54 protein-coding genes (2 of these 54 only partly in view) are annotated in these 57017 nt (G+C 60.0%); 34 read left to right on the top strand and 20 right to left on the bottom strand.

From position 1 onward, the window contains the following. The 6 genes from B1722_RS05910 to B1722_RS05885 all read left to right on the top strand — a co-directional run. Positions 1-304, top strand: partial view of an imelysin family protein gene (locus B1722_RS05910; RefSeq protein ID WP_041068419.1) — the 3' portion only. 1040 nt of this gene lie to the left of the window's left edge; the window shows 304 of its 1344 coding nt (coding positions 1041-1344); its start codon lies beyond the left edge, outside the window; it ends in the stop codon at positions 302-304. Between the two features lie 292 nt (positions 305-596). Beyond that, positions 597-2024 (top strand): di-heme oxidoredictase family protein, encoded by a 1428-nt coding sequence (locus tag B1722_RS05905; protein WP_086791800.1) that lies wholly within the window; start codon positions 597-599, stop codon positions 2022-2024. Between the two features lie 26 nt (positions 2025-2050). After that, on the top strand, positions 2051-3115 hold the full coding sequence (locus B1722_RS05900; RefSeq protein ID WP_086791798.1) for an imelysin family protein: 1065 nt from the start codon (positions 2051-2053) through the stop codon (positions 3113-3115). 14 nt (positions 3116-3129) lie between these two features. Next, entirely contained in the window at positions 3130-4230 is a 1101-nt protein-coding gene (locus tag B1722_RS05895) for a DUF1513 domain-containing protein (RefSeq protein WP_086791796.1), read from the top strand. Positions 4231-4455: 225 nt separating this feature from the next. Then, complete coding sequence (locus B1722_RS05890; RefSeq protein WP_086791794.1) at positions 4456-5604, top strand: efflux RND transporter periplasmic adaptor subunit; 1149 nt, start codon at positions 4456-4458, stop codon at positions 5602-5604. Positions 5605-5617: 13 nt separating this feature from the next. Then, entirely contained in the window at positions 5618-8647 is a 3030-nt protein-coding gene (locus tag B1722_RS05885) for a multidrug efflux RND transporter permease subunit (RefSeq protein ID WP_086791792.1), read from the top strand. A 190-nt stretch (positions 8648-8837) separates the two neighbouring features. Here B1722_RS05885 and B1722_RS05880 read toward each other — a convergent pair whose 3' ends face one another. From B1722_RS05880 to colR, 5 genes are all read right to left on the bottom strand, one after another. Further along, a complete protein-coding gene (locus tag B1722_RS05880) occupies positions 8838-9065 on the bottom strand; it encodes a hypothetical protein (RefSeq protein WP_041068407.1) in 228 nt (75 codons plus the stop codon). 2 nt (positions 9066-9067) lie between these two features. Next, positions 9068-9781, bottom strand: a complete 714-nt coding sequence (locus B1722_RS05875) for a lipopolysaccharide kinase InaA family protein (protein WP_086791790.1) — start codon at positions 9779-9781, stop codon at positions 9068-9070. A 4-nt stretch (positions 9782-9785) separates the two neighbouring features. Further along, a complete protein-coding gene (locus tag B1722_RS05870) occupies positions 9786-10454 on the bottom strand; it encodes a class I SAM-dependent methyltransferase (protein WP_041068703.1) in 669 nt (222 codons plus the stop codon). A gap of 151 nt (positions 10455-10605) precedes the next feature. Further along, positions 10606-11880: a HAMP domain-containing sensor histidine kinase gene (locus B1722_RS05865; protein ID WP_041068403.1), complete on the bottom strand. Its 1275-nt coding sequence runs from the start codon at positions 11878-11880 to the stop codon at positions 10606-10608. After that, complete coding sequence (gene colR / locus B1722_RS05860; protein WP_041068401.1) at positions 11870-12553, bottom strand: two-component system response regulator ColR; 684 nt, start codon at positions 12551-12553, stop codon at positions 11870-11872. Before colR ends, B1722_RS05865 begins: the two co-directional genes overlap by 11 nt. A 201-nt stretch (positions 12554-12754) precedes the next feature. Between colR and B1722_RS05855 the strand changes: the two genes are divergently transcribed. Next, positions 12755-14704, top strand: a complete 1950-nt coding sequence (locus B1722_RS05855; RefSeq protein ID WP_086791788.1) for an LTA synthase family protein — start codon at positions 12755-12757, stop codon at positions 14702-14704. Between the two features lie 217 nt (positions 14705-14921). On the opposite strand, the gene groL is transcribed toward B1722_RS05855, so the two are convergent. The 4 genes from groL to B1722_RS05835 all read right to left on the bottom strand — a co-directional run bounded on the left by groL (position 14922) and on the right by B1722_RS05835 (position 18444). Continuing rightward, on the bottom strand, positions 14922-16568 hold the full coding sequence (groL, locus tag B1722_RS05850; RefSeq protein WP_041068396.1) for a chaperonin GroEL: 1647 nt from the start codon (positions 16566-16568) through the stop codon (positions 14922-14924). A 50-nt stretch (positions 16569-16618) separates the two neighbouring features. After that, positions 16619-16912, bottom strand: a complete 294-nt coding sequence (locus B1722_RS05845) for a co-chaperone GroES (protein WP_003227685.1) — start codon at positions 16910-16912, stop codon at positions 16619-16621. Positions 16913-17170: 258 nt separating this feature from the next. After that, positions 17171-17647, bottom strand: a complete 477-nt coding sequence (locus B1722_RS05840) for an FxsA family protein (RefSeq protein WP_086791786.1) — start codon at positions 17645-17647, stop codon at positions 17171-17173. A 65-nt stretch (positions 17648-17712) separates the two neighbouring features. Then, complete coding sequence (locus tag B1722_RS05835; RefSeq protein WP_086791784.1) at positions 17713-18444, bottom strand: HugZ family protein; 732 nt, start codon at positions 18442-18444, stop codon at positions 17713-17715. A 163-nt stretch (positions 18445-18607) separates the two neighbouring features. Between B1722_RS05835 and B1722_RS05830 the strand changes: the two genes are divergently transcribed. Further along, a complete protein-coding gene (locus B1722_RS05830) occupies positions 18608-19366 on the top strand; it encodes an SDR family oxidoreductase (RefSeq protein WP_086791938.1) in 759 nt (252 codons plus the stop codon). Positions 19367-19461: 95 nt separating this feature from the next. Here the strand turns inward: B1722_RS05830 and apbC are convergent, their stop codons facing one another. Next, the gene (gene apbC, locus B1722_RS05825; protein WP_086791782.1) at positions 19462-20556 is read right to left on the bottom strand and encodes an iron-sulfur cluster carrier protein ApbC; all 1095 of its coding nucleotides are present in this window, start codon (positions 20554-20556) and stop codon (positions 19462-19464) included. A 342-nt stretch (positions 20557-20898) separates the two neighbouring features. Here apbC and metG point away from each other — a divergent pair, with 342 nt between their 5' ends. The 8 genes from metG (at position 20899) to B1722_RS05785 (ending at position 27932) form a co-directional block, all read left to right on the top strand. Continuing rightward, positions 20899-22950: a methionine--tRNA ligase gene (gene metG, locus B1722_RS05820; protein WP_086791780.1), complete on the top strand. Its 2052-nt coding sequence runs from the start codon at positions 20899-20901 to the stop codon at positions 22948-22950. 132 nt (positions 22951-23082) lie between these two features. Further along, a complete protein-coding gene (locus B1722_RS05815) occupies positions 23083-23652 on the top strand; it encodes an electron transport complex protein RnfA (RefSeq protein WP_041068386.1) in 570 nt (189 codons plus the stop codon). Continuing rightward, positions 23649-24860, top strand: coding sequence for an electron transport complex subunit RsxB (rsxB, locus tag B1722_RS05810; protein ID WP_041068384.1), 1212 nt, complete (start codon positions 23649-23651; stop codon positions 24858-24860). Before B1722_RS05815 ends, rsxB begins: the two co-directional genes overlap by 4 nt. Continuing rightward, positions 24847-25830, top strand: a complete 984-nt coding sequence (locus B1722_RS05805) for an RnfABCDGE type electron transport complex subunit D (protein ID WP_086791778.1) — start codon at positions 24847-24849, stop codon at positions 25828-25830. The genes rsxB and B1722_RS05805 overlap by 14 nt, the downstream gene beginning before the upstream one ends. Continuing rightward, the gene (locus tag B1722_RS05800; protein ID WP_041068381.1) at positions 25827-26432 is read left to right on the top strand and encodes an RnfABCDGE type electron transport complex subunit G; all 606 of its coding nucleotides are present in this window, start codon (positions 25827-25829) and stop codon (positions 26430-26432) included. The genes B1722_RS05805 and B1722_RS05800 overlap by 4 nt, the downstream gene beginning before the upstream one ends. Continuing rightward, positions 26429-27010, top strand: coding sequence for an Rnf-Nqr domain containing protein (locus B1722_RS05795; protein ID WP_041068379.1), 582 nt, complete (start codon positions 26429-26431; stop codon positions 27008-27010). Before B1722_RS05800 ends, B1722_RS05795 begins: the two co-directional genes overlap by 4 nt. Next, positions 27007-27645: an endonuclease III gene (gene nth / locus B1722_RS05790; RefSeq protein ID WP_003227707.1), complete on the top strand. Its 639-nt coding sequence runs from the start codon at positions 27007-27009 to the stop codon at positions 27643-27645. The genes B1722_RS05795 and nth overlap by 4 nt, the downstream gene beginning before the upstream one ends. Before the next feature lie 107 nt (positions 27646-27752). Beyond that, complete coding sequence (locus tag B1722_RS05785; protein WP_041068377.1) at positions 27753-27932, top strand: PA3496 family putative envelope integrity protein; 180 nt, start codon at positions 27753-27755, stop codon at positions 27930-27932. 87 nt (positions 27933-28019) lie between these two features. Here the strand turns inward: B1722_RS05785 and B1722_RS05780 are convergent, their stop codons facing one another. Continuing rightward, positions 28020-28646: a response regulator transcription factor gene (locus tag B1722_RS05780; protein ID WP_003227711.1), complete on the bottom strand. Its 627-nt coding sequence runs from the start codon at positions 28644-28646 to the stop codon at positions 28020-28022. Positions 28647-29141: 495 nt separating this feature from the next. Here B1722_RS05780 and B1722_RS05775 point away from each other — a divergent pair, with 495 nt between their 5' ends. Next, entirely contained in the window at positions 29142-29846 is a 705-nt protein-coding gene (locus B1722_RS05775; RefSeq protein WP_086791776.1) for a hypothetical protein, read from the top strand. Between the two features lie 149 nt (positions 29847-29995). On the opposite strand, the gene B1722_RS05770 is transcribed toward B1722_RS05775, so the two are convergent. Beyond that, positions 29996-31213 carry an argininosuccinate synthase gene (locus tag B1722_RS05770; RefSeq protein WP_027612065.1) on the bottom strand — a complete coding sequence of 406 codons (1218 nt, stop codon included), beginning with the start codon at positions 31211-31213 and terminating at the stop codon, positions 29996-29998. A 129-nt stretch (positions 31214-31342) separates the two neighbouring features. Then, positions 31343-32251: an OmpA family protein gene (locus B1722_RS05765; protein ID WP_086791774.1), complete on the bottom strand. Its 909-nt coding sequence runs from the start codon at positions 32249-32251 to the stop codon at positions 31343-31345. Between the two features lie 160 nt (positions 32252-32411). Between B1722_RS05765 and pyrC the strand changes: the two genes are divergently transcribed. Together pyrC and rnt are read left to right on the top strand one after the other, a co-directional pair. Next, entirely contained in the window at positions 32412-33458 is a 1047-nt protein-coding gene (gene pyrC, locus B1722_RS05760; protein WP_047296199.1) for a dihydroorotase, read from the top strand. Then, positions 33455-34132: a ribonuclease T gene (rnt, locus tag B1722_RS05755; RefSeq protein WP_003227721.1), complete on the top strand. Its 678-nt coding sequence runs from the start codon at positions 33455-33457 to the stop codon at positions 34130-34132. Before pyrC ends, rnt begins: the two co-directional genes overlap by 4 nt. A 74-nt stretch (positions 34133-34206) precedes the next feature. Here the strand turns inward: rnt and B1722_RS05750 are convergent, their stop codons facing one another. Next, on the bottom strand, positions 34207-34809 hold the full coding sequence (locus tag B1722_RS05750; RefSeq protein ID WP_007963972.1) for a peroxiredoxin: 603 nt from the start codon (positions 34807-34809) through the stop codon (positions 34207-34209). 313 nt (positions 34810-35122) lie between these two features. On the opposite strand from B1722_RS05750, the gene B1722_RS05745 reads away from it, so the two are divergent. Together B1722_RS05745 and bfr are read left to right on the top strand one after the other, a co-directional pair. Continuing rightward, positions 35123-35341, top strand: a complete 219-nt coding sequence (locus tag B1722_RS05745; protein WP_003227725.1) for a bacterioferritin-associated ferredoxin — start codon at positions 35123-35125, stop codon at positions 35339-35341. 200 nt (positions 35342-35541) lie between these two features. Then, positions 35542-36015: a bacterioferritin gene (bfr, locus tag B1722_RS05740; protein WP_041068365.1), complete on the top strand. Its 474-nt coding sequence runs from the start codon at positions 35542-35544 to the stop codon at positions 36013-36015. A 184-nt stretch (positions 36016-36199) separates the two neighbouring features. Here bfr and grxD read toward each other — a convergent pair whose 3' ends face one another. From grxD to B1722_RS05725, 3 genes are all read right to left on the bottom strand, one after another. Beyond that, a complete protein-coding gene (gene grxD / locus B1722_RS05735; protein ID WP_003227729.1) occupies positions 36200-36541 on the bottom strand; it encodes a Grx4 family monothiol glutaredoxin in 342 nt (113 codons plus the stop codon). Positions 36542-36638: 97 nt separating this feature from the next. Next, positions 36639-38744: a molybdopterin oxidoreductase family protein gene (locus tag B1722_RS05730; protein WP_086791772.1), complete on the bottom strand. Its 2106-nt coding sequence runs from the start codon at positions 38742-38744 to the stop codon at positions 36639-36641. Between the two features lie 137 nt (positions 38745-38881). Next, positions 38882-39172, bottom strand: a complete 291-nt coding sequence (locus B1722_RS05725) for a hypothetical protein (protein WP_041068361.1) — start codon at positions 39170-39172, stop codon at positions 38882-38884. Positions 39173-39578: 406 nt separating this feature from the next. On the opposite strand from B1722_RS05725, the gene argF reads away from it, so the two are divergent. Together argF and B1722_RS05715 are read left to right on the top strand one after the other, a co-directional pair. Further along, positions 39579-40499, top strand: a complete 921-nt coding sequence (gene argF, locus B1722_RS05720) for an ornithine carbamoyltransferase (protein WP_047296204.1) — start codon at positions 39579-39581, stop codon at positions 40497-40499. Then, a complete protein-coding gene (locus B1722_RS05715; protein WP_041068357.1) occupies positions 40496-41605 on the top strand; it encodes an ABC transporter ATP-binding protein in 1110 nt (369 codons plus the stop codon). Before argF ends, B1722_RS05715 begins: the two co-directional genes overlap by 4 nt. Before the next feature lie 87 nt (positions 41606-41692). On the opposite strand, the gene B1722_RS05710 is transcribed toward B1722_RS05715, so the two are convergent. Both B1722_RS05710 and ybaK read right to left on the bottom strand, forming a co-directional pair. Continuing rightward, a complete protein-coding gene (locus B1722_RS05710; protein WP_041068354.1) occupies positions 41693-42475 on the bottom strand; it encodes a PhzF family phenazine biosynthesis protein in 783 nt (260 codons plus the stop codon). A 95-nt stretch (positions 42476-42570) separates the two neighbouring features. Beyond that, positions 42571-43041, bottom strand: a complete 471-nt coding sequence (gene ybaK, locus B1722_RS05705) for a Cys-tRNA(Pro) deacylase (protein ID WP_041068352.1) — start codon at positions 43039-43041, stop codon at positions 42571-42573. Positions 43042-43403: 362 nt separating this feature from the next. Between ybaK and B1722_RS05700 the strand changes: the two genes are divergently transcribed. The 11 genes from B1722_RS05700 to B1722_RS05645 all read left to right on the top strand — a co-directional run bounded on the left by B1722_RS05700 (position 43404) and on the right by B1722_RS05645 (position 56124). Continuing rightward, the gene (locus B1722_RS05700; RefSeq protein ID WP_041068350.1) at positions 43404-44255 is read left to right on the top strand and encodes an MIP/aquaporin family protein; all 852 of its coding nucleotides are present in this window, start codon (positions 43404-43406) and stop codon (positions 44253-44255) included. A 78-nt stretch (positions 44256-44333) separates the two neighbouring features. Further along, the gene (gene glpK / locus B1722_RS05695) at positions 44334-45836 is read left to right on the top strand and encodes a glycerol kinase GlpK (RefSeq protein ID WP_047296213.1); all 1503 of its coding nucleotides are present in this window, start codon (positions 44334-44336) and stop codon (positions 45834-45836) included. A gap of 238 nt (positions 45837-46074) precedes the next feature. Continuing rightward, entirely contained in the window at positions 46075-46830 is a 756-nt protein-coding gene (locus B1722_RS05690; protein WP_007916700.1) for a DeoR/GlpR family transcriptional regulator, read from the top strand. 246 nt (positions 46831-47076) lie between these two features. Further along, positions 47077-48612: a glycerol-3-phosphate dehydrogenase gene (gene glpD / locus B1722_RS05685; protein WP_041068342.1), complete on the top strand. Its 1536-nt coding sequence runs from the start codon at positions 47077-47079 to the stop codon at positions 48610-48612. A 465-nt stretch (positions 48613-49077) separates the two neighbouring features. After that, positions 49078-50004: a glutamate/aspartate ABC transporter substrate-binding protein gene (locus B1722_RS05675; RefSeq protein WP_041068338.1), complete on the top strand. Its 927-nt coding sequence runs from the start codon at positions 49078-49080 to the stop codon at positions 50002-50004. A 191-nt stretch (positions 50005-50195) separates the two neighbouring features. Next, the gene (locus B1722_RS05670) at positions 50196-50942 is read left to right on the top strand and encodes an amino acid ABC transporter permease (protein WP_041068336.1); all 747 of its coding nucleotides are present in this window, start codon (positions 50196-50198) and stop codon (positions 50940-50942) included. Further along, positions 50942-51613, top strand: coding sequence for an amino acid ABC transporter permease (locus B1722_RS05665; RefSeq protein ID WP_041068335.1), 672 nt, complete (start codon positions 50942-50944; stop codon positions 51611-51613). The genes B1722_RS05670 and B1722_RS05665 overlap by 1 nt, the downstream gene beginning before the upstream one ends. Beyond that, positions 51610-52344: an amino acid ABC transporter ATP-binding protein gene (locus tag B1722_RS05660; protein WP_041068333.1), complete on the top strand. Its 735-nt coding sequence runs from the start codon at positions 51610-51612 to the stop codon at positions 52342-52344. Before B1722_RS05665 ends, B1722_RS05660 begins: the two co-directional genes overlap by 4 nt. Positions 52345-52559: 215 nt before the next feature. Next, entirely contained in the window at positions 52560-54461 is a 1902-nt protein-coding gene (locus B1722_RS05655) for a sensor histidine kinase (protein ID WP_047296219.1), read from the top strand. Further along, a complete protein-coding gene (locus tag B1722_RS05650; RefSeq protein ID WP_086791768.1) occupies positions 54458-55786 on the top strand; it encodes a sigma-54 dependent transcriptional regulator in 1329 nt (442 codons plus the stop codon). The genes B1722_RS05655 and B1722_RS05650 overlap by 4 nt, the downstream gene beginning before the upstream one ends. A gap of 8 nt (positions 55787-55794) precedes the next feature. Then, positions 55795-56124, top strand: coding sequence for a GlpM family protein (locus B1722_RS05645; RefSeq protein ID WP_174376830.1), 330 nt, complete (start codon positions 55795-55797; stop codon positions 56122-56124). A gap of 91 nt (positions 56125-56215) precedes the next feature. Here B1722_RS05645 and B1722_RS05640 read toward each other — a convergent pair whose 3' ends face one another. Beyond that, positions 56216-57017: the 3' portion of an alpha/beta fold hydrolase gene (locus B1722_RS05640; RefSeq protein ID WP_086791766.1), read on the bottom strand. The gene runs 218 nt beyond the window's last position; the window shows 802 of its 1020 coding nt (coding positions 219-1020); the start codon falls outside the window, past its right edge; the stop codon is at positions 56216-56218.

Genomic DNA, 57017 nt, shown 5'->3' with positions numbered 1-57017 from the left:
GGTTGATGGCAGCAAGATGACCGGCGCCAGCCTGTCGTCGCTGGTGGCCAAGGCTGACCCGGCTGCCGACACCGCGCTGAAAGCCGATCTGGCCGCTACCGAAGCCAAGATCCAGGTCATGGTCGATCACGCCAACAAGGGTGAGCACTACGACCAGTTGATCGCTGCGGGCAACACCGCCGGCAATCAGATCGTGCGTGACGCCATCGCCGCGCTGGTCAAGCAGACCGGTTCGATCGAAGCCGCTGCCGGCAAGCTGGGCATCAGCGACCTGAACCCGGACAACGCTGATCACGAATTCTGATCACGCGCGTCTGCGCCAAAAAAGGCGACCTTCGGGTCGCCTTTTTCATGCCTGCTTTTTGCGGTGATGCTGATGGCCTCATCGCTGGCAAGCCAGCTCCCACAGGTTTCGCGGTGTTCACACACTCCGAGTACAACACAAATACTGTGGGAGCTGGCTTGCCAGCGATGGCTGCGCCTCGGTCTCGAGTGAAACCCTGCCGCAAATCAAGCAAACGATAATTCCTCTTATTCAAACTCCCCCGCCCTGTTAGACTTTGCGCCTTTGTTTTCGCCCGTCCGCAGGATGTCTGATGCCCTCGCTGCTGCTTCGCTTGTCCGCACTGTTTCTGGCCCTGGGCCTGAGTGCCTGCGATGACGCCCCGCGCTTTACCAAGGCTGAGCCCGGTGAAGCGCGTTCGGGCGGGGCAACGACTGTGCGCAAGACCGATCAGAATGCGTTCTCGCTGCCTTCGGCCAATCTGCCGCCATCACGTCGGGTCGACTTCAGTGTCGGCAACAGTTTCTTCCGCAGTCCGTGGGTGATCGCCCCGTCGACCACCACCGCACGCGATGGCCTCGGCCCGCTGTTCAACACCAACGCTTGCCAGAACTGCCACATCAAGGACGGCCGTGGCCACCCGCCGGCACCGGAAGCGGCGAACGCGGTGTCGATGCTGGTGCGCCTGTCGATTCCCGATTCGCCGGCCTATGCCAACGTCATCGAGCAACTCGGCGTGGTGCCGGAGCCGGTCTACGGCGGCCAGTTCCAGGACATGGCCGTGCCCGGTGTCACGCCCGAAGGCAAGGTGCGTGTCGAATACACCCCGGTGTCGATTCGTTTCAAGGACGGTACCGAAGTCGAGCTGCGCAAACCGGCGCTGCAATTCACTCAGTTGGGCTACGGCCCGATGCACCCGGACACGCGTTTCTCGGCCCGCGTCGCACCGCCGATGATCGGCCTCGGCCTGCTCGAAGCCATTCCCGAAGAAGCGATCCTCGCCAACGCCGCCGCGCAGGCCAAAGAGAACAACGGCATTAAGGGTCGCGTAAATCGGGTCTGGGACGATGAGTTACAGAAAACCGTGGCCGGCCGTTTTGGCTGGAAAGCCGGGCAACCGAATCTCAATCAGCAGAATGTCCACGCGTTTTCCGGAGACATGGGCCTGACCACCAGCCTGAGACCCTTCGATGACTGCACCGACGCACAAACTGCGTGCAAACAGGCGCCGAACGGCAATGGCCCGGACGGCGAGCCGGAAGTCAGCGACAACATCCTGCGTCTGGTGCTGTTCTACACGCGCAACCTGGCGGTGCCGGCGCGCCGTGGCGTCAACGACGAGCAAGTGCTGGCCGGCAAGAACCTGTTCTTCCAGGCCGGTTGCCAGTCCTGCCACACCCCGAAATACACCACCGCCGCCAACGCCGCCGAACCTGAACTGGCCAATCAAGTGATTCGCCCGTACAGCGATCTGCTGCTGCACGATATGGGCGAGGGTCTGGCCGACCACCGCACCGAATTCCAGGCCTCCGGCCGCGACTGGCGCACCCCGCCGTTGTGGGGCATCGGCCTGACGCAAGCGGTCAGTGACCACACTCAGTTTCTGCATGACGGCCGCGCCCGCAATCTGCTCGAAGCCGTGCTCTGGCATGGCGGCGAAGCGCAGCAGGCGCAGCAACAGGTTTTGTCTTTCAACGCCGAACAGCGTGCCGCGCTGCTGGCGTTCTTGAACTCACTTTAAACACTTAAAAGAATCGGGAGCCCGACATGTTCCGTCCCAAGTTGTTGTTCACCAGCCTTGCCGCACTCGCCCTCGGCGCCTGCTCGCCGCAGGACCCGCAAGCGGTCACGTCGGCGGCCATCGCCAAATCGGTGATCCTGCCGACCTACACCCGTTGGGTCGAAGCCGACAAGCAACTGGCGGTCAGCGCCCTCGCCTACTGCCAAGGCAAGGAAACCCTGGAAACCGCCCGCGCCGACTTCCTGCATGCGCAGAAAGCCTGGGCCGAGCTGCAACCGTTGCTGATCGGGCCACTGGCCGAGGGCAACCGTTCGTGGCAGGTGCAATTCTGGCCGGACAAGAAGAACCTGGTCGGCCGTCAGGTCGAGCAACTGGTCACCGCCCAGCCGCAGATCGACGCCGCCGCACTGGCCAAATCCAGCGTGGTGGTACAGGGCCTGTCGGCGTACGAGTACATCCTTTTCGATGAAAAGCCGGACGTCGCCAACGCCGAGCAGAAAGCCAAGTACTGCCCGTTGCTGATCGCCATCGGCGAGCGCCAGAAGCAACTGGCCGAAGAGATTCTGCAGAGCTGGAACAACACCGACGGCATGCTCGCGCAGATGAGCAAGTTCCCCAACCAGCGCTACGCCGACTCGCACGAAGCGATCGCCGATCTGCTGCGTGTGCAGGTCACCGCCCTCGACACCCTGAAGAAAAAACTCGGCACGCCAATGGGCCGTCAGAGCAAAGGCGTGCCGCAGCCGTTCCAGGCTGATGCCTGGCGCAGCCAGTCGTCGCTGACCGCGCTGGAAGCCAGCCTCGCTGCAGCCAAAACCGTCTGGGAAGGCGTCGACAACAGGGGCCTGCGCGGTCTGTTGCCGACCGAGCAGAAACCGTTGGCAGACAAGATCGACGCCGCTTACGCCGCGTCGCTGGAGCTGTTTGGCAGCACGCAACGCTCGCTGACCGAAATGCTTCAGGACGACGCCGGTCGTCAACAACTCAACGATCTCTACGACAGCCTCAACGTCGTCCATCGCCTGCACGAAGGCGAACTGGCCAAGGCGCTGGGCATCCAACTGGGCTTCAACGCCAACGACGGTGACTGATGAGGGCAAGTGCCATGCTGCGACGCCAGGCTCTGACTTTAGGTAGTTTGCTGCTGGGAGCAGTGACACTGGGCGGCTGGACGCTGTTCAAGCGCAAGGATCAGAGCCCGCTGTTGCTCTCGGCGCGCGATGACACCGACGGTAAGCATTACGCTGTCGGTTATCGGCTGGATGGTACGCGAGTGTTCGCCACCGAAGTCGGCCAGCGTTGTCACGACATCATCAACCACCCGACGCTGCCGATCGCGCTGTTCGTCGCCCGCCGCCCGGGCACCGAGAGCTACCTGATCGACCTGCGCGACGGGACCTTGCTGCAAACCGTGACCTCGCAGCCGAACCGGCATTTCTACGGCCACGCCGTGGTGCACAAGGACGGCGAATACCTGTACGCCACCGAGAACGACACCACTGATCCGGGGCGTGGCCTGCTCGGGGTGTACAGGTTCGAAGGCGAACGGCTGGTGCACAGCGGCGAGATCTCCACCCATGGCCTCGGACCACATCAAGTGTCGTGGATGCCCGATGGCGAAACCCTGGTGGTGGCCAACGGCGGGATCCGCACCGAGGCCGAAAGCCGCGTCGACATGAACCTCAACGCCATGGAACCGAGCCTGGTGCTGATGCAGCGCGACGGCACCCTGCTGAGCAAGGAAACCCTTTCCCAGCAGATGAACAGCGTGCGCCACCTGGGCATTGCCAGCGACGGCACCATCGTCGCCGGCCAGCAGTTCATGGGCGCGTCGCATGAGCGTTCCGAGCTGTTGGCGATCAAGCGTCCGGGCCAGCCTTTCGTGGCATTCCCGGTGCCGGAGCATCAGTTGCAGTCGATGGGGCATTACACCGCCAGCGTTGCGGTGCACAGTGAACTGCGTCTGGTGGCGTTGACCGCACCGCGCGGCAACCGCTTCTTCATCTGGGACCTGGACAGCGGCGAAGTGCGCCTCGACGCGCCGCTGCCCGATTGCGCCGGTGTTGGTGCGGTGAAGGACGGCTTCGTCGTGACCTCGGGTCAGGGCCGTTGCCGTTACTACGATTGCCGCCAGGATCAACTGCTGGCCAAGCCGCTGGAATTGCCGGCGGGGCTCTGGGATAACCATCTTCATCTGATGGCCTGAATCAACGCTGTAACTGTGGCGAGGGAGCTTGCTCCCGCTGGGGCGCGAAGCGGCCCCGCTTTTTAACTCAAAAGCATGGGACTGCTGCGCAGTCCAGCGGGAGCAAGCTCCCTCGCCACAGGGGTTTTATTCGTCCTCACTGTAATAACTGGCAGTTGGAATCCCCACCTGACTCGGGGTAATGTGCCCGCCTGTCTCACCTGATTTATCCAAGGAACTGGAAAAATGCTGCGTCGCCGCATGCTGATCATGTTGGGTGTTGTCTTGCTGGTCGTCCTGGTATTGGGCGGGTACAAAGCCTTTTCGATCTACACCATGATCCAGGGCTTTGCCAAACCGAAACCGCCGATCAGCGTCGCCGTGGCTCGCGCTACCGAACAGCCGTGGCAGATGCGTTTGCCCACCGTCGGTTCGCTCAAGGCCTTGCAAGGCGTCGAGCTGAGTCTGGAAGTCGCCGGCACCGTCACTGAACTCAAATTCGAATCCGGACAGAAGGTCAAGGCCGGGCAGCCACTGCTGCAGCTCGACAGTGCCGTCGAAGCCGCCCTGCTGGAAACCGCCAAGGCGGATCTGGGCCTGGCGCAACTGGATTTCGGCCGTGGCAGCCAGTTGATCGACAGCCGTGCCATCTCCAAAGGTGAATACGACCGGCTCTCGGCGGTGCTGCAAAAGGAGCGGGCCACGGTCAATCAGCTCAATGCAGCACTGGCGAAAAAGCGCATCGTCGCGCCGTTCAGCGGCACCATCGGGATTCGTCAGGTCGACATCGGCGACTACCTCGCCAGCGGCACTAAAATCGCCACCCTGCAGGATCTGAGCAGCCTCTACGCCGACTTCTATGTGCCGGAGCAATCGGTGCCAAAACTGGCCATCGGCCAACCGGTGCAGATCGGTGTCGCGGCCTATCCCGGACAGACCTTCCCCGGCGCCATCAGCGCGATCAACCCGATTGTCGAGAGCACCACGCGCAATATTCTGGTGCGCGCGACCCTGGCCAACCCCGACGGCAAGTTGCTGCCGGGCATGTTTGCCAGCCTCGACGTGCTGCTGCCCGATCCACAGCAACACATCGTGGTGCCGGAAAGCGCGATCACCTACACCCTCTACGGCAACTCGCTGTATGTGGTCGGGCAACAGAAGGCCGAGGATGGCAGCGTGGTCAAAGACGACAAGGGCCAGCCGGTACTGATCGCCGAACGTCGCTTCATCGAGACCGGTGAACGCCGCGATGGCCTGGTGATGATCAACAAGGGCGTGCAGAGCGGCGAACAAGTGGTGACCGCCGGCCAGATCAAACTGGACAACGGCGCACACATTGCCATCAGCGACGACAAGACCCTCGGCGAGCAGAACAGTCCGCCCCGCGCCGACTGATCAAGGAATCCCCATGGCTTTTACCGATCCGTTCATCCGCCGCCCGGTGCTCGCCACCGTGGTCAGCCTGCTGATTGTGCTGCTGGGTTTCCAGGCCTGGAGCAAACTGCCGCTGCGCCAATACCCGCAAATGGAAAACGCCCTGATCACGGTGACCACCGCCTACCCCGGGGCGAACGCCGAGACCATTCAGGGCTACATCACCCAACCGATGCAGCAAAGCCTGGCCAGCGCCGAAGGCATCGACTACATGACCTCGGTCAGTCGCCAGAACTTCTCGGTAATCTCGATCTACGCGCGCATCGGTTCCAACACCGACCGTTTGTTCACCGAACTGCTGGCCAAGGCCAACGAGGTGAAGAACAAACTGCCGCAGGATGCCGAAGACCCGGTGCTGAGCAAGGAATCGGCCGACGCCTCGGCGCTGATGTACATCAGTTTCTTCAGCAAGGACTTGAGCAACCCGCAGATCACCGACTACCTGTCGCGGGTGATCCAGCCGAAACTGGCGACCCTGCCGGGCATGGCCGAAGCGGAGATTCTCGGCAATCAGGTGTTCGCCATGCGCCTGTGGCTCGACCCGGTGAAGCTCGCCGGTTTCGGCCTCAGCGCCAGCGATGTGACCAACGCCGTGCGCCAGTACAACTTCCTCTCCGCCGCCGGCGAGGTGAAGGGCGAATACGTGGTCACCAGCATCAACGCCAACACCGAACTGAAATCCGCCGAAGCCTTCGCGGCGATTCCGCTCAAGGTCAGTGGCGACAGCCGCGTGCTGCTCAGTGACGTGGCGCGGGTCGAGATGGGCGCGGAAAACTACGATTCGATCAGCTCGTTCGGCGGCACGCCGTCGGTGTACATCGGCATCAAGGCCACACCCGGCGCCAACCCGCTGGACGTGATCCGCGAAGTGCGCAAGCTGATGCCGGAGCTGGAAGCGCAGCTGCCGCCCAACCTCAAAAGCGAGATTGCCTACGACGCCACGCTGTTTATTCAGGCCTCGATCGATGAAGTGGTGAAAACCCTGTTCGAAGCGGTGCTGATCGTCATCGTGGTGGTGTTCCTGTTCCTCGGCGCGTTGCGCTCGGTGGTGATCCCGGTGGTGACCATCCCGCTGTCGATGATCGGCGTGATGTTCTTCATGCAGATGATGGGCTACTCGATCAACCTGCTGACCCTGCTGGCGATGGTGCTGGCCATCGGTCTGGTGGTGGACGACGCGATCGTGGTGGTGGAGAACATTCACCGGCATATCGAGGAAGGCAAGACGCCGCTGGAGGCCGCGCTGGAAGGTGCGCGGGAAATCGCCATGCCGGTGGTGTCGATGACCATCACCCTGGCGGCGGTGTATGCGCCGATCGGCTTCCTCACCGGACTGACCGGGGCCTTGTTCAAGGAGTTCGCCCTGACCCTGGCCGGTGCCGTGGTGATTTCCGGGATTGTCGCCCTGACCCTGTCGCCGATGATGTGCGCCCTGCTGTTGCGCCACGAAGAAAACCCCAGTGGCCTGGCACACCGCCTCGACCGCATTTTCGACAGCCTCAAACGCCGCTACCAGAGCATGCTCCACGGCACCTTGAACACGCGGCCGGTGGTGCTGGTGTTCGCGGTGATCGTGCTGTGCCTGATCCCGGTGTTTCTCAAGTTCACCAAGTCGGAACTGGCGCCGGACGAGGATCAGGGCATCATCTTCATGATGGCCACGGCCCCCCAGCCGACCAACCTCGATTACCTGAGCACCTACACCGACGAATTCATCAAGATCTTCAAGGAGTTTCCGGAGTACTACTCCTCGTTCCAGATCAATGGCTACAACGGTGTACAAGCGGGCATCGGCGGCTTCCTGCTCAAGCCATGGAACGAGCGCAGCCGCACGCAGATGCAGATCCTGCCCGAGGTGCAAGGCAAACTGGCGAGCATCCCCGGCCTGCAGATTTTCGGTTTCAACCTGCCCTCCCTGCCTGGCACCGGCGAAGGTCTGCCGTTCGAGTTTGTGGTCAATACCGCCAACGACTACGAGTTGCTGTTGCAAGTGGCCGACCGGATCAAGAAACGCGCCATGGCGTCCGGCAAGTTCGCGTTCGTCGACCTCGATCTGGCGTTCGACAAGCCGGAAGTGGTGGTCGACATCGACCGCGCCAAAGCCGCGCAGATGGGCGTGTCGATGCAGGACCTTGGTGGAACACTGGCGACGCTGCTGGGCGAGGCGGAAATCAACCGTTTCACCATCGAAGGCCGCAGTTACAAGGTGATTGCCCAGGTTGAACGACCGTACCGCGAAAACCCTGGCTGGCTGAACAACTACTACGTGAAGAACACCCAGGGCGAGCTGCTGCCGCTGTCGACCCTGATCAAGGTCAGCGACCGGGCGCGACCGCGCCAGCTCAACCAGTTCCAGCAACTCAACGCGGCGAAGATTTCCGGATTCCCGCTGGTCAGCATGGGTGAAGCCATCGACACCGTGCTGCAGATCGCCCGGGAGGAGGCGCCAGCCGGGTTTGCCTTCGACTATGGTGGCGCCTCGCGCCAGTACGTGCAGGAAGGCAGCGCCCTGTGGGTCACCTTCGCCCTCGCGTTGGCGATTATTTTCCTGGTGCTGGCGGCGCAGTTCGAAAGCTTCCGCGACCCGTTGGTGATTCTGGTGACGGTGCCGCTGTCGATCTGTGGTGCGTTGATTCCGCTGTTCCTTGGCTGGTCGAGCATGAACATCTACACCCAGGTCGGTCTGGTGACATTGATCGGGCTGATCAGCAAGCACGGGATCCTGATCGTCGAATTCGCCAACCAGTTACGCAAGGACAAAGGCCTGACCGCGCGCGAAGCGGTCGAGGAAGCCGCGGCAATCCGCTTGCGCCCGGTGTTGATGACCACGGCGGCGATGGTGTTCGGCATGGTGCCGTTGATTCTGGCGACCGGTGCCGGTGCGGTGAGCCGGTTTGATATCGGCATGGTGATTGCCACGGGGATGTCGATCGGCACCTTGTTTACCCTGTTTGTGCTGCCGTGCATCTACACCCTGTTGGCCAAACCTGATCCAAAGCCATGACCTGGCTCCTGTAGGAGCTGCCGAAGGTTCGGGCCGCGTTCGGACGATCTTTTGATTTTGTTTTTAAAAGCCAAGATCAAGATCAAGATCAACAGATCGCAGCCTTCGGCAGCTCCTACACAGGGGATTTTCATTCATGCATAAAAAAGGCCTCGCATCTGCGAGGCCTTTCATTTTGGCTTCAATCGGTTCAACTCTGTGGCCTCATCCCTTGAGAAAGTCCGAACATGAACAACAACAGATCATGGTCGGGTTTAGTCGCCACGGTGGCTTTCGCCACCCGTGGTACTGCGCAGTGAGCATCGCCGGTAGTGGCACCGATCACCTGCATGCGGGGCTGCTCCCAGGCCGCCACCGCCAATGAAGCAACTGCCAAGGCTCCAACCAAAAACAAACCTCGTGCAATTTCGAGTTTCATCGCTATAAACCTTTGATAGCGCTGCCAAACGCCGTCTCATAAAAGTAGACGAGTTTTTTCCAGTCCGTGTCGCTGAACGACGAATGGCGACGCAATTGCTTCATGTCATGGGAGGCCGCGCGATAAGCGGTCAGACGCTGGCGGCATTTTTCCAGATCGATCAATGCCACTTCGACCTGCGCCGCGTCGCCCTCACCGGTCACCCGTACAAATACGTGTTTGATGTAGATACAGCTGTGCTGCCAGCGGCCCTTGTGCATGCGCGCCAGGTTTTCTGCCAGGTCCTTGAGCACGCGCTCGTAGACGGCTTCGCCGTATTGCGCACGACCACCGGCGGCTTCCCACTTTTCAAGTTCGTCGAAGCCGTCCAGTGATTTGGTCACCAACAGCGCACGCCACTTGTGTTGCGGATCGGGCTGCGCGCCGCAGAAGACGATTTGCGGTACGCGGACGCCGAGACGGCTGACGCCGGTCAGCGCATCCAGCTCGCGCAAGACCGTCGGACGGCCGAAAGGATGCAACCAGCTGCGATAGATATGTCCGGTCTGGCGCTTGGCATACAGTAACTGGCCGTCACGGCCCACGACCCGTTGCACACCACTTTCCCCGCCACGGCGTACGTTGGGCTCTTCCACCCATTCACCGCGCTGGTTCCAGTAGTAATCGAAGCGATCCTGGGGAGCGACTTCCGTTTCTGCTGCTATTTGCACCACCATCCTGTTACCTCTTGCGTAATACGTAAACCCGCCACATGGCATAGAGCGGGATAAAATCGAGTTGTTCCTGAATGCGAAAACCTGCTTCTTCGAATTCTTTTTCAACTGTCACAGCCGGTAACACAAACCGGTTCTGGTAACCTTCCTGCCCGCGACGCCGCTCGGCGCGCTTGCGTTTCCAGGCCTTGAAATTACCGTCCACCCACAACGAAATGATGACGCTGTCACGGGTGACGCGCTCGAACTCGCGCAGAATCGCCCGCCGGTGCTCGGCTTCACCGATGTGATGCAGCAACCGCATGCAAAAAATGCTGTCGACGGCGTTATCGGGCAAAGCAATGTCGAACGCTGACGTGTGCAAAGGTTGTACCCGTTTCACGACGTCAGCCGGTTGCGATTGCATCGCGGTCTTGATCATCGACTCGGAATTGTCCGCACCAATGATCACCCGGTTGGGCTTTTCCGCCAGCAACGGCCAGAAACGCCCTGCACCGCACGGCAGATCCAGAACCAGCCCCGGCTCGCCGGCCAGCGTCAACGCCTTGCGGGCCAACTGCTCGTCCCGCCAGTGAGACAACCGACGACCTAGACCGTCCTGATGCTTGCGCAAATATTTTTGTGCATGCTGGTCATCATACTTTTCGGAAAAATCGAGCTTGATCGGTCTGCTCATCATGGGGGCTCCTGATTGACTGATACCCTTACCATAGGTAGTGGCATGTCAGCGTCAGGTCGTCCCTATGTGAAAATTACGTCAGGTAAACCGGCAAATTATTACAGGGTTTTACACGCGAAAAGCAATAGCGCGGGGCCATCAACGATCTTCAGCGCTTGCCCAGCGTGACCTCGAAGCGGCAACCATTAGGCTCCATGGTGCTCAACGTCACCTCCCAGCCCTGGTTTTCACAGATTCGCTGCACCAGTGACAAGCCCAGCCCCAAGCCTTCACCGCGCTTTTCATTGCCACGCACGAAGGGCTGGAACATGGCTTCGCGTTTTTCCTCGGGAATGCCCACACCCGAGTCTTCGACGACGAAACCGTTGTCGTTGAGTGTCAGGCGAATGAATCCGTGTTCGGTGTAGTGACAGGCATTGCGCAGCAGATTACCCATGACTGCGCTGAGCAGGGTGGCATTGAAGCAGGTGTCCGGCGGGTTGCCCGACTCGTACATCAGTCGCAGCCCTTTCGACTCGATCGGTTCACGCCAGATACCCAGCAGTCCGTCAGCCACCTGGGCAAGGGTCTGCTGCGGCGCGGAACCGGCGTCTTCCCGCTGAGCGCGGGCGAGCATCAAGAAGGTCTGCACCAGTTCGCGCATTTCCTCGCTGGCTCGGGCAATTCGCTCGACCTGGGCCCGACCGCGCTGATCCAGCCCCGGGTTTTCCAGAAGCAGCTCGCAGGAACTGGCCAGCACCATCAACGGCGTACGCAGTTCGTGGCTGACATCGCTGGTGAACAGCCGCTCGCGGGTCAGCGCCTGCCGCAGACGCCCGAGCGTGGCATCGAACGCCACCGCCAGTTCGCCGACTTCGTCAGCCGCATAATCCGGCGCCAGGGGCGGCGCCAGCCCCAGCAATTGATCGCGGTGGCGCACTTGCCGCGCCAGGCGCACCACTGGCGCCATGACCTTGCGCGCCAACACCCAGCCGAGAAACACCGCCAGCGCCAGACTGAGCACAAAACCCACCAGCACCACGGCAAACAGCACGCGTTCACGTTCTTCGAAATCGCTTTGATCCTGCAGCAGGACATAACGACGGCCGTCGACGATCTCGACCATCGCGTGATAAGACAACTGTTCGCGGAACACTTCGTGGAAGCCCGCATCAAGGTGACGCAGATCCTTGGGCAGTTCGAAATCGCCTGGCCCACCGCTGAAATAGAACAACTGATCCGGTTCCGGGCGATGGCTCCAGTCCGAGACGTTGTCCATCAGCAACAGACGTTGCAGGTCGCCGCCCAGCCCCGCCGAAATCAGTTTTTCCTCCACCAGGTGCACGGTCGCCACAATACCCATGGCGAAGGCCCCGGCCACCAGCGCACTCATCAGCGCAAAGGCGATGATGATCCGCTGGGAAAGGCTTTGCTTAAACTCCATCACGCCCCTCGGCCAGGCGGTAACCCACGCCGTGCACGGTTTGCAGCAACGGTTTGGCGAAGGGCTTGTCGATCACCTGACGCAATTGATGGACATGGCTGCGCAGGCTGTCGCTGTCCGGGCAGTCATCGCCCCACAGCGCTTCTTCGAGAATTTCCCGCCGCAGGACGTGAGGGCTCTTCTGCATCAACACCGCCAGCAGTTTGAGGCCGACCGGGTTGAGCTTGAGCAGCTTGCCCTCGCGGGTCACTTCCAGGGTGTCGAGGTCGTAGCTCAGGTCACCGACCTGCAACGCACGGCGTCCGCCACCCTGAGTCCGGCGCATGACGGCCTCGACGCGCGCCGCCAGTTCGGACAGGGCAAACGGCTTGACCAGGTAATCGTCGGCCCCGGACTTGAAGCCCTGCAGGCGATCATCCAGTTGATCGCGGGCGGTGAGCATGATCACCGGCGTGTCGCGCCGCGCGTCTTCACGCAGACGCTTGCACAGGGTGTAGCCGTCGATTCCCGGCAGCATGATGTCGAGCACAATCAGGTCGTAATGCTCGGTAGCCGCCAGATGCAAGCCCGACAAACCGTCCTGGGCGCAATCGACGGTATAGCCTTTGAGCCCCAGGTAATCGGCCAGATTGGCCAGGATATCGCGGTTGTCTTCGACCAATAGAATTCGCATTGGCATTTCCTCCGTACAGTAACGGCCGTCTTGGCCCGCGCAGCTTAAGGCCTACGCCGGTTCAGGGCTAGGGCCGGCATACGCGCAAGTCCATTTGCCCGGACAAATTAAATAATTAACAAAGTTTTCACTATCGATTCACAACCTGATTACAGTGACGCCGCGACACTCGCGCGCCATTGATATAAGGAAAACGAGACAATGGACTCTTTCAAGACAGCGCCCATGCGCTTTCTGCTGCTGATCACCGGCGCCTGGCTGGTCATTTTTCTCCTGACGCGAGCAGTCCTGCTGCTGACTCACCTGGATGAGGCCGGTGGCCTCGCCCTTTCCGTGTTCGGCATCGGTGCGCTGTATGACCTGGGGTTCCTTGCCTACGCGGCACTGCCAATGGGCCTGTACCTGCTGCTCTGCCCGCCGGGCCTGTGGCGTCGTCGCGGACATCGCGGATTCCTGCGCGTCCTGCTGACGATCAGCCTGTTCGCCATGTTGTTCGTGGCGGTGGCCGAATGGCTGTTCTGGGACGAGTTCGGCGTACGCTTCAACTTCATCGCCGTCGATTACCTGGTGTACTCCGACGAAGTGCTGAACAACGTCCTCGAATCCTACCCGATCGGCAAACTGCTGAGCCTCCTCGCCGTATTGGCCGTGGTCATCAGTTTCGCTTTGCGCAAGCCGTTCAATGCCGCCATGAATGCTCCGCTGCCAGCGCTGCGCGGACGTCTGCTCAGTGCCTTGGGCCTGTTGATCGTCGCGGGTCTGAGCCTGCAACTGCTCAGCCAGGACGCCCCTCGTGCCCAGGGCGGCAACGCCTACCAGAACGAGCTGGCCAGCAACGGTCCGTATCAGTTCTTCGCCGCGTTCCGTAACAATGAACTGGACTACACCCAGTTCTACAAAAGCCTGCCGGCGGAAAAAGTCGCCAGCCAGATCCGTTCCGAGCTGAGTGAAAGCGACGCACGCTTCATTGGCAAAGATCCACAGGACATTCGCCGGGTGATCGACAACCCGGGCACCCCGCGCAAGCCGAACATCGTGCTGGTGACCATCGAAAGCCTGAGCGCCAAGTACCTGGGCAGCAACGGCGACGGTCGCAACCTGACGCCGAACCTCGACGCCTTGCGCAAGCAGAGTCTGTACTTCAATAACTTCTACGCCACCGGCACCCGCACCGACCGCGGTCTGGAAGCCATCACCCTGGCCATCCCGCCAACGCCGGGCCGCTCGATCGTCAAGCGCATCGGTCGTGAGAGCGGTTTCGCCAGCCTTGGCCAACAGCTCAGCGCCGTAGGTTACGACAGTGTGTTCGTCTACGGCGGACGCGGTTACTTCGACAACATGAACGCGTTCTTCAGCGGCAACGGCTATCGCGTCGTCGATCAGAGCAGCGTCGATGAAGCCGAGATCCACTTCAAGAACGCCTGGGGCATGGCCGACGAAGATCTGTATCGCCAGACCCTGAAACTGGCGGACGCCGACTACGCCAAACAGCAGCCGTTTCTGCTGCAGTTGATGACCACCTCCAATCACCGTCCTTACACCTACCCAGACAACCGCATCGACATCAAGTCCGGAAACGGCCGCGATGGCGCGGTGAAGTACACCGACTATGCGATTGGCCAGTTCCTCGAGCAGGCGCGGCAGAAACCGTGGTTCGACAATACGATCTTCATTTTCGTCGCTGACCACACTGCAGGCAGTGCCGGTAAAGAAGACTTGCCGATCACCAACTATCAGATCCCGCTGTTCATCTATGCGCCGAAAATGATCGAGGCTCGCGAAAGCGCGCAACTGGCCAGCCAGATCGATCTGGCCCCGACGCTGCTGGGCCTGTTGAACCTGGATTACACCTCGACGTTCTTCGGCCGCAACCTGTTGCAGGACAACCCGCTGCCACCGCGCGTGGTGGTCGGCAACTATCAGCATCTGGGCCTGTTCGATGGCAAGGATCTGGCGATCCTCAGTCCGCGCCAGGGCTTGCGCCGGCATGACGATGCGTTGACCGAGAGCCGTGAATCGCGGGTCAGCAGTGACGATCCGCTGGTCAGCCGGGCGATTGCGTATTACCAGGCGGCCAGTTATGGCTTCAAACAGCAGTTGTTGAGCTGGAAGCCTGTGAAAGAAGAGGCTCCGCAGGTCAGTGATCGTTAACTGAAGATGGACGTTGTTGTGTCAGTCAGCCTCTGTGTTGACTGACATGACGCCATCGCTGGCGAGCCAGCTCCCACAAGGATTGCGCTAAACCTGTGGGAGCTGGCTCGCCAGCGATGGGCGCACCTCGGTATAGCGCCAACGACAAATCGAAGGCAATAAAAAACCCCGCCTGCTCATCGCAGGCGGGGTTTTTTATTACAGGGGTAAGGCTGGCTTACATCATGCCGCCCATGCCACCCATGCCGCCCATGTCTGGCATACCGCCGCCAGCCGAGCCTTCTTTCTTCGGTGCATCAGCAACAGCTGCTTCGGTGGTCAGGATCAGACCGCCGATCGAGGCTGCAGCTTGCAGAGCGGAACGGGTTACCTTGGTTGGGTCCAGGATGCCCATTTCGATCATGTCGCCGTATTCGCCGGAAGCGGCGTTGTAACCGAAGTTACCTTTGCCGTTCTTCACTTCGTTGACCACTACGCTTGGCTCGTCACCGGAGTTGGCAGCGATCTGACGCAGCGGCGCTTCAACAGCGCGACGCAGCACAGCGATACCGACGTTCTGGTCAGCGTTGTCGCCGGTCAGTTCGGTCAGGGCTTCCAGAGCACGGATCAGCGCAACGCCACCACCAGGTACCACGCCTTCTTCAACGGCTGCACGGGTTGCGTGCAGGGCGTCTTCAACGCGGGCCTTCTTCTCTTTCATTTCAACTTCGGAACCAGCGCCAACCTTGATCACTGCAACGCCGCCGGACAGTTTGGCCAGACGCTCTTGCAGTTTTTCACGGTCGTAGTCCGAGGAAGTTTCGGCAACCTGAGCACGGATCTGAGCGATACGCGCCTGGATGTCGGCTTCAACGCCAGCACCGTCAACGATGATGGTGTTTTCCTTGGACAGGGTCACACGCTTGGCGTTACCCAGGTGCTCCAGGGTGGTGCTTTCCAGGCTCAGGCCGATCTCTTCGGAGATCACGGTACCGCCAGTCAGAACGGCGATGTCCTGCAGCATGGCCTTGCGACGGTCGCCGAAGCCTGGAGCCTTGACGGCTGCAACCTTGACGATGCCACGCATGTTGTTCACTACCAGAGTCGCCAGGGCTTCGCCTTCAACGTCTTCGGCAACGATCAGCAGTGGACGGCCGGCTTTGGCAACGGCTTCCAGCACTGGCAGCATTTCGCGGATGTTCGAGATCTTCTTGTCGACCAGCAGGATCAGCGGGCCGTCGAGCTCGGCCACCATGGTGTCCGGCTTGTTGACGAAGTACGGGGACAGGTAGCCACGGTCGAACTGCATGCCTTCTACAACCGACAGTTCGTTTTCCAGGCCCGAGCCTTCTTCAACGGTGATCACGCCTTCTTTACCGACCTTTTCCATGGCTTCGGCAATGATGTCACCGATGGAGTTGTCGGAGTTGGCGGAGATGGTGCCGACCTGAGCGATTGCCTTGGTGTCAGCGCATGGCTTGGACAGGGCTTTCAGCTCTTTGACGATGGCGATGGTCGCTTTGTCGATACCGCGCTTCAGATCCATCGGGTTCATGCCGGCAGCGACGGCTTTCAGGCCTTCGTTGACGATCGACTGAGCCAGAACGGTCGCGGTGGTAGTACCGTCACCAGCGTCATCGTTGGCACGGGAGGCAACGTCTTTGACCAGCTGCGCGCCCATGTTTTCGAAGCGATCTTCGAGTTCGATTTCCTTGGCGACGGATACGCCGTCCTTGGTGATGGTCGGAGCGCCGAAGCTCTTCTCGAGGATCACGTTACGGCCTTTCGGGCCCAGGGTCGCTTTTACCGCGTCAGCCAGAACGTTGACGCCTTTGAGCATCTTGGAGCGGGCGGCATCGCCGAACTTAACTTCTTTAGCAGCCATGATCGATATTCCTTAAATACTTTGTAGTAACGGGAAAATGAGCGGGGAAATCAGCCTTCCAGTACAGCGAGAATCTCGTTCTCAGCCATTACCAGCAGGTCTTCGCCGTCGACTTTCACAGTGTTGCTGCCGGAGTAAGGACCGAACACAACCTTGTCGCCGACTTTAACGGCCAGCGCACGCACTTCACCGTTTTCCAGAGTCTTGCCTGGGCCTGCAGCGACGATCACACCGTGGTTGGCTTTTTCAGCAGCCGAACCTGGCAGGACGATACCGCCAGCGGTTTTCTTTTCTTCTTCGCTGCGACGGATGACGACGCGGTCATGCAGAGGACGAAGCTTCATTGTCGATCTCTCCTAATTGTGGTTTTCATCGGCCGGTGTAGTCCCGGCGGGTTTAACAAATCCGGCCTGCGCCGGTTGCGGTTCGTCGAGCAAACCGCGGAAGTCTGTCCGGCTTGAATGCCGGAAACCTTTCGGTGACCGATACATAAGGGCGCATAAGCTTATTACAAGGGCGGGGACAGAAAATTTTTCATCATGTGCCCCTTGAATGCCGCGCATAAACAAACGGCACCCGAAGGTGCCGTGTCGATGCAGGGGTTACTGGCTGTCGCGATGTTCGAACTCGCCTTCGATCACATCACCCTCGCGGCCCAGAGGCTGGCGCGGTGCAGGACCGCCACGGGGTTGCAGGTCGTCGGCGAAAGCACGCTGACGAATGGCCTGCTCCTCGGCGCGCTGGCGCATCTTGTTCGCCAGCAGGCGACGGGTGAACGGCAACAACATCACCAGACCGACCACGTCACTGACGAAACCCGGCAGGATCAGCAGGCCACCGGCCAGTGCCAGCATCAGGCCTTCAAGCATGGTCTGCGCGGGCAGTTCACCGCGATTCAGGCTTTCACGGGCACGCAGTGCCGTGGCCAGACCGGCGATGCGCAGCACGAACACGCCGAACATCGAGCCGAGAATGATCAGCAGCAGGGCCGGGAAAAACCCGATCGCCCCTGCCACTTTGACGAATACGAACAGCTCCAGCACCGGAAACAGCAGAAAGAGCAACAAAAAAGGGCGCATCAAAGATTCCTCAACGCAAGAAATGCCTTGCAGTAAGCCTTAGATGACGTCGCCCTTTCGTGAATTCAAGCGTCAGCCACCGCATTTTTTGGCCAGACCTCGGCGTGAGCCAGAGAAACCAAGGCTTCGCGCACTTGTATCTGCGTATGACAAGGCGCTGGAAACGGCAACCAATACAGTGCCTGACCGATGCGCAGGTGCATGCCTTCGCTGTCGATTCCGGCCAGTTGCGCCGGTACGGTTTTCGGCAACCCGCTGAGCTCCACGTAATGCGCGATGGCTTTGGCGTGATCGCTGTTCATGTGCTCGACCATGCTGATTTCCGCCTTGCCGGCAAACGGGTTGGCCAGGGTCAACTGATCGACCCAGTGGATCGCGCCGAAACCGCCGATGTAGCGGTGACGTACCGGGTTGAGCACCCAGAAATCAAAATCGTGAGCCTTGTGGTAGTTCTGCGAGTCGGGGAAATACCGGTAATAACGCTCGGCGGCGGCTTCGATAGCCGCCGGCTCTTCGAGCTTTTGCGCCTCGGCCAGATAGGTCAGGCGACCAACGGCCTGCACGTCGTCGGCCTCGCGTTCCCCCACCAGCAGCGAACACTTCGGGTCTTTCTGCAGGTTGTGAGTGTGCTGGGCGATGCGGCTGATCAGGATCAGCGGCCGGCCTTGCTCGTCCAGACAATACGGCACCACTGAGCCGAACGGGAAACCGGGCATCGATTTGGAGTGGGTCGACAATACGCCACGGTATTCCTTGAGAAGCAATTCTCGGGCATTCTTGGCCGCTTCAACGCTCAATTTATGACTCCTTAAATAGAATCCGTCGAAAAAACGGACAGGCGCCGGGGGATAAGTCCCTGTAACGCCATCGGGCAATGCTCATGTGCAATCTGGCCATACCGGTACAGATCGAGCGTCGCCAATAACAAAAACCACTCAGACCGGCTATCGGGGCATGCGCATGCAACTCAACGACAAAGTAATCATTATCACCGGCGGTTGCCAGGGTTTGGGCCGCTCCATGGCCGAGTATTTCGCCAGCAAAGGCGCCAGGCTCGCACTGGTCGACCTGAATCAGGAAAAACTCAATGACGCGGTGGCAGCCTGCAAAGCCAAGGGCGTCGAGGCGCGCAGCTATCTGTGCAACGTGGCCAATGAAGAACAGGTTGAGCACATGGTCGCGCAGGTTGCCGAAGATTTCGGTGCGATCCACGGCCTGATCAACAACGCCGGAATCCTGCGCGATGGCCTGCTGCTCAAGGTCAAAGATGGCGAAATGAGCAAAATGAGCCTGGCCCAGTGGCAGGCAGTGATCGACGTCAACTTGACCGGCGTGTTCCTGTGCACCCGTGAAGTGGCGGCGAAAATGGTCGAGCTGAAGACCAGCGGCGCGATCATCAACATCTCATCGATCTCCCGCGCCGGTAACGTCGGCCAGACCAACTATTCCGCCGCCAAGGCTGGCGTGGCCGCAGCCACTGTGACCTGGGCCAAGGAACTGGCGCGTTACGGCATTCGTGTGGCGGGCATTGCGCCGGGCTTCATCGAAACCGAGATGACTCTGGGCATGAAGCCGGAAGCGCTGGAGAAGATGACCTCGGGTATCCCGCTCAAGCGCATGGGCAAGCCGGAAGAGATCGCCCATTCGGCAGCGTACATCTTCGAGAACGACTACTACACCGGGCGGATTCTGGAGATGGATGGCGGGTTGCGCATCTAAAGCAAGATCAAAAGATCGCAGCCTGCGGCAGCTCCTACACAGAGCTTTTCTGTAGGAGCTGCCGCAGGCTGCGATCTTTTAGCAAACGACGCCGATCAATCGTCGCTGATGCTGATGTTAGGCATCGCCGGCGTCGCCGCTTCCTGCAACACAATGCGCGCGCCGACGTGGCGGGCCAGTTCCTGATAGACCATCGCGATCTGACTGTCCGGTTCGGCGATCACCGTTGGTTTGCCGCCATCGGCCTGCTCGCGGATCAGCATCGACAGCGGCAGCGAGGCCAGCAGTTCAACGCCATATTGGGTGGCCAGTTTCTCGCCACCGCCCTCACCGAACAGATGCTCGGCATGTCCGCAGTTCGAGCAGATGTGCACCGCCATGTTTTCCACCACGCCCAGCACCGGGATGTTGACCTTGCGGAACATTTCCACGCCTTTGCGTGCGTCCAGCAGCGCCAGATCCTGCGGGGTGGTGACGATCACCGCACCGGCCACCGGGACTTTCTGCGCCAGGGTCAGCTGGATGTCGCCAGTGCCTGGCGGCATGTCGATGACCAGATAATCGAGGTCGCCCCACGCGGTTTGCGTCACCAGTTGCAGCAACGCGCCGGAGACCATTGGCCCACGCCAGACCATCGGCGTGTTGTCGTCGGTCAGGAACGCCATCGACATGACTTCGACACCGTGGGCCTTGAGCGGCACGAACCACTTCTGATCCTTGACCTCGGGGCGCGTGCGCTCGGGGATGCCGAACATGATGCCCTGGCTCGGGCCATAGATGTCGGCGTCGAGAATCCCCACCTTGGCGCCTTCACGGGCCAGCGCCAGCGCGAGGTTGGCCGCGGTGGTCGACTTGCCCACACCGCCCTTGCCCGAAGCCACGGCGACCACGTTCTTGACGTTGGCCAGCCCCGGGATCTGGGCCTGAGCCTTGTGCGCGGCGATCACGCTGTTGACCTCGACCCTGGCGCTCGTCACCCCATCGAGGTTTTCGATGGCCAGTTGCAGCAACTGCGCCCAGCCGCTCTTGAACAGGCCGGCGGCGTAACCGATTTCCAGCTGAACCTTGACGCGGTCGCCATCGATCTCGATGTGCTTCACGCAACCGGCGCTGACCGGGTCCTGGTTCAGGTAGGGGTCGGTGTATTGGCTGAGGACGGCTTCCACCGCTGCGCGAGTGACGGCACTCATGGGCAACTCCGATAACAAGACTGGGAAAAGATGGCGGGTATCGTACCCCGCAGATTGATTTGTGGTCAGGCGATTTATGCGTTGACTCGACTTTGTGGCGAGGGAGCTTGCTCCCGCTCGACTGCGCAGCAGTCGCAATCCGGTTGAGCCTGTCTGTCTGCCATTGGCGGGATCGGGCGGCTTCGCCACCCAGCGGGAGCAAGCTCCCTCGCCACAATTTATTGCGGTCGGCCCATCCGGTTATTGCAGTGGCCGCATCCGGAAACAGGTGCACAGGGTGAAAAATATGCGCCAGCGCTTTATAGTGGCCGACCTCCGTTTCATCAAGTAGCGAAGCCCCACATGTCCGAACCACGCAAGATCCTCGTCACCAGCGCCCTGCCCTACGCCAACGGTTCGATCCACCTTGGCCATATGCTGGAATACATCCAGACCGATATGTGGGTGCGCTTCCAGAAGCATCGCGGCAATCAATGCATTTATGTCTGCGCCGACGACGCCCACGGTTCGGCGATCATGCTGCGCGCGGAAAAGGAAGGCATCACCCCGGAACAACTGATCGCCAATGTGCAGGCTGAACACAGCGCCGACTTTGCCGAGTTCCTGGTCGACTTCGACAACTTCCACTCCACTCACGCCGAAGAAAACCGTGAGCTGTCGAGCCAGATCTACCTGAAGCTGCGCGATGCCGGGCACATTGCCCAGCGCTCGATTACCCAGTATTTCGACCCGGAAAAGAAAATGTTCCTGGCCGACCGCTTCATCAAGGGCACCTGCCCGAAATGCGGCACTGAAGACCAGTACGGCGACAACTGCGAAAAATGCGGTGCGACCTACGCCCCGACCGACCTGAAGGATCCGAAGTCGGCCATCTCCGGCGCGACTCCGGTGCTCAAGGATTCCCAGCACTTCTTCTTCAAGCTGCCAGACTTCCAGCAGATGCTGCAGACCTGGACCCGCAGCGGCACCCTGCAGGACGCCGTGGCCAACAAGATCGCCGAGTGGCTGGACGCCGGCCTGCAACAGTGGGACATCTCCCGCGATGCGCCGTACTTCGGTTTCGAGATTCCGGACGAGCCGGGCAAATATTTCTATGTGTGGCTGGACGCGCCGATCGGCTACATGGCGAGTTTCAAGAACCTCTGCAACCGCACGCCGGAGCTGGACTTCGACGCGTTCTGGGGCAAGGATTCCACCGCCGAGCTGTACCACTTCATCGGCAAGGACATCGTCAACTTCCACGCCCTGTTCTGGCCTGCCATGCTCGAAGGCGCCGGTTTCCGCAAGCCGACCGGGATCAACGTGCACGGCTACCTGACCGTCAACGGCCAGAAGATGTCCAAGTCCCGGGGCACGTTCATCAAGGCGCGTACCTACCTGGATCACCTGTCGCCGGAATACCTGCGTTACTACTACGCGGCCAAATTGGGCCGTGGTGTCGATGACCTCGACCTGAACCTCGAAGACTTCGTGCAGAAGGTCAACTCCGACCTGGTCGGCAAAGTGGTCAACATCGCCAGCCGTTGCGCCGGTTTCATCCACAAGGGCAACGGCGGCCTGCTGGTCGACAACAATGCCGCGCCAGAGCTGACCGAAGCCTTCCTCGCCGCGGCGCCAAGCATTGCCGACGCCTATGAAGCGCGCGACTTCGCCCGCGCCATGCGTGAAACCATGGCCCTGGCCGACCGCGCCAATGCCTGGATCGCCGACAAGGCGCCATGGTCGTTGAACAAGCAGGAAGGCAAGCAGGATGAAGTCCAGGCGATCTGCGCCACCGGCATCAACCTGTTCCGCCAACTGGTGATCTTCCTCAAACCGGTGCTGCCGCTGCTGGCCGCCGACGCCGAGGCGTTCCTCAACGTCGCCCCGCTGACCTGGAACGACCACACCACGCTGCTGGCCAACCATCAGCTCAATGAATTCAAGCCGTTGATGACCCGCATCGACCCGGTAAAAGTGCAAGCCATGACCGACGCCTCGAAAGAAGACCTGACCGCCAGCCAGACCGACACCGGCGCCGCCACACCTGCGGGCAATGGCGAACTGGCCAAGGATCCGCTGTCGCCGGAAATCGACTTCGACACCTTTGCCGCCGTCGATCTGCGCGTCGCGCTGATCGTCAAGGCTGAACATGTGGAAGGTGCCGACAAGCTGCTGCGCCTGACCCTGGACATCGGTGACGAGCAGCGCAACGTGTTCTCCGGAATCAAGAGCGCCTACCCGGATCCATCGAAACTCGACGGTCGCCTGACCATGATGATCGCCAACCTCAAGCCGCGGAAAATGAAGTTCGGCATGTCCGAAGGCATGGTGATGGCCGCCGGCCCTGGCGGTGAAGAAATCTACCTGCTGAGCCCGGACAGCGGCGCCAAGCCGGGTCAACGCATCAAGTAAGACCCAGTGGTAAAACGATCCCACAGGCATGTTCTGCAGGCCTGTGGGATTTTTCATATCTGGCCCACCCTTCGCGGGTGCCGGATAATGCCTAACCTTAAGTGACACCCGCCCGTTGCTGCCGGCAGAACCATGACCGAACTTGCGCTTACGCTGATCAGTGCCGCCCTGCTCAACAACTTCGTGTTGCATTGGCCGCTGGGCGTCGATCCGTTGCTGGCCGGCAGTCGGCGCCAGGTGCATGCGCTGGGGCTGGCGACGGGGTGCCTGATGCTGAGCGTCGGCATCTTCGGTTACGCAATCTGGCACTGGCTGCTGGTACCGCTGCAACTGCAGGCCCTGCACCTGTTCGTGTTCTTGCCACTCAACGTGCTGCTGATCGCGCCGGTATTGAAACTGCTGACCCGTGCGCTGCCTGACTGGCCCTTCGATGGGCTATGGCCATTGTTGCTGGGCAATGCCGGCGTGCTCGGGCTGGCCTTGATCAATGCGCAAAATGATCATGGCCTGTTGCAGGCGGCGGCACTGAGCCTCGGCGCCGGGCTAGGTTTCTGGCTGGTGCTGAGCCTGTTCAGCGACTTGCGTGAACGCACGGCGGACAACGACATTCCCCTGCCCTTTCGCGGCTTGCCGATCGACCTGATCGGCGCCGGACTGATCGCAGTGATTTTTCTCGGATTCAGTGGACTGATCAAAACATGAGTCTGATTCAACTCATCGATGCCCTCCTGCCGCAGACCCAGTGCGGCAAATGCGGCCACCCCGGGTGCAAGCCCTATGCGCAAGGCATCGTCGACGGCGAACCGATCAACAAGTGCCCGCCCGGCGGTGACGAAACCATCGCCGCGCTGGCTGAACTGTTGAACGTGCCGGTGCTGGAACTGGACGTCAGCCGCGGCGCGGCACCGCCACAAGTGGCGTACATCCGCGAGGCCGAGTGCATCGGCTGCACCAAGTGCATCCAGGCCTGCCCGATCGACGCCATCGTCGGCGCGGCGAAACTGATGCACACCGTGCTGATCGACGAATGCACCGGTTGCGACCTGTGCGTGGCACCGTGTCCGGTGGATTGCATCGAGATGCACCCGCTGCCGCTCGGCACCTTGCCGGTGGTCGGTGGCCTGGCGACCAGCCTTGAAGAGCTGCGCGCACGCACGGCCAAACGCGATCATGCGCGCCAGCGTTTCGAACGCCGCAACGCCCGCCTGCAACGCGAAGAACAGCACAAACAGGCTGAGCGCGAAGCCCGTGCGCATCGGGCGGCGCAACCGGCGACGGCCACTCTCGATCCGGTGCAGGCAGCTCTGGAACGGGTGCGCGCGCAGAAAGCCGCAACCGCCGATGCGGCGCTGAAGAAAGCCAAGATCGATGTCGCCATGAGCCGCGCGCAATTGCACAAATCGCTGAAAGCCTTCGGTCATCCGCCGACCTTCGAACAGCAATCGCAACTGATCGTGCTGCAACAGCAGTTCGAAGCGGCAGAACAGGCGCTGGCAAAACTCGAAAGCAGCGCCGCCGTTCCAGCCGCTGCGGCTCCGGCTCCAGCGAAAGACGCGGATCTGAAACGGGCAAAAATCCAGTTGGCCATGCGTCGCGCCGAACTGAAAAAGGCTCAGACCGCCGAAGCACCCGCGCAGCAGATTGCCACGCTGGAACAGGCACTGCGTGATGCCGAGCAAGCCCTGCATGTGGCAGAGGCGGCCAGTGAGCAGCCTGTGCCTGATCTGGTCCGGGTGGAAAAGCGCCCGATCGACAACCAGCTCCGCCAGTTGAAAACCGAATTGGCCTACGCCCGCGCCGACCTGAGCAAACTCGAACGCCGTGCCGACACACCGAATGACATCCTCGACAAGGCCCGCGCTCGCCTGCTGGCTGCCGAGCGTCAGGTGCAAGACCATGTTGCCCCGTGAGGCACCGGATGATCGCCTGCAACAGGCGATGAAGCAGGTGCTGCTGGCCACGCTGCCGGGATTGTTGGCACTGTTCTGGTGTTACGGCTGGGGCGTGCTGATCAATTTGATTCTGGCGGCGAGCACGGCGCTGCTGATCGAAGCTGGCGTCACCCGCCTGCGGCGCCAACCGTTGCAACCGACGCTCAGCGATGGCAGCGCGCTGGTCAGCGCGACACTGCTGGCCGCTGCCCTGCCGCCTTACTGCCCGTGGTGGCTGACCGTGACCGCGGTGACTTCGGGTCTGCTGTTCGGCAAGCATTTGTACGGTGGTGTCGGCAAGAATCCGTTCAACCCGGCCATGCTCGGTTTCGCCCTGGCGATGGTGCTGTTCCCACAACCGATGACCCACTGGCCGGCGCACGGCATGAATCTGCAGGCCGCTTTTGCCCAAGTCCTGAATTTGGGCCAGGCCCCGGACGCCTGGGTACAGGCCACTGCACTGGACAGTCTGCGCATCAACAAGAGCCTGACCATGGATGAGTTGTTCGCCGCCAACCCGGCGTTCGGCCGCTTTGGTGGACGCGGCGTGGAGTGGATCAATCTGGCGTTTCTCGCCGGCGGGCTGTGGCTGTTGCAGCGCCGGGTAATCGCCTGGCAAGCGCCGGTCGGCATGCTGGCCAGCCTGTTTCTCGTCAGCCTGCTCTGCTGGAACGGTTCGGGTTCCGATTCCCACGGTTCACCGCTGTTTCATCTGTTGAGCGGGGCAACCATGCTCGGTGCCTTTTTCATCATTACCGAACCGGTGTCGGGCGCCAGAAGTCCGCTGGCCCGGCTGCTGTTCGGCGTTGGCGTCGGCTTGCTCACCTACCTGATCCGCACCTGGGGCGACTACCCGGACGGCGTTGCATTTGCGGTGTTGCTGATGAATCTCTGCGTGCCAGCGCTGGAACGTTTTGCCGCCGTCCGCCAGACGCAGGTGCAATCATGAGCCGCATGGTTTCTGTCGTGATGCTCGTGCTGCTGGCCGGCGCGGGGCTCGGCCTGACTTACGTGGTGCAACGCGCCAGTGCGCCGCAGATTGCCAGCGAGCAGGCCCTGCTCGACAGCCGCAAGCTGCTCGATGTGCTCGCGGCCGATGCATACGACAATCAGCCGCTGGAGCAGCCACTGGCGTTGACTGACGCGTCGTTGAGCCACAGCAAATTGCTGGCGGGTTACCGCGCCAGCAAAGCCGGGCAGCCGGTGGCGGTGCTGTTGCGCACGCAGACTGAGGGCTATGCCGGCGTTATCGAGCTGCTGATCGCCATCGATGCCAACGGCAGACTGCTGGGGGTCAAAACCCTGCGGCACAACGAAACGCCCGCACTCGGCGGACTGATTGGCGACTGGCCGAACCACTGGCTGGCGACATTTGCCGGGCAATCGCGTCACGCGCCTGACGACGCAGGCTGGGCGCTGAAAAAGGATCAGGGACAGTTCGATCAACTGGCGGGCGCGACCATCACCTCCCGGGCCACCGTCAATGCCATCCACGACGCCCTGCGCTACTTTGATGAGCACCGGACAACCTTGCTGGGGATCGGATCATGAACCGGCCGACGAACCTGACGAATGCTTCGATGCTGATTGTGCTGCTTGGCACCAGTACAACACTGGCTAGCGCACTGGGCATGCTGCTGATGTCGGGCGTCGTCGTGGCGGTTTACGGTGTCTGTTTCGGCGCATTGCGCTCGCGACTGTCTGACAGCGACCGGATGCTGGCCAGTCTGCTGCTGGCCGCCACCCTGACCAGTTGCGCCAATATCCTCGCGCAACGCTGGGCGTTGCAGTGGCAACAGTCACTCGGAATCTATACCGGGCTGATCGCCTTGCAATGCGTAGTGTTGGAATACAATGGATTCTTTGCCCAGGCATTTGGCCTGCGCCTGAAGTTTTTTGGCCTGTCGAGCGGGCTGCTACTAGCACTGGCGGCACTGCGTGAACTGTTCGGTCAGGGCCATATCGGCCGTGGCCTGCCTGAGCACTGGCAAGGCCTGGTGCTGTTCAACGAAGGGCTGCACCTGTTCACCCTGGTTCCCGGCGCATTCATCGTGCTTGGGCTTCTGCTCGCCGCCCGCCAGGCCTGGACCCGCTCGAACGCTCTCTCCAAGGAAACACATCATCCATGAATGCCGCAAAACGTCTGGAAATCTTCCGCAGACTTCATGAAGACAATCCCGAGCCGAAGACCGAACTGGCCTATTCCTCGCCGTTCGAGTTGTTGATCGCGGTCATTCTTTCGGCGCAATCAACCGACGTCGGCGTCAACAAGGCCACGGCAAAACTGTTCCCGGTGGCTAACACCCCCGCTGCGATCCACGCACTGGGCGTCGAAGGGCTGTCCGAATACATCAAAACCATCGGTCTCTATAACAGCAAAGCGAAAAACGTGATCGAGACCTGCCGCATGCTGGTCGAACTGCACAATGGCGAAGTCCCGCAGACGCGCGAAGAACTGGAAGCGCTGCCCGGCGTCGGCCGCAAGACGGCCAACGTGGTCCTGAATACCGCTTTCCGTCAGTTGACCATGGCGGTCGACACGCACATTTTTCGCGTGAGCAACCGCACCGGTATTGCCCCGGGTAAAAATGTCGTTGAAGTTGAAAAGAAGCTGATGAAATTTGTGCCAAAAGACTACCTGCTGGATTCTCACCACTGGCTGATTCTGCACGGTCGCTATGTGTGTCTGGCGCGCAAGCCACGCTGTGGCAGCTGCCGGATCGAGGATTTGTGCGAGTACAAACACAAAACCTCGGACGATTGATTGGCTATTGGAATAATTGATTTATCGATTGAAAAAATCTTTTTTACCCGCAGCAGGAATATCGATATAAGGAGCGCCAAAGGCAGTCTTAGCCTGGAGTTCACCTTATGACTGACAGCAAAGAACAACTGGATGTAGATGACGATTTCACCGCTGTAGAAACCGACGACGCCGAACCCGTGGTCGAAGTCGCCAAGACCAATCTGAGCAAACGCCGCACCATCGACAACCTGCTTGAGGAGCGCCGACTGCAAAAGCAATTGGCCGATTACGATTTTGATCTTTGACACTTGAAAGCCTCCCTGACCGGAGGCTTTTTACTTTCTGCAGCATCTGACATGGCGCAGCCCACGTTGCCTCGGGCTTCAGGAGCATCAGACAAGCCCGTTGCGTTGCGCCAGTTCAATCAGATCCACCAACGACCGGGCATTGAGTTTCAATAGCAGGCGGGTCTTGTAAGTGCTGACCGTCTTGTTGCTGAGGAACATGCCATCGGCGATTTCCTTGTTCGTTTTACCCCGCGCCAACTGCTGCAACACCATCATTTCCCGCCCGGACAGGCGGTCTACCATATCGGCCTCGCTGGCATTACCGAGGCTGGTACGTACGGTATGCAGGGCCTGATTGGGAAAATAACTGTATCCGGACAGTACGGCTTTGATCGCACTGAGCAGCTCCGTCAGATCCTGCTGTTTACAGACATACCCTGCCGCCCCCGATTGCATGCAGCGCATTGAAAAATGCCCTGGGGCCTGGGAAGTCAACACCAGAACTTTCAAGGGCATCGGTGTCGAGTTCAGACGCGCAATAACTTCAAGACCATCGAGCTTCGGTATTCCAATATCCAGGATAACAATATCCGGCATCTGTTCACGCGCAAGTTGCAAAGCATCTACACCGTTATCCGTTTCTGCAATGACTTCGTAGCCATGACGCTCCATCAGCATACGCACAGCAAGACGAATGACGGGATGATCATCCACGATCAGCACTTTATTCATGGGCAAGTCCAGTTTCGCTGTTCGAATTTTTAGAGCACGCACAATAGCCCAGTCACTTCCGACATGGCACAAGAGAGTTCCATCGCACTCCCAGCGAAAGACATTCCCTACAACAAATAAAGACTATTCCTACAAAAAAACCCACTTACGCACTATTTCCATGACCCGACTGTTTTTCCGCCCCCTGCATCGACGTGAAAAATACTACGCCCTGAAGCCTTTGCGCACTCGCTTTCAGAGCAAGTTGCTCATCGATTGCAGACAGAATATTGCTGTTCGATGAATACCTGTGACTCATCCGCGATCGGCACTTGGCAGATGACCAATTATAAAAACAACATTCAAACCGTTCAGAGCACTTTAACAATCAATGTCTGAAACAAGATACTTCTACCCAACTGATTTTCTTTAATATAAAAATAGCCTCACGTATAAACTTCAACCCACACCCAACCAATCCACCTATTGGAAACACACATTTAATGAGCACACCCCATGATAAAAGCCAGAAAAAAGATAACCAACCCCATGACTATAATTGCGATATTTGCATTTATTTCCGAATCATCAGCCGCCATTTCCTTGCCTTTTTTAGATAACAACGAAAGGGAGGTCTATGTCTGGTTTCTGATCAGCTTTCCGTTTTACTTGTTGCTGCTGTTTTTTCTAACACTAAACTTCAACTACCGTTCTCTGTACGCCCCCTCGGATTTCGAGAAAGACGACAGCTTTCTAAAAACCTTTGAGGAACTCAAGACCACCGAGAGCAACCCGGATTTGTCTCCGACAGACACTTCAATTGCAACCGGCAAGAAATCAAATTCGAATAAACCAGAACCAACGCTACCAACACACGGTACTGACCAGAGGCCATGCCATCAGCCTGCTGAGATAGCCTTCGCGAATAAGCCTTGGATCGAACACAACATTGATTTACCCAAACCCATGGGCACGTTGCGTGCCATAGATGTTCGTCCGATGAACAACTCACAGGCGTTCAATACGCTGGTCGAACACTTTCCGCGCCTGGGCAAACAATCGGCCAAGGCAGTGCTTTTTTTGACTGATCCCGCATCCGAGGTTTTGCTCAAGCAAATGACGCTCAGCCTTATCAGACAGTCGAAGAAAAGCGGCGGCGCGAAACTCTTGGTCGCCTATAACGTGAGTACACAAAGCACTACGGTTCTGAGAGAACTATGAAACGCAAGGCAGATGCCTGAAATGGGTATTCAAGAAAACCCCGGAGTGGGCCGTAGCGACAGACAATCCAGGAGAGCGCCAGACGAGCATAAAAAAATGGCGGCATTGTCCAGGGACAAGCCGCCATTTTTCATACAGACCTGCGTGACTTAAAACAGCTTGCGGCCCTTGTTGGCTGCAATGCGCATGCGCAGCGCGTTAAGCTTGATGAAGCCCGCCGCGTCAGCCTGGTTGTAAGCGCCGCCGTCTTCTTCGAAGGTCGCAATATTAGCGTCGAACAACGAATCGTCGGACTTGCGGCCGGTAACGATCACGTTGCCTTTGTACAGCTTCAGACGAACCACACCGTTCACGTTGACCTGCGAAGCGTCGATCATCTGTTGCAGCATCAGACGCTCCGGGCTCCACCAGTAACCGGTGTAGATCAGGCTGGCGTATTTCGGCATCAACTCGTCTTTGAGGTGAGCGACTTCGCGGTCCAGAGTGATCGATTCGATGGCGCGGTGTGCACGCAGCATGATGGTGCCGCCCGGGGTTTCGTAGCAGCCACGGGACTTCATGCCGACATAGCGGTTTTCCACGATGTCGAGACGGCCGATGCCGTGAGCACCACCGATCTTGTTCAGCGTCGCCAGTACGGTGGCCGGTGTCATTTCGACACCGTCGAGGGCAACGATGTCGCCGTTGCGGTAGGTCAGTTCCAGGTATTGCGGGGTGTCGGGAGCCTTCTCCGGGGAGACGGTCCAGCGCCACATGTCTTCTTCGTGCTCGGTCCAGGTGTCTTCCAGCACGCCGCCTTCATAGGAGATGTGCAGCAGGTTGGCGTCCATCGAGTACGGGGACTTCTTCTTGCCGTGACGCTCGATCGGGATCGCGTGCTTCTCGGCGTAGTCCATCAGCTTCTCGCGCGACAGCAGGTCCCACTCACGCCATGGCGCGATCACTTTCACGCCTGGCTTGAGCGCGTAGGCACCCAGTTCGAAACGCACCTGGTCGTTGCCCTTGCCGGTGGCGCCATGGGAAATGGCGTCGGCGCCGGTTTCGTTGGCGATTTCGATCAGGCGCTTGGCAATCAGCGGACGTGCGATGGAAGTACCCAGCAGGTACTCGCCTTCGTAAACGGTGTTGGCGCGGAACATCGGGAACACGAAGTCACGCACGAATTCTTCGCGCAGGTCGTCAATGTAGATTTCTTTGACGCCCATGGCCTGAGCCTTGGCGCGAGCCGGCTCGACCTCTTCGCCCTGACCCAGGTCAGCGGTGAAAGTCACCACTTCACAGTTATAAGTATCCTGCAGCCACTTGAGGATCACCGAAGTGTCCAGGCCGCCGGAATACGCCAGAACGACCTTGTTTACGTCCGCCATGCCATCACTCCACGGGGTTCTACGGAAAGCCGAGGAGTCTACCGCTCAAATCCGATAATTTACAGAGGCGCGACAGCTTAAGACGACAAAGCGACAGAATCTGTCGAGAGCGCGACGATGACCGGCGGGTCAGGAAGTCGCCGCAGCATTGGCAGGCGTACTGGCTTGCGGCGCTGGCGCGGTGGTCGGCGCCACTCGTGCAAGCTTCACGCTGACCCGGCGATTCTTCGCCCGGTTAGCCGCATTGTTGTTCGGCACCAGCGGGTACTGCTCGCCGTGGAAGCGCACGGTGATCTGCGATTCGGCGATGCCGTTGGCCTTGAAGAAGTCGACCACCGCCAGCGCGCGCCGGCGCGACAGTTCACGATTGGTCAGACGATTACCGCTGTTGTCGGAATAGCCATCCAGTTCGATGTGATTGACCGTCGGGTCGGCCTTCATGAACTCGAGCATCACCTGCAGCCTGGCCTTGGCGTCGGCATCCAGATCGGTGCCTTCGCCAGGAAAGCCTATCTGCGAGTGTTTGACCTGGTCGAAATTCTGCGGCAGCAGCTTCGCCACGCATGTCTGGTATTCGTTGAACGCCTTGCTGAACTTGACCGGCAACAGACGCACTTCAGAAACCCGGCCATCGCCGGACGCACGACGCACCACCGGACTGCGCCCGTCGAGCAAACCGCTGATCAGTCCGCCGGCCTGGGATTGCGAACTGTTGAACAGCACGTTACCGGTGCCGATCCTCACGCTGCCCAAATTGATGTCGTTGCGCCCCGGCTGCCAGGGCGCGGCCGCCGCGAGCAACGTCGCCGAACCGCCGCCGAGCATGGCGTTGTAGGCATTGAGGCGGAATATCGCCTGCTCGCCGGCCTTGCGCACGAACTGGCCCGAGCCGAAATCGGTGATCGGCTGGGTCAGACGGCACTCGAACTTGTCGCCCTCGACCGTCCACTCAATGTTCTCCAGACGCGTCTGGTAGGTGAGCGCCATCGCGGGGAGGCTGGCAAACACACTGAGCAAGGCTAAATATCGCTGGCGCACGGGAGGCTCCATTGGCTTCTGTAACACAAAGACCGATTCACACTATGTTTACGGCATACCTACGGGCTATCGGAAGGTTCCGGCAAAACTTGATAGCGAGTGCCTGCAAGAGTCTTTTCCGGTAGCATTCCCCTCAGTTTGACCCGCCTGGAATCCCCTCATGTCCGACCGCCTGACCCTGCTGCGTCCCGACGACTGGCACATTCATCTTCGCGATGGTGCCGTGTTGACCAATACCGTTGCCGATGTGGCGCGCACCTTTGGCCGCGCCATCATCATGCCCAACCTGGTACCACCGGTGCGCAACGCCGCTGAAGCCGATGGCTATCGCCAGCGGATTCTCGCTGCCCGCCCGGCCGGCAGTCGTTTCGAACCGCTGATGGTGCTGTACCTCACCGACCGCACCCAGCCCGAAGAAATTCGTGAGGCCAAGGCCAGCGGTTTCGTGCACGCCGCCAAGCTGTACCCGGCTGGCGCCACCACCAACTCCGATTCCGGAGTCACCAGCATCGACAAGATCTTCCCGGCGCTGGAAGCCATGGCCGAAGTCGGCATGCCGCTGCTGATCCACGGCGAAGTCACCCGTGGCGACGTCGATGTCTTCGACCGCGAAAAGATTTTCATCGATGAGCACATGCGCCGGGTGGTCGAGCGATTCCCGACGCTCAAAGTGGTGTTCGAACACATCACCACCGGCGACGCCGTGCAGTTTGTCAACGAAGCCTCGGCCAACGTTGGCGCGACCATCACCGCGCATCACCTGCTGTACAACCGCAACCACATGCTGGTGGGCGGGATCCGGCCGCACTTCTACTGCCTGCCGATCCTCAAGCGCAATACCCATCAGGAAGCCCTGCTCGACGCCGCCACCAGCGGCAGCGCGAAGTTCTTCCTCGGCACCGACTCGGCGCCGCACGCCCAGCACGCCAAGGAAGCCGCCTGCGGCTGCGCCGGCTGCTACACCGCGTACGCCGCCATCGAGCTGTATGCCGAAGCGTTCGAACAGCGTAATGCACTGGACAAGCTCGAAGCGTTTGCCAGCCTTAACGGCCCGCGCTTCTACGGTCTGCCGGCCAACACCGATCGCATCACCCTGGTTCGCGAAGAATGGACCGCCCCAACCAGCCTGCCATTCGGCGAGCTGAACGTTATCCCGCTGCGCGCCGGTGAAAAACTGCGCTGGCGCCTGCTGGAGGAACACGCGTGAGTGAAGACCATTTCGACGACGAACTGGACGGTCAAGGTGGCGGCGGCGGTTCCCGTCATCCAATGGCAGCGCGTTTTCGCGGCTACCTGCCGGTTGTCGTCGACGTAGAGACCGGTGGCTTCAACTCGGCCACCGACGCTCTGCTGGAGATTGCCGCGACCACCATCGCCATGGATGAAAAGGGTTTCGTTTACCCGGACCACACCTACTTCTTCCGCGTCGAGCCATTCGAAGGCGCGAACATTGAAGCGGCAGCGCTGGAATTCACCGGGATCAAGCTCGATCACCCGTTGCGCATGGCGGTCAGCGAAGAAACCGCGCTGACCGACATCTTCCGTGGCGTGCGCAAGGCGCTGAAGGCCAATGGTTGCAAACGCGCGATTCTGGTCGGGCATAACAGCAGCTTCGACCTCGGCTTCCTGAATGCCGCGGTTGCGCGTCTGGACATGAAGCGCAATCCGTTCCATCCGTTCTCCAGCTTCGACACCGCGACGCTGGCCGGTCTGGCTTACGGTCAAACCGTGCTGGCGAAAGCCTGTCAGGCAGCGGACATCGACTTCGACGGCCGTGAAGCGCATTCGGCGCGTTACGACACCGAGAAGACCGCCGAGCTGTTCTGCGGCATCGTCAACCGCTGGAAACAGATGGGCGGCTGGGAAGATTTCGACGACTGATCCTCGTCGGGTATTTCCCGCGCATAAAAAAACCGGCCACATGGGCCGGTTTTTTTGTACCGCGACGTTGCGCCTTACAGGGCAGCAGCGTTCTCGGTCAGGTAAGCCGCAACGCCTTCTGGCGAAGCGTTCATGCCTTTGTCACCTTTTTTCCAGTTGGCAGGGCAGACTTCGCCGTGCTCTTCGTGGAATTGCAGAGCGTCGACCAGACGGATCAGCTCTTCCATGTTACGGCCCAGCGGCAGGTCGTTGATGATCTGCGAGCGGACAACGCCCTTGTCGTCGATCAGGAACGCGCCACGGAAAGCCACGCCGCCTTCGGACTCAACGTCGTAGGCCTTGGCGATTTCGTGCTTCATGTCGGCAGCCATGGTGTATTTCACCTGGCCGATGCCGCCGTTGTTGACGGGGGTGTTGCGCCAGGCGTTGTGGGTGAAGTGCGAGTCGATCGACACGGCGACCACTTCCACATTGCGCGCCTTGAAGTCAGCCATGCGGTTGTCCAGAGCGATCAGCTCGGACGGGCAGACGAAGGTGAAGTCCAGCGGGTAGAAGAACACCAGGCCGTATTTGCCTTTGATGGCCGAGGACAGGGTGAAGCTGTCAACGATCTCGCCATTGCCGAGTACGGCCGGGACGGTGAAGTCAGGGGCTTGTTTGCCTACGAGTACGCTCATGGATATCTCCTGGTGAATAACTTTGAAGTTCAGGGTCCGGGCCAGCCTGCCACCCTCAGGCGACAGCCCTGTGACACGAACCCGCTTCGCAAGGGCCGACCATCATACACTGCGTTTTTCGCCTGTCCTTAACGGTTTTTTGCCCAAGGCGGATAACGGACCAGCATTTTCGGGCCAGGCAATCCGCCATTAATCACCGTTCGTCAGTGACCGGCCTTTCGATCGAAAACCATTCAGAAAGCACTTTGACAATCATTCTCGTTAACATTAAGATCCATCGCAATTGAGTCACAACCAGCGACGGTTCTCACTTATGTATGTTTGCCTCTGCACTGGCGTCACCGACGGACAGATCCGCGAAGCGATCTATGAAGGTTGCTGCAGCTACAAAGAAGTCCGCCAGGCCACTGGCGTCGCCAGCCAATGCGGCAAATGTGCCTGCCTGGCCAAGGAAGTGGTTCGCGAAACCCTGACCAAGCTGCAAACCGCTCAGGCCGCGATCCCCTATCCAGTAGAATTTACGGCTGCGTAATTAACCAGATTTCGAAGAACCGGACTTTTGTCCGGTTTTTTTATGTCCGCAAATCAAGTGCTTAGGTGCCAGACGCGGAACACAAACATTCTTATTCAGATTTAATTTCATTTATTATTCAATAACTTAGGTTTGACACTTATAAGTACCCGGCTCAAACTCCGCCTTATATACGGCTATTACAGGGCAGGACTCCCATCATGAAAGGCGACATTACAGTCATCCAGCATCTCAACAAGATCCTTGCCAATGAGCTGGTCGCGATCAATCAGTACTTCCTGCATGCCCGCATGTATGAAGATTGGGGCCTGAACAAGCTGGGCAAGCACGAGTACCACGAATCCATCGACGAGATGAAACACGCGGACAAGCTGATCAAGCGCATCCTGTTCCTGGAAGGCCTGCCGAACGTGCAGGATCTGGGCAAGCTGCACATCGGCGAGCACACCCAGGAGATGCTGGAATGTGACCTGCGTATCGAGAAGACCGGCCACGCCGACCTGAAAGCCGCCATCGCCCATTGCGAATCGGTTGGCGACTTCGGCAGCCGTGAACTGCTTGAAGACATTCTCGAATCCGAAGAAGAGCATATCGACTGGCTGGAAACCCAACTGAGTCTGATCGATAAAGTCGGTCTCGAGAACTATCTGCAATCGCAGATGGGCGAAGAGTAGAAGCTGCCGCAGGCTGCGATCTTTTCAGATTGCACCGGCAACTCGCGTTAACTTTTCCAGCGCACTAAAAAGCCCCGCCCTCTTTCGAGGTGCGGGGCTTTTTATTGGCTGAAGATCAAAAGATCGCAGCCTCGTTTCACTCGACAGCTCCTACAGCAGAAGCATGTGCCGAGTGAAAGCCGGATCAGGCTTCGGACTTGGCCGCAGCCGCCTTGGCCGATGCTTCCTTGACCAGAGTCTGCAGCTCACCGTTGGCGAACATTTCAGCCATGATGTCGCTGCCGCCGACCAGTTCACCGCCGACCCACAGTTGCGGGAAAGTCGGCCAGTTGGCGTACTTCGGCAGGTTGGCGCGGATTTCCGGGTTCTGCAGGATGTCGACGTAGGCGAACTTCTCGCCACAGCCCATCACAGCCTGCGCAGCTTTCGCGGAAAAGCCACACTGTGGGGCATTCGGCGAGCCTTTCATGTAAAGCAGAATGGTGTTGTTGGCAATCTGCTCTTTAATCGTTTCGATGATATCCATGGAGCACCTCGGCTGAACTTTCCGACTCATGGGTCGGCACGGTGACGCATTGTAACGGAATCCCGAGCGCACTGCTCGGTCTCCCCGACAGGCATATTCAAGCCGCCACCACCGTCACCGGCACGCCATTGAGCGCCGCGTTGCCCGACAGCTCGTCGAGCTGGCATTCATCGGTCAGGTCGTTGGCGCTCGACCCCGGCTGACCACTGGCAATCGCCATCTGCACGCCCGGCCGAGCATGTCCCCAACCGTGCGGCAGGCTGACCACGCCCTTCATCATGTCCAGACTGCCGAGCACCTCGACCTCGATCTGCCCTACCCGCGAGCTAACGCGAACTAACTGACCATCGTTGAGCCCACGGCTGGCGAGGTCATCCGGGTGCATCAGCAATTGATGCCGTGGCTTGCCCTTCACCAGACGATGGTAGTTATGCATCCACGAATTATTGCTGCGCACATGGCGCCGGCCGATCATCAACAACTCATCGGCTGCCGGCGCCTGCAAGGCCGCAAAGCGTGCGAGATCAGCGAGGATCTCCGGCGGCGCAGCCTTCACCCGTTGATTTGGCGTCTTGAGGCGAGCGGCAAGATTCGGTTTCAACGCCCCAAGATCAATCCCGTGCGGGTGATCGAACAATGTCGCCAACGACAGCTTCCGATCGGACGCATCGCCATACAGCCCCATGCGCAGGCCCATATCGATCATCTGCGCCGGCGGCAAGGTCGGTTTCAGTTCCTTGCCGGTCTTTTCGGCGAAAGCCTTGGCCAGGCCGACGAAAATTTCCCAATCGTGCAGCGCACCCTCTGGTTTGGCGAGAATCGCCCGGTTGAAGCGAGTGACGTTGCGCACCGCGAACAGGTTGAACGTAGTGTCGTAGTGATCGTTCTCCAGCGCCGAGGTCGACGGCAGGATCAAATCGGCGTAACGCGTGGTTTCGTTGATGTACAGGTCGATGCTGAGCATGAACTCCAGACCGTCCAGCGCCTGCTCCAGTTGCCGGCCGTTGGGCGTCGACAACACCGGATTGCCGGCCACAGTGATCAGCGCGCGAATCTGCCCTTCGCCTTCGGTGAGCATCTCTTCGGCCAGCGCCGACACCGGCAACTCGCCGCCGTACTCGGGTCGCCCGGAGACCCGGCTTTGCCATTTGTTGAAATGCCCGCCCGAGGTCGATGCCACCAGATCCACCGCCGGCTCGGTACACAATGCACCGCCCACCCGGTCAAGGTTGCCGGTGACCAGATTGATCAACTGCACCACCCAGTGACACAAGGTGCCGAACGCCTGAGTCGAAACGCCCATGCGCCCGTAGCACACGGCACTCGGCGCCGCAGCGAAATCCCGCGCCAGTTGGCGGATCTGCTCGGCCGGCACCGCACACAGCGGACTCATGGCTTCGGCAGTGAAGGTTGCGACGGCTGCGCGCACTTCATCAAGGCCATCAACCGGCAAGTGGCTGTCACGGGTCAGGCCTTCGCTGAACAAGGTGCTGAGCACCCCGAACAGAAGCGCCGCGTCGCCACCAGGCCGCACGAACAGGTGCTGATCGGCGATGGCCGCCGTTTCGCTGCGCCGGGGATCGACCACCACCACTTTGCCGCCGCGCGCCTGAATCGCCTTCAGGCGTTTCTCGACATCCGGCACGGTCATGATGCTGCCGTTGGACGCCAGCGGGTTGCCGCCGAGGATCAGCATGAAATCAGTGTGATCGATGTCCGGGATCGGCAGCAGCAAGCCATGGCCGTACATCAGGTAACTGCTCAGGTGATGCGGCAACTGATCGACCGAAGTCGCCGAAAAGCGATTGCGCGTCTTCAGCAGGCCGAGAAAGTAGTTGCTGTGAGTCATCAGCCCATAGTTGTGCACGCTCGGGTTGCCCTGGTAGACCGCCACCGCATTCTGCCCGTGACGCTCTTGAATCGCCGCCAGACGCTCGGCCACCAGTGCAAAGGCCTCGTCCCACTCGATCGGCAGCCATTCGCTGCCGACCCGGCGCATCGGCTGACGCAGGCGATCGGGGTCATTCTGGATGTCTTGCAAGGCCACGGCCTTGGGGCAGATGTGCCCGCGACTGAAGGTGTCGAGCGCGTCACCCTTGATCGAGGTGATCGCAACGTTGCCATCGGTTTCGGTGGTCTCGATGGTCAGGCCGCAAATGGCTTCACACAGGTGGCAGGCACGGTGATGGAGAGTCTTGGTCATGGCCAGTCTCTGTCTTGTTCTGAGCAGGCAACGGGCATGCCTGCGGGAACAAAACTATGACCCTCGCGCAGATCCTGCGCCAGCGACGTTTGTCCTGTGAATCGACGGTTATCAGGCGAGCCGATAAGCCGTCATGATCAATTCGACGGCAGCTGCGGCGGCGCCTGCAACTGGATTTCCTGAATGGTCTCGATCTGCTCGTGAGCGATGTGCACACCGGTGAGTTCGCCGATCAGCCGCCAGTGCTCGTCGAGCCCGGCACTGATGGTCGCCATGCGATCGATCATGTGACGGCCAGCGGTCTTGACCACTTCGTCGTCGCTGCGCAGCAGTTCGAAGGACATTGAGGTCACCGACGCGGTGAGATGGGTCAAAGAGCGAGCCGTGTGACCCAGCAGTTCCATTAACAGTTTTTCTTTCGATTCCATGCGGAGGCTTCCTGCGTCGCTCGAAACTTATTTATAACCCAGCACTTTGCTTTAGCAAATGTTTCAGTCCGAGCATCCGACCAAGTGATGGCATGGCGCCACGGTCGTAAACCGACCCAAGCGACTCGATCCCCGCCACGCTGAATTGCCAAGCCCTGCAAGGCCAGTGTACAAAGAGGCTCGTGGCGGCTCTGAACCCGGCTTCATCAAACGTGCGACAGCAACATCCGACGCTCAACCGAATCCCGCAAAATCCGTAGCCTATTGGCGTAACGCGACATTTAGTGTCAATATCGCGCCTTCCCCTATTTCGTCGCCCCGTGCGGCTTACGCCGCAGGTCTCGCCCGTTGTTCCGTTAAACAAGGCTTTGAGCATCTGCGGTTTGTAACAAAAAGGTAGTCAATGATGAGCGCAAGGCACTTTCTCTCCCTGATGGATTGCACGCCCGAAGAGCTGGTCAGCGTGATCCGTCGAGGCGTTGAGCTCAAGGACCTGCGTAACCGCGGCGTACTGTTCGAGCCGCTGAAAAACCGCGTCCTGGGGATGATTTTCGAGAAATCCTCGACCCGTACCCGGATCTCCTTCGAGGCCGGCATGATCCAGCTCGGTGGCCAGGCGATCTTCCTCTCGCCGCGTGACACCCAGCTGGGCCGTGGCGAGCCGATTGGCGACTGCGCCATCGTCATGTCGAGCATGCTCGATGCGGTGATGATCCGTACCTTTGCCCACAGCACCCTGACCGAATTCGCCGCCAACTCGCGCGTGCCAGTGATCAACGGCCTGTCCGATGACCTGCACCCGTGCCAGTTGCTGGCCGACATGCAGACCTTCCTCGAACACCGTGGCTCGATTCAGGGCAAGACCGTGGCGTGGATCGGCGACGGCAACAACATGTGCAACAGCTATATAGAAGCGGCGATCCAGTTCGACTTCCAGTTGCGCGTTGCCTGCCCGCAAGGCTACGAGCCCAATCCTGAGTTCGTCGCCCGCGCCGGCGATCGCGTGACCATCGTCCGCGATCCGCAAGACGCCGTGCGCGGTGCGCACCTGGTGAGCACTGACGTCTGGACTTCGATGGGTCAGGAAGAGGAAACTGCCAAGCGCCTGAAGCTGTTTGCACCGTTCCAGGTGACCCGCGCCCTGCTCGATCTGGCGGCTGAAGATGTGCTGTTCATGCACTGCCTGCCGGCGCACCGCGGTGAAGAAATCAGCCTCGACCTGCTCGATGACCCGCGCTCCGTTGCCTGGGATCAGGCAGAAAACCGTCTCCACGCACAGAAGGCCCTGCTTGAGTTCCTCGTCGAACCGGCATATCACCACGCATGAGTCATGAATTACTGCTGAACCTGCGCAACCTCGCTTGCGGCTACCAAGATCAACGCGTGGTGCAGAACCTTAATCTGCACCTCAACGCCGGCGACATCGGCTGCCTGCTCGGCTCGTCCGGCTGCGGCAAGACCACCACCCTGCGCGCGATTGCCGGTTTTGAACCGGTGCACGAAGGGGAAATCACTTTGGGCGGCGAAACCATTTCCAGCGCCGGTTTCACTCTGGCCCCGGAGAAACGCCGGATCGGCATGGTGTTCCAGGATTACGCACTGTTCCCGCACCTCAGCGTCGCGGACAACATCGCCTTCGGCATCCGCAAGCACCCGAACAAGGCGCGCGTTACCGAAGAGCTGCTGGAGCTGGTCAACCTGAAGAACCTCGGCAAACGCTTCCCGCACGAGCTCTCCGGCGGCCAGCAACAACGCGTCGCCCTCGCCCGCGCCCTGGCGCCGGAACCGCAACTGCTGCTGCTCGACGAACCGTTCTCCAACCTCGATGGCGAACTGCGGCGCAAGCTCAGTCACGAAGTGCGTGACATCCTCAAGGCCCGTGGCACCAGTGCGATTCTGGTGACCCACGACCAGGAAGAAGCCTTCGCCGTCAGCGATCACGTTGGCGTATTCAAGGAAGGTCGGCTGGAGCAGTGGGACACACCCTACAATCTCTACCACGAGCCGGCGACGCCGTTTGTGGCCAGTTTCATTGGTCAGGGTTATTTCATTCGCGGTCAGCTCGGCAGCCCGGAATCGGTGCAGACCGAACTCGGCGAACTGCGCGGCAACCGCGCCTACACCTGGCCGGTGGGCGGCGCGGTGGATGTGTTGCTGCGTCCGGATGACATCGTTTATGCGCCGGACAGCGCGTTGAAAGCACGCATCGTCGGCAAGACCTTCCTCGGTGCCTCGACCCTGTATCGCCTGCAACTGCCGACCGGCGCGCAGCTGGAATCGATCTTCCCCAGCCATGCCGACCATCAGGTGGGTGCGAATGTCGGGATTCGGGTTGCTGCAGAACACCTGGTCCTGTTCCAGGCATCGGGCAGCACCGCGGCACAAATCCCGGCGGCGGAAAACGGCGTCCGCCGCTACAGCACCGCCCTCTGATCAAACAGAACATCGGAGTGTGGAGGTTTTTTGTGGTGAGGGGATAAATCCCCTCACTACAAAGGCTCACTCCAACAAAGTTTTGCGTTAACCGAGGATCAATGTGCCGCTGGCAACCAGCGTCGCATTGCCGCCAATCTTCACCCGCTCGCCTTCCAGCCGACAGAACAACTCCCCGCCCCGCGCCGAACGCTGGCACGCGGTCAGGCTCGACTTGCCCAGACGTTTCGACCAGTACGGAATCAAGCTGCAATGCGTCGAACCGGTGACCGGGTCTTCGTTGATACCAATGGCCGGCGCGAAATAACGCGAGACAAAATCATGCTGATTGCCGCGCGCCGTCACGATGGCGCCGAGCCACGGCAGTTTCGCCAGCGCGACCATGTCCGGTGTGCAGTCGAGCACTGCCTGCTCCGACTCCAGCACCACGAACAACTCGTTGGAACCGAGCACATCCACCGCCTCGACACCCAGCGCACGCTCGACATCCAGCGTCACGCCAATCGCCGATGGCACGATCGACGGAAAGTCCAGCCACAGGCGATCGCCTTCGCGGCTGACGCTCAACGGCCCGGACTTGCAGGTGAAGTCCAGACGCTCGACGTTTTCCTTGTAGACCTCGAACAACACGTGGGCACTGGCCAGCGTCGCATGCCCGCACAATGGCACTTCGGTAGTCGGAGTGAACCAGCGGATGTGCCACGCGGCGCCTTCGCGCACCACGAACGCGGTTTCCGCCAGATTGTGTTCGGCGGCGATCTTCTGCATCAACTCATCCGCAAGCCATGCGTCGAGCCGATACACCATCGCCGGATTGCCACTGAACGGTCGGTCGCTGAACGCGTCGACCTGATGAAACTCAAGCTGCATAACCTTCTCCCTAAGTCCGTGGGCAGAGCATGCGGCGCGGGCCGGTTCAGCGCCAGTGACAGAACCGGTCAATTTTCTTCATACAGAATTCAGCGTTACACCCGACCGATGTCGGCAAATTTGGCCTGTGTATGCTCGGCGAGTACGGCGGGCGCCAACTCGACCTCCAGGCCGCGTCGGCCAGCACTGACATAAATAGTCGCAAAACCCTGAGCCGAGTTATCGATGAAGGTGCGCAGACGCTTCTTCTGCCCCAGCGGACTGATCCCGCCCAGCAGGTAACCGGTGGAACGCTGCGCCGCAGCCGGGTCAGCCATTTCGACTTTCTTCACGCCCGCCGCGTGTGCGAGCCCCTTGAGATCAAGGCTTCCGACGACCGGTACCACCGCCACCAGCAGTTCACCTTTTTCGCTGGCAGCGAGCAACGTCTTGAACACCTGCGCCGGCTCCAGCGCCAGTTTCTCTGCGGCCTCCAGCCCGTAAGACGCGGCCTTCGGGTCATGTTCGTAACTGTGCACGCGATGTTCGGCACGAACTTTTTTCAACAAGTCCAACGCAGGGGTCATGGCAGCTCCAGGCTCGGCATCAACAGAAAAATCCTGCGCCGGATTCTAGGTCATCACGGCGCAAAAGGCTCTAGCGCAGGCCCCGTTTTCCGGGCTTTGCGCGCGAGCCGCCAGGCTATCGCCGCCGCCATCGGCAGGACCATTCAGCAGGTTGATAGTTGAATTGTGACCGATGGTTCACTTTCGACCTTTGACAGGTTTGTTTCTTGTCTATATTTTTTCGAATCTGAATAATGTAAGAATTATCGTCACCGCAGCACCCAGCAGTAAACCGGGAACAGGATGGGGATCCTGCCCCGGGGAAAATCGCGCCTTGCCCTGACGGCAAACGCGCCAGACAACAACAAAAACCGAGGTTTTCAATGACAACTGCTTTACAGCAACCATCGCTTTCCGGCCAATGCCTGGCCGAGTTTCTGGGGACTGCACTTCTGATCTTTTTCGGCACTGGCTGTGTCGCCGCGCTCAAAGTCGCGGGCGCCAGCTTCGGTCTGTGGGAAATCAGTATCATCTGGGGCGTCGGCGTGAGCATGGCGATCTACCTGACCGCCGGCGTTTCCGGCGCGCACCTGAACCCTGCCGTGAGTATCGCCCTGAGCATTTTCGCCGACTTCGAAAAGCGCAAACTGCCGTTCTATATCCTGTCGCAGATCGCTGGCGCCTTCTGCGGCGCACTGTTGGTTTACACGCTGTACAGCAACCTGTTCTTCGATTACGAACAAACCCATCACATGGTGCGTGGCACGGCCGCCAGCCTCGAACTGGCCTCGGTGTTCTCGACGTTCCCCAATCCAGTGCTGTCCACCGCCCAGGCGTTCCTGGTCGAGATGATCATCACCGCAATCCTGATGGGCGTGATCATGGCCCTGACCGACGACAACAACGGCCTGCCGAAAGGCCCGATGGCCCCGCTGCTGATCGGTTTGCTGATTGCCGTGATCGGCAGTTCGATGGGACCGCTGACCGGTTTTGCGATGAACCCGGCACGGGACTTCGGTCCGAAACTGATGACTTTCTTCGCCGGCTGGGGTGAAATTTCCTTCACTGGCGGCCGCGATATTCCGTACTTCCTGATACCGATTTTTGCACCGATTGTCGGTGCCTGCCTCGGCGCTGCCGGGTATCGCGGGCTCATTGCCCGTCACCTGAACGGCGCCACACCTGCTACAAAGGATGCAGAACCGGCCATTGACGGCAAACCAAGAACTTCTTGAAACAGTCGGCGCGGGCTCCTGCCCATTTAGAACCCGCGCCACGGCCCACTCTCCCTTATTTCGTCCAAGGCAATCGACATGACCGACATTCAGAATAAGAACTACATCATTGCCCTCGATCAGGGTACGACCAGCTCCCGCGCGATCATCTTCGACCGCGACGCGAACGTGGTCTGCACCGCCCAGCGCGAATTCGCCCAGCATTACCCGCAAGCCGGTTGGGTCGAACACGATCCGATGGAAATCTTTGCCACCCAGAGCGCGGTGATGGTCGAAGCGCTGGCCCAGGCCGGTCTGCATCACGATCAGGTCGCCGCCATCGGTATCACCAACCAGCGTGAAACCACGGTGGTCTGGGACAAGACCACCGGTCGTCCGGTGTACAACGCCATCGTCTGGCAGTGCCGCCGCAGCACCGAGATCTGCCAGCAGCTCAAGCGCGATGGCCATGAAGACTACATCCGCGACAACACCGGTCTGGTCACCGACCCGTACTTCTCCGGCACCAAGCTGAAGTGGATCCTCGACAACGTCGAAGGCAGCCGCGAACGTGCGCGCAACGGCGAACTGCTGTTCGGCACCGTCGACAGCTGGCTGATCTGGAAATTCACCGGCGGCAAAGTGCACGTCACCGACTACACCAACGCCTCGCGCACCATGCTCTTCAACATCCACTCGCTGGAGTGGGATTCGAAGATGCTGGAAATCCTCGACATCCCGCGCGAGATGCTCCCGGAAGTGAAAGCGTCTTCGGAAATCTACGGTCGCACCAAGAGCGGCATCGCCATCGGCGGTATCGCCGGTGACCAGCAAGCGGCACTGTTCGGCCAGATGTGCGTCGAGCCGGGCCAGGCAAAAAACACCTACGGCACTGGCTGCTTCCTGCTGATGAACACCGGCGACAAAGCGGTGAAATCGCAGCACGGCATGCTCACCACCATCGCTTGCGGCCCGCGTGGCGAAGTGGCTTACGCCCTGGAAGGCGCAGTTTTCAACGGTGGCTCGACCGTGCAGTGGCTGCGCGATGAACTGAAGATCGTCAACGACGCTCACGACACCGAATACTTCGCCAACAAAGTGAAGGACAGCAACGGCGTGTACCTGGTACCGGCGTTCACCGGTCTGGGCGCTCCGTACTGGGACCCGTATGCCCGTGGCGCACTGTTCGGCCTGACGCGCGGCGTGCGCGTGGATCACATCATCCGTGCCGCGCTGGAGTCGATCGCCTACCAGACCCGCGATGTGCTCGACGCCATGCAACAGGACTCCGGCGAACGCCTCAAGGCCCTGCGCGTGGACGGCGGCGCGGTCGCCAACAACTTCCTCATGCAGTTCCAGGCCGACATCCTCGGCACCCAGGTCGAGCGCCCGCAAATGCGCGAAACCACGGCACTGGGCGCGGCGTATCTGGCCGGTCTGGCGTGCGGTTTCTGGGGCAGCCTGGAAGAACTGCGCGGCAAAGCGGTAATCGAGCGCGAGTTCGAACCGAGCCTGGACGAAGTCGAGAAAGAGAAACTGTACAAAGGCTGGAAAAAAGCCGTCAGCCGCACCCGTGACTGGGCGCGTGAAGACGCTGAATAAGCCAGTCTGAAGACTGACTTAAGCTGTCCAAACAGCGTGAAAGCGTAGCGAGCGAAGGCAAGACAAGGCAAAAACAGGCGAGGACGCGGAGTTTACGGGTTTGTAAATGAGCAGTCCGAGCCTGTTTTTAACGCAGGATTGCCGAGCGCAGTAGCTTTCACGTTGTTTGGAAACTGGTCGGGAGGAGATTCCTGCGTCATCATGGGCAAATTTTGCACGGCAGCCCAAAGGAAGCCCCATGAATCTGCCTCCCCGTCAGCAGCAAATCCTCGAGCTGGTCCGCGAACGCGGCTATGTGAGCATCGAGGAAATGGCCACGCTGTTCGTTGTGACCCCGCAAACCATCCGCCGCGACATCAATCAGCTCGCGGAAGCCAATCTGTTGCGTCGCTACCATGGCGGCGCGGCCTACGATTCCAGCGTCGAAAACACCGCCTATGCGATGCGCGCCGATCAGATGCGCGACGAAAAACAACGCATCGGTGAAGCCATCGCCGCGCAGATCCCCGATCACGCCTCGCTGTTCATCAACATCGGCACCACCACCGAATCGATTGCCCGCGCCCTGCTCAATCACAACCATTTGAAGATCATCACCAACAACCTGCACGTCGCCTCGATGCTCAGTGCCAAGGATGATTTCGATGTGCTGCTGACCGGCGGCAACGTGCGCCGTGACGGCGGCGTGGTCGGTCAGGCGAGCGTGGACTTCATCAATCAGTTCAAGGTCGATTTTGCGCTGGTGGGCATCAGCGGCATCGACGAAGACGGCAGCCTGCTCGACTTCGATTATCAGGAAGTGCGCGTGTCGCAAGCGATCATCGCCAACGCGCGGCAGGTGATTCTGGCGGCGGACTCGAGCAAGTTCGGGCGTAACGCGATGATCCGTCTCGGTCCGATCAGCCTGATCGACTGCCTGGTGACCGATCAGCAGCCGGTGCCGGCACTGGCGCAATTGCTGAGCCAGCACAAGATTCGCCTGGAAGTCGTTTAATCCCCCAAGATCAAAAGATCGCAGCCTTCGGCAGCTCCTACATGGATCCATTTGACCTGTAGGAGCTGCCGAAGGCTGCGATCTTTTTGCTTTTAATGTTCGAATATTTTCTTTTAGCCGCCCTTCGATGAGTTTTTTCAATCGAAGGCGACTGGCTGCGCGCGTCTTTATGGGCTACCATTTTCGCAAATGAACATTTATGTTCGATTTCCAAGACAGAAAATCAAAAGAGCCCGAGGCCAGCCGATGTCCACCTCTACCTTGCGTACGCCCCCGATTGCCGAGATCTATGATGTTGCCGTGATTGGCGGCGGGATCAATGGCGTGGGGATTGCAGCGGATGCCGCCGGTCGCGGTCTTTCGGTGTTCCTTTGCGAAAAGGATGACCTGGCCAGCCACACTTCGTCGGCCAGCAGCAAGCTGATCCACGGTGGCCTGCGCTACCTCGAACATTACGAATTTCGTCTGGTGCGTGAAGCACTGGCCGAGCGCGAAGTGCTGCTGGCCAAGGCGCCGCACATCGTCAAGCCGATGCGTTTCGTGCTGCCGCACCGCCCGCACCTGCGTCCGGCGTGGATGATCCGCGCGGGCCTGTTCCTTTATGACAACCTCGGCAAGCGCGAAAAGCTGCCAGGTTCGAAAAGCCTGAAGTTCAGCGCCGACAGCGCACTGAAAAGCGAAATCAAGAAAGGCTTCGAATACTCCGACTGCTGGGTCGACGACGCCCGCCTCGTTGTGTTGAATGCGATGGCTGCCCGTGAACACGGCGCGCACATTCACACCCAGACCCGTTGCGTCAGCGCCCGCCGCGCCAAGGGCCTGTGGTACCTGAACCTGGAACGCGCCGATGGCAGCCTGTTTTCGATCACCGCCAAAGCGCTGGTGAACGCCGCCGGTCCATGGGTCGCCAAGTTCATCCGTGACGACCTGAAGATGGAATCGCCGTACGGCATTCGCCTGATTCAGGGCAGCCACATCATTGTGCCGAAGCTGTACGAAGGCGATCACGCGCATATCCTGCAAAACGAAGATCAGCGCATCGTTTTCACTATTCCGTACCTGAACCACTTCACTCTGATCGGCACCACCGACCGTGAGTACACCGGCGACCCGGCGAAAGTGGCAATCACCGACGGCGAAACCGATTACCTGCTGAAAGTGGTCAACGCCCACTTCAAGAAGCAGATCAGCCGCGACGACATCCAGCACAGCTACTCGGGCGTGCGCCCGCTGTGCAATGACGAATCCGACAACCCGTCGGCCGTAACCCGCGACTACACCCTGGCCCTGTCTGGCGGCGGCGAAGAGGCACCGCTGCTGTCGGTGTTCGGCGGCAAGCTGACCACCTACCGCAAGCTCGCAGAGTCGGCGATGGCCCAGTTGATGCCGTACTTCACCCAGATGCGCCCGAGCTGGACCGCTACCGCGACCCTGCCCGGCGGCGAAGACATGACCACCCCACAAGCCTTGAGCGCACAGATCCGCGACAAGTTCGACTTCGTCCCGAGCGAAATCGCCCGCCGCTGGGCCACCACCTACGGCAGCCGCACCTGGCGCATGCTCGAAGGCGTGGAAACCCTCGCCGACATGGGCGAACACATTGGTGGCGGGCTCTACACTCGCGAGGTTGACTACCTGTGCAGCGAAGAATGGGCGACCACGGCGCACGACATTTTGTGGCGCCGCAGCAAACTGGGCCTGTTCACCACCCCGGCCGAGCAGGAGAAACTGGCGGCCTACCTGGGCAAGGTCGAGCAGAACCGCAAGATTGAAGCGGCCTGACGTTTACAGCGCTTGAAACGAAGCCCCTGAATCTCACGATTCAGGGGCTTTTTTGTTTATCCGGGCCGGCCACTTTACCTGTGGCGAGGGAGCTTGCTCCCGCTGGGTCGCGTAGCGGCCCCATTCATAAAAGCGGGCCTGCTGCGCATTCCAGCGGGAGCAAGCTCCCTCGCCACAAAGGTCGCGCTGCGGAAAACAACCGACGATAGATCGTTCGGTTTTCCGAACGCGACCTCCTGGTCGATTCGGATAACCGGATCAATTTCAGCCAAAAACATTAACCAAAAACTTTAATTTCCTTATTAATCAATCAGTTGACCCACTACAACTGGTCTGGCACGACTCATGCTCTACACTCTCTCGACGAATGCCTGCCGTGCCAACACTTCAGGAGCCGTCAGGCATTCGAAGCACAAAAGGGCCGACGAACTGGCCCCATAAAAAAAACAATTCGAGGAAAATTTGATGCGCATCGTTCCCCCTATCCTGGGCGCAGCCATTGCGGCCGCTCTGATCAGCACACCAGTTTTCGCCGCCGAACTCACCGGCACCCTGAAGAAAATCAACGATTCCGGCACCATCACCCTCGCTCACCGCGACAGCTCCATCCCGTTTTCCTACATCGCGGATGCTTCCGGCAAGCCAGTGGGCTACTCCCACGACATTCAAGTGGCCATCGTTGAAGCCCTGAAAAAAGACCTGAACAAGCCAGACCTGCAGGTCAAGTACAACCTGGTGACCTCGCAAACCCGTATCCCGCTGATCCAGAACGGCACCGCGGATATCGAGTGCGGCTCGACCACCAACAACGCCGAACGCGCCCAACAGGTCGACTTCACCGTCAACATCTTCGAAATCGGCACCCGTCTGCTGGTCAAGAAAGACAAGGATGGCAACCCGTCCTACAAAGACTTCGCCGACCTCAAGGGCAAAAACGTCGTGACCACCGCCGGCACCACGTCCGAGCGCATCATCAAAGCGATGAACGCCGACAAGCAGATGGGCATGAACATCATCTCCGCCAAGGACCACGGCGAATCCTTCAACATGCTGGAAAGCGGCCGCGCCGTTGCCTTCATGATGGACGACGCCCTGCTGGCCGGTGAAGAAGCCAAGGCCAAGAAGCCGACTGACTGGGTCATCACCGGTACGCCACAGTCCTTCGAAGCCTACGCGTGCATGGTGCGTAAGGACGACCCGGCGTTCAAGAAAGCGGTGGATGACGCCATCGTCGGCCTGTTCAAGTCCGGCGAGATCAACAAGATCTACAGCAAGTGGTTCGAAAGCCCGATCCCACCGAAAGGCCTGAACCTCAACTTCCCGATGAGCGACAAGGTGAAAGAGCTGATCGCCAATCCGAGCGACAAGCCTGCGCCTGACGTAAAAATCTGATTCCTGACTAACCTGTCGTCTGAGGGAGCAACCTCCCTCAGACGTCTGTTACTACCTGCTGGCTTTACTGTGGAACACTCGACCAGGCGGTTTCCGAGCCGATCGCGTGTGCCCGACGTTCAACGTCGGACGGGAAAGGATCTTCCCCAAGCGGGTGCTTGTACATCGATCGATTTCGAGGGGAGACCCTAATGAATTACAACTGGGACTGGGGCGTGTTCTTCAAGTCCACCGGCGTGGGCAGCGAGACGTATCTCGACTGGTTCATCTCCGGTCTGGGCTGGACCATCGCCATCGCCGTCGTGGCCTGGATCATCGCTTTGCTGCTGGGCTCCATTCTGGGGGTCATGCGCACCGTGCCGAGCCGCCTCGTGTCGGGCATCGCGACGTGCTACGTCGAGCTGTTTCGCAACGTGCCGCTGCTGGTTCAGCTGTTCATCTGGTACTTCCTGGTGCCCGACCTGCTGCCGCAAAACCTGCAGGACTGGTACAAACAGGATCTGAACCCGACCACCTCGGCCTACCTGAGCGTCGTCGTGTGCCTGGGCCTATTCACCGCCGCCCGGGTCTGCGAGCAAGTGCGCACCGGTATCCAGGCGCTGCCACGGGGCCAGGAATCCGCTGCCCGCGCCATGGGTTTCAAGCTGCCGCAGATCTACTGGAACGTGCTGCTGCCCCAGGCCTACCGCATCATCATTCCGCCGCTGACCTCGGAATTCCTCAACGTCTTCAAGAACTCCTCCGTGGCGTCCCTGATCGGCCTGATGGAACTGCTGGCGCAAACCAAACAGACCGCCGAATTCTCGGCCAACCTGTTTGAAGCGTTCACCCTGGCCACGCTGATCTACTTCACCCTGAACATGAGCCTGATGCTGCTGATGCGCATGGTCGAGAAGAAAGTCGCGGTGCCCGGCCTGATCTCCGTGGGGGGTAAATAATGGACTTCGATTTCAGCGGCATCATCCCCGCGATCCCGGGCCTGTGGAACGGCATGCTCATGACCTTGAAGCTGATGGTCATGGGCGTGGTCGGCGGCATCGTGCTCGGTACGATCCTCGCGCTGATGCGCCTGTCGTCCAGCAAACTGCTGTCCCGCGTGGCCGGCGCCTATGTGAACTATTTCCGCTCGATCCCGCTGCTGCTGGTGATCACCTGGTTCTACCTCGCGGTACCGTTCGTGCTGCGCTGGATCACCGGCGAAGACACCCCGATCGGCGCGTTCACCTCCTGCGTCGTGGCCTTCATGATGTTCGAAGCCGCGTACTTCTGTGAAATCGTCCGGGCCGGCGTGCAGTCGATCCCCAAAGGCCAGATGGCCGCCGCGCAGGCGATGGGCATGACCTATGGCCAGACCATGCGTCTGATCATCCTGCCCCAGGCGTTCCGCAAGATGACCCCGTTGCTGCTGCAACAGTCAATCATCCTGTTCCAGGACACCTCGCTGGTCTACACCGTGGGCCTGGTGGACTTCCTCAACTCCGCCCGCTCCAGCGGCGACATCATCGGTCGTTCCAACGAGTTCCTGATCTTTGCCGGTGTCGTTTACTTCATCATCAGCTTTTCCGCCTCGCTGCTGGTCAAGCGTCTGCAAAAAAGGTTTGCCGTATGATCTCCATCAAGAACATCAACAAGTGGTATGGCGACTTCCAGGTGCTGACTGATTGCAGCACCGAGGTCAAGAAAGGCGAAGTGATCGTGGTCTGCGGCCCGTCGGGCTCGGGCAAGTCGACCCTGATCAAATGCGTCAACGCGCTGGAGCCGTTCCAGAAAGGCGACATCGTCGTCGATGGCACCTCGATTGCCGACCCGAAGACCAACCTGCCGAAACTGCGCTCGCGCGTCGGCATGGTGTTCCAGCATTTCGAGCTGTTCCCGCACCTGACCATTACCGAAAACCTGACCATTGCGCAGATCAAGGTATTGGGCCGCAGCAAGGAAGAAGCGACCAAAAAAGGTCTGCAACTGCTGGAACGCGTTGGCCTGTCGGCGCATGCCCACAAGCACCCGGGGCAACTGTCCGGCGGTCAGCAGCAGCGTGTGGCGATTGCCCGTGCGCTGGCGATGGACCCGATCGTCATGCTGTTCGACGAACCGACCTCGGCGCTCGATCCGGAAATGGTCAACGAAGTGCTCGACGTGATGGTGCAACTGGCCCAGGAAGGCATGACCATGATGTGCGTAACCCACGAAATGGGCTTCGCCCGCAAAGTGGCTGACCGCGTGATTTTCATGGATGCCGGCAAGATCATCGAAGACTGCAAGAAAGAAGAGTTCTTTGGCGACATCAGCCAACGCTCCGAACGCGCGCAGCATTTCCTCGAGAAAATCCTGCAGCACTAAAAGCACGACCGATTTGCCCTTGTGGCGAGGGAGCTTGCTCCCGCTGGGTCGCGCAGCGACCCCAAAACCTGCCAATGCGATCCATCTGAAACACCGCATTGAATGGATTTACGACTGCTTGGCAGCCGAGCGGGAGCAAGCTCCCTCGCCACAGGTTCCGCGCTCGAACAAACCAGGATGCTGTTAGCCATGCTGGTTGACCCAAGGCAACTGTGATGAAATGCGACCCCAATCTCTATCGCGCAGCGCCGCCATCACTTGCCGTGAAGCCTCGTCTGATTCGCCATCTGTTTCTGCCGCCGCTGATCATCGTGCTGATGATCGGACTGGGTTACGCCGGTTTCTGGACCAGTGAACATTTCGGCATCCGCAGCCTCAGCGAAAACGGCCAGCGCCAGCTTGAACTGCACGCGCGCACCGTCGAAAGCGAGATCAGCAAATACACCTACCTGCCCAGCCTGCTGGAACTGGAAACCAGCGTCCCGCAATTGCTGGCCGATCCAACCCCGGAACACCGGCAAACGGTCAATGCTTACCTTGAAGGCCTGAACCGGCGCAGCCGCAGTCGGGCCATCTATGTCATGGACACCACCGGCCGCGTGATGGCCACCAGCAACTGGCGCGACGTCGACAGTTACCTCGGTGAAGACCTGTCGTTCCGCGCCTATTTCCAGAAAGCCGTGCGCGGCGAGCCCGGACGTTTCTACGGCATCGGCAGCACCAGCGGCGAACCCGGTTACTACCTGGCCCACGGCCTGGAAGAGCACGGCAAGATCATTGGCGTCGCCGTGGTCAAAGTGCGTCTCGAAGCCCTGGAAGAGCGCTGGCAGCGCGCCCGTCTGGAAGCCTTCGTCAGCGACGAGAACGGCATCATCATTCTTTCCAGCGATCCGGCGCGGCGCCTGAAATCGGTGGTTCCGCTGAGCGATGAAACCAAAGAGAAGCTCGCGCGCAGCCTGCAGTATTACTGGTTCCCGCTCAACGAACTGCAACCACTGGCCCGCGAAACCCTGGCCGAAGGCGTAGAGAAACTGACCTTCCCCGCCAACAGCGAAGTGAGCGCCGATGACGACAGCATCAGCTATCTGGCTCAGACCCGGCCACTGAGCGACACACCGTGGAATTTCACCTTGCTCACGCCGTTGCAGGACCTGCGCCGTGAAGCGATCAACCAAGGCATTCTGGTGGCGGTGGCGTTCGCTCTGGTGGCGTTCCTGCTGATTGCCTGGAACGAGCGGCGCAAGGTCATCGCCACCCGCCTCGCCGCTCGCGAAGCCTTGCAGGAAGCCAACAGTCAACTCGAACGACGGATTACCGAACGCACCGGCGACCTGCGCGCCAGCAACGAACGCCTCAAGAGCCAGATCCGCGAACGACGGCAGGCCGAAGAAACCCTGCGCCGCGCTCAGGACGAACTGGTGCAGGCCGGCAAACTCGCAGCCATCGGCCAGATGTCGACCAGCATTGCCCACGAATTGAACCAGCCGCTGGCGGCGATGCGCACCCTCTCTGGCAACACCATTCGGTTCCTCGAACGCGGCCAGCTCGACGTCGCCAGCACCAACCTCAAGACCATCAACGACCTGATCGACCGCATGGGCCGAATCACTGCCAGCCTGCGCTCGTTCGCCCGACGCGGGGACGACAAGGGCCAGGCCAGTCTCGGCAAAGCGGTGGACGCCGCGCTGCAGGTGCTGGGTGCCAGGGTCGAGAGCGCGTCACTGCAACTGCATCGGCAATTCATCGACGTGCAAGTGCAGATCGACCAGACCCGCCTCGAACAGATTCTGGTCAACCTGATCGGCAATGCCCTCGACGCCATGCAGGCGCAGCCGCAGCCGGAACTGTGGCTGGAGGGTGAAGAGTTCAACGGCAAATATCGTCTGCGGGTGCGCGACAACGGCCACGGCGTCGATGCCGAGGCGCGCAAGCATCTGTTCGAGCCGTTCTTCACCACCAAACCCGGCGAACAGGGCCTGGGCCTCGGCCTGACCCTCTCCGCCAGCCTCGCTGCCGCCACCGGCGGGCACCTGGGTGTCGAACATCCGGCCAGCGGTGGCACCACCTTCGTCCTCAGTTTACCGTTGGTAAGCCCTACTCCTGCCGAGCCAATATGAACCACGACCTTAGTGTGCTGATCGTCGAAGACGACCCCCATGTGCTGCTCGGCTGCCAGCAGGCACTGACCCTGGAAGACATTCCCTGCATCGGTGTCGGCAGTGCCGAAGAAGCGCTGGAGCAGGTTGGCGACAACTTCGCCGGCATCGTCATCAGCGACATCCGCCTGCCGGGCATCGATGGCCTGGAACTGTTGACCCGCCTCAAGCAACGCGACCGCAGTCTGCCGGTGGTGCTGATCACCGGTCATGGTGACATCTCAATGGCAGTCGGTGCGATGCAGAAAGGCGCCTACGATTTCATGGAGAAACCGTTCTCGCCGGAGCGTCTGGTCGACGTCGCCCGCCGCGCACTGGAGCAACGCAGCCTCGCCCGCGAAGTCTCGTCGCTGCGTCGGCAACTGGCCGAACGCGACTCCCTCGAAGGCCGGATCATCGGTCGTTCCACCGCGATGCAGAACTTGCGCGAGCTGATCGCCAACGTCGCCGACACCTCGGCCAACGTGCTGATCGAAGGCGAGACCGGCACCGGCAAGGAACTGGTCGCCCGTTGCCTGCACGATTTCAGCCGCCGCCACACCAAGCAATTCGTCGCGCTGAACTGTGGCGGCCTGCCGGAGAACCTGTTCGAAAGCGAGATTTTCGGCCACGAAGCCAACGCCTTCACCGGCGCCGGCAAACGGCGTATCGGCAAGATCGAACACGCCGACGGCGGCACGCTGTTCCTCGATGAAGTGGAAAGCATGCCACTGCCGTTGCAGATCAAACTGCTGCGCGTGTTGCAGGAACGCACCCTCGAACGCCTCGGCTCGAACCAGAGCGTGGCGGTGGATTGCCGGGTGATTGCGGCGACCAAATCCGACCTCGACGAAGCGAGCAAGGCCGGCGAGTTTCGCAGCGACTTGTACTACCGCCTCAACGTGGTGACGCTGGAACTGCCGCCGCTGCGCGAGCGCCGCGAGGACATCCTGCAACTGTTCGAACACTTCACCCAGCAGTCGGCGCTGCGTTTCGACCGCGCGTTGCCCGAGCTGGACAACCAGACCCTGTCAAACCTGATGAGCCACGACTGGCCGGGCAACGTGCGCGAACTGCGTAACGTCGCCGAGCGCTTTGCCCTCGGCCTGCCGGCGTTCAAGAAGTCCGGCGCCAGCGGCGGCGGTCAGGGGCTGGCGTTCGCCGAAGCGGTGGAAGCCTTCGAGCGCAATCTGCTCAACGATGCCTTGCAACGCAGCGGCGGCAACCTGACTCAAGCCAGTCTGGAGCTGGGCATGGCCAAGACCACGCTGTTCGACAAAGTGAAAAAATACGGATTGAGCCACTGATGGATCTGATTCTCAAAGCCGCCCTCGGCGCAGCAGTGGTGTTGATTCTCGCCGCGCTGTCGAAGACCAAAAACTATTACATCGCCGGGCTGGTGCCGCTGTTTCCGACCTTCGCGCTGATTGCCCACTACATCGTCGGCAAGGGCCGTTCGGTCGATGATCTGAAGGCGACCATCGTGTTCGGCATGTGGTCGATCATTCCCTACTTCATCTATCTGGCGACGCTGTACGTGATGGTCGACCGCATGCGCCTGGAGACGTCACTGGCGGTGGCGGTGGTCGCGTGGTTGATCGCGGCGACCGTGCTGGTCTCGGTGTGGGTACGCCTGCACAGCTGATCACAGTCCGCGCCCACAAGGGAACCGCATTGCAAACGTAGGAGCGGGCTTGCTCGCGAAGAGGCCCGAGTCAACACCGTCAAAACCTCAGCTACAGCAGGTTGCCGCTTGCCACCGGCTCGATCTGCGCCCAGTGCGACGTGTCTTCACGATGCGCTTGCAAATACGGCAACACCGCCGCCAGCAACGGCGCCTTGAACGCCTCTTGAAAACGATGGGCCAGCCCCGGAATCAGCTTCAACTGACTGCCACGAATATGAGCCGCCAGATGCACGCCGTGCATCACCGGCAACAGCGGATCCGCCGTGCCGTGCACCACCAGGGTCGGCACCCGCAGTTGATTGAGCAACGTCACCCGGCTCGGCTCGGCAAGGATCGCCATGATCTGGCGCTTCACGCCTTCCGGGTTGAACGCCCGGTCGTAGGCCACCGCTGCCTGATGCAGCAACGCCTGCCGATCATCAGCAACCGCCGGGCTACCGAGCGCCGCCAGCAAATCGGCCTGCTGCTCCAGCGCCACTTCGCGATTCGGTGCGCCGCGCCGCGCCAGCAGTTGCACCAGCGCCGCACTCGGTGCCGGCAAACCTTCGGCGCCGGAACTGGTCATGATCAGTGTCAGGCTTTCCACCCGCTGTGGCGCCATCGCCGCCAAGTGCTGGGCGATCATCCCGCCCATGCTGGCACCCAGCACGTGAAACTGGTCGATGTGCAGCGCGTCCATCAACCCCAGCGCATCGTCGGCCATGTCGCTCAGCGAGTACGGTGCCGACACCGGCAATCCGAGCTTGTAGCGCAGCACTTCAAAGGTCAGGTTGGCGTCGGCCGGGGCCTGCCGCCAGGTCGACAGACCGACATCGCGGTTGTCATAGCGGATCACCCGAAAACCCTGCTGA

The sequence above is a fragment of the Pseudomonas sp. SCPG-7 genome, from assembly GCF_002156405.1.
GTDB classification, from domain to species: domain Bacteria; phylum Pseudomonadota; class Gammaproteobacteria; order Pseudomonadales; family Pseudomonadaceae; genus Aquipseudomonas; species Aquipseudomonas parakoreensis.
The sequence above is the reverse complement of the archived record's forward strand: the minus strand, read 5'-3'. Positions and strand labels throughout refer to the sequence as shown.

Coding starts and splice junctions, on each gene's coding strand:
- B1722_RS05880 (WP_041068407.1), bottom strand. CDS start 9,065: ATGAAACTCGAAATTGCACGAGGTTTGTTTTTGGTTGGAGCCTTGGCA.
- grxD (WP_003227729.1), bottom strand. CDS start 36,541: ATGGATATCATCGAAACGATTAAAGAGCAGATTGCCAACAACACCATT.
- bfr (WP_041068365.1), top strand. CDS start 35,542: ATGAAAGGCGACATTACAGTCATCCAGCATCTCAACAAGATCCTTGCC.
- B1722_RS05900 (WP_086791798.1), top strand. CDS start 2,051: ATGTTCCGTCCCAAGTTGTTGTTCACCAGCCTTGCCGCACTCGCCCTC.
- B1722_RS05660 (WP_041068333.1), top strand. CDS start 51,610: ATGATCTCCATCAAGAACATCAACAAGTGGTATGGCGACTTCCAGGTG.
- pyrC (WP_047296199.1), top strand. CDS start 32,412: ATGTCCGACCGCCTGACCCTGCTGCGTCCCGACGACTGGCACATTCAT.
- apbC (WP_086791782.1), bottom strand. CDS start 20,556: ATGAGTGCCGTCACTCGCGCAGCGGTGGAAGCCGTCCTCAGCCAATAC.
- glpD (WP_041068342.1), top strand. CDS start 47,077: ATGTCCACCTCTACCTTGCGTACGCCCCCGATTGCCGAGATCTATGAT.
- groL (WP_041068396.1), bottom strand. CDS start 16,568: ATGGCTGCTAAAGAAGTTAAGTTCGGCGATGCCGCCCGCTCCAAGATG.
- B1722_RS05745 (WP_003227725.1), top strand. CDS start 35,123: ATGTATGTTTGCCTCTGCACTGGCGTCACCGACGGACAGATCCGCGAA.
- B1722_RS05840 (WP_086791786.1), bottom strand. CDS start 17,647: ATGCGCCCTTTTTTGTTGCTCTTTCTGCTGTTTCCGGTGCTGGAGCTG.
- B1722_RS05800 (WP_041068381.1), top strand. CDS start 25,827: ATGAGCCGCATGGTTTCTGTCGTGATGCTCGTGCTGCTGGCCGGCGCG.
- B1722_RS05885 (WP_086791792.1), top strand. CDS start 5,618: ATGGCTTTTACCGATCCGTTCATCCGCCGCCCGGTGCTCGCCACCGTG.
- nth (WP_003227707.1), top strand. CDS start 27,007: ATGAATGCCGCAAAACGTCTGGAAATCTTCCGCAGACTTCATGAAGAC.
- B1722_RS05775 (WP_086791776.1), top strand. CDS start 29,142: ATGATAAAAGCCAGAAAAAAGATAACCAACCCCATGACTATAATTGCG.
- colR (WP_041068401.1), bottom strand. CDS start 12,553: ATGCGAATTCTATTGGTCGAAGACAACCGCGATATCCTGGCCAATCTG.
- B1722_RS05690 (WP_007916700.1), top strand. CDS start 46,075: ATGAATCTGCCTCCCCGTCAGCAGCAAATCCTCGAGCTGGTCCGCGAA.
- B1722_RS05830 (WP_086791938.1), top strand. CDS start 18,608: ATGCAACTCAACGACAAAGTAATCATTATCACCGGCGGTTGCCAGGGT.
- B1722_RS05870 (WP_041068703.1), bottom strand. CDS start 10,454: ATGAGCAGACCGATCAAGCTCGATTTTTCCGAAAAGTATGATGACCAG.
- B1722_RS05815 (WP_041068386.1), top strand. CDS start 23,083: ATGACCGAACTTGCGCTTACGCTGATCAGTGCCGCCCTGCTCAACAAC.
- B1722_RS05750 (WP_007963972.1), bottom strand. CDS start 34,809: ATGAGCGTACTCGTAGGCAAACAAGCCCCTGACTTCACCGTCCCGGCC.
- B1722_RS05780 (WP_003227711.1), bottom strand. CDS start 28,646: ATGAATAAAGTGCTGATCGTGGATGATCATCCCGTCATTCGTCTTGCT.
- metG (WP_086791780.1), top strand. CDS start 20,899: ATGTCCGAACCACGCAAGATCCTCGTCACCAGCGCCCTGCCCTACGCC.
- argF (WP_047296204.1), top strand. CDS start 39,579: ATGAGCGCAAGGCACTTTCTCTCCCTGATGGATTGCACGCCCGAAGAG.
- glpK (WP_047296213.1), top strand. CDS start 44,334: ATGACCGACATTCAGAATAAGAACTACATCATTGCCCTCGATCAGGGT.
- B1722_RS05845 (WP_003227685.1), bottom strand. CDS start 16,912: ATGAAGCTTCGTCCTCTGCATGACCGCGTCGTCATCCGTCGCAGCGAA.
- B1722_RS05730 (WP_086791772.1), bottom strand. CDS start 38,744: ATGACCAAGACTCTCCATCACCGTGCCTGCCACCTGTGTGAAGCCATT.
- rsxB (WP_041068384.1), top strand. CDS start 23,649: ATGAGTCTGATTCAACTCATCGATGCCCTCCTGCCGCAGACCCAGTGC.
- B1722_RS05865 (WP_041068403.1), bottom strand. CDS start 11,880: ATGGAGTTTAAGCAAAGCCTTTCCCAGCGGATCATCATCGCCTTTGCG.
- B1722_RS05770 (WP_027612065.1), bottom strand. CDS start 31,213: ATGGCGGACGTAAACAAGGTCGTTCTGGCGTATTCCGGCGGCCTGGAC.
- B1722_RS05855 (WP_086791788.1), top strand. CDS start 12,755: ATGGACTCTTTCAAGACAGCGCCCATGCGCTTTCTGCTGCTGATCACC.
- B1722_RS05785 (WP_041068377.1), top strand. CDS start 27,753: ATGACTGACAGCAAAGAACAACTGGATGTAGATGACGATTTCACCGCT.
- B1722_RS05795 (WP_041068379.1), top strand. CDS start 26,429: ATGAACCGGCCGACGAACCTGACGAATGCTTCGATGCTGATTGTGCTG.
- B1722_RS05895 (WP_086791796.1), top strand. CDS start 3,130: ATGCTGCGACGCCAGGCTCTGACTTTAGGTAGTTTGCTGCTGGGAGCA.
- B1722_RS05875 (WP_086791790.1), bottom strand. CDS start 9,781: ATGGTGGTGCAAATAGCAGCAGAAACGGAAGTCGCTCCCCAGGATCGC.
- B1722_RS05805 (WP_086791778.1), top strand. CDS start 24,847: ATGTTGCCCCGTGAGGCACCGGATGATCGCCTGCAACAGGCGATGAAG.
- B1722_RS05675 (WP_041068338.1), top strand. CDS start 49,078: ATGCGCATCGTTCCCCCTATCCTGGGCGCAGCCATTGCGGCCGCTCTG.
- B1722_RS05670 (WP_041068336.1), top strand. CDS start 50,196: ATGAATTACAACTGGGACTGGGGCGTGTTCTTCAAGTCCACCGGCGTG.
- B1722_RS05700 (WP_041068350.1), top strand. CDS start 43,404: ATGACAACTGCTTTACAGCAACCATCGCTTTCCGGCCAATGCCTGGCC.
- B1722_RS05655 (WP_047296219.1), top strand. CDS start 52,560: ATGAAATGCGACCCCAATCTCTATCGCGCAGCGCCGCCATCACTTGCC.
- B1722_RS05725 (WP_041068361.1), bottom strand. CDS start 39,172: ATGGAATCGAAAGAAAAACTGTTAATGGAACTGCTGGGTCACACGGCT.
- B1722_RS05715 (WP_041068357.1), top strand. CDS start 40,496: ATGAGTCATGAATTACTGCTGAACCTGCGCAACCTCGCTTGCGGCTAC.
- B1722_RS05890 (WP_086791794.1), top strand. CDS start 4,456: ATGCTGCGTCGCCGCATGCTGATCATGTTGGGTGTTGTCTTGCTGGTC.
- B1722_RS05650 (WP_086791768.1), top strand. CDS start 54,458: ATGAACCACGACCTTAGTGTGCTGATCGTCGAAGACGACCCCCATGTG.
- B1722_RS05905 (WP_086791800.1), top strand. CDS start 597: ATGCCCTCGCTGCTGCTTCGCTTGTCCGCACTGTTTCTGGCCCTGGGC.
- B1722_RS05710 (WP_041068354.1), bottom strand. CDS start 42,475: ATGCAGCTTGAGTTTCATCAGGTCGACGCGTTCAGCGACCGACCGTTC.
- B1722_RS05665 (WP_041068335.1), top strand. CDS start 50,942: ATGGACTTCGATTTCAGCGGCATCATCCCCGCGATCCCGGGCCTGTGG.
- ybaK (WP_041068352.1), bottom strand. CDS start 43,041: ATGACCCCTGCGTTGGACTTGTTGAAAAAAGTTCGTGCCGAACATCGC.